This is a genomic window from Butyrivibrio sp. MC2021 (genome assembly GCF_000621605.1).
Lineage (GTDB): Bacteria > Bacillota > Clostridia > Lachnospirales > Lachnospiraceae > Butyrivibrio.
Map to the genome: position 1 here is coordinate 288,357 of NZ_JHXX01000002.1, position 57,671 is coordinate 346,027.

Annotated in this window: 59 protein-coding genes (2 of these 59 cut by a window edge); 51 read left to right on the forward strand and 8 right to left on the reverse strand. The window is 44.5% G+C overall.

All coding sequences use genetic code 11. The features are described 5' to 3' along the window. The 13 genes from T359_RS0107185 to T359_RS0107245 form a co-directional block, all read left to right on the forward strand. Positions 1–1,695, forward strand: the 3' portion of a protein-coding gene (locus tag T359_RS0107185; protein WP_026516883.1) for an EAL domain-containing protein. It extends 162 nt beyond the left edge of the window; 1,695 of the gene's 1,857 nt are visible here — the last part of the coding sequence; its start codon lies off the left edge, out of view; it ends in the stop codon at positions 1,693–1,695. Beyond that, positions 1,688–2,125, forward strand: a complete 438-nt coding sequence (locus T359_RS0107190) for a hypothetical protein (RefSeq protein ID WP_026516884.1) — start codon at positions 1,688–1,690, stop codon at positions 2,123–2,125. The genes T359_RS0107185 and T359_RS0107190 overlap by 8 nt, the downstream gene beginning before the upstream one ends. Before the next feature lies 1 nt (position 2,126). After that, positions 2,127–2,717 carry a GNAT family N-acetyltransferase gene (locus tag T359_RS19660; RefSeq protein WP_035783917.1) on the forward strand — a complete coding sequence of 197 codons (591 nt, stop codon included), beginning with the start codon at positions 2,127–2,129 and terminating at the stop codon, positions 2,715–2,717. A gap of 138 nt (positions 2,718–2,855) precedes the next feature. Then, complete coding sequence (locus T359_RS0107200; RefSeq protein WP_026516885.1) at positions 2,856–3,365, forward strand: CarD family transcriptional regulator; 510 nt, start codon at positions 2,856–2,858, stop codon at positions 3,363–3,365. Positions 3,366–3,502: 137 nt separating this feature from the next. Next, positions 3,503–6,721, forward strand: a complete 3,219-nt coding sequence (locus tag T359_RS0107205) for an Ig-like domain-containing protein (protein ID WP_026516886.1) — start codon at positions 3,503–3,505, stop codon at positions 6,719–6,721. A gap of 45 nt (positions 6,722–6,766) precedes the next feature. Continuing rightward, complete coding sequence (locus tag T359_RS0107210; RefSeq protein ID WP_035783923.1) at positions 6,767–7,957, forward strand: alanyl-tRNA editing protein; 1,191 nt, start codon at positions 6,767–6,769, stop codon at positions 7,955–7,957. Positions 7,958–7,991: 34 nt separating this feature from the next. Continuing rightward, positions 7,992–8,711, forward strand: coding sequence for an AzlC family ABC transporter permease (locus T359_RS0107215; RefSeq protein WP_026516888.1), 720 nt, complete (start codon positions 7,992–7,994; stop codon positions 8,709–8,711). Then, positions 8,708–9,019, forward strand: coding sequence for an AzlD domain-containing protein (locus T359_RS0107220; protein ID WP_026516889.1), 312 nt, complete (start codon positions 8,708–8,710; stop codon positions 9,017–9,019). The genes T359_RS0107215 and T359_RS0107220 overlap by 4 nt, the downstream gene beginning before the upstream one ends. A gap of 20 nt (positions 9,020–9,039) precedes the next feature. After that, on the forward strand, positions 9,040–9,507 hold the full coding sequence (ispF, locus tag T359_RS0107225) for a 2-C-methyl-D-erythritol 2,4-cyclodiphosphate synthase (RefSeq protein ID WP_026516890.1): 468 nt from the start codon (positions 9,040–9,042) through the stop codon (positions 9,505–9,507). Positions 9,508–9,550: 43 nt separating this feature from the next. After that, positions 9,551–10,975, forward strand: a complete 1,425-nt coding sequence (gene cysS, locus T359_RS0107230) for a cysteine--tRNA ligase (RefSeq protein WP_026516891.1) — start codon at positions 9,551–9,553, stop codon at positions 10,973–10,975. Beyond that, positions 10,960–11,400 carry a Mini-ribonuclease 3 gene (locus T359_RS0107235; protein WP_026517037.1) on the forward strand — a complete coding sequence of 147 codons (441 nt, stop codon included), beginning with the start codon at positions 10,960–10,962 and terminating at the stop codon, positions 11,398–11,400. The genes cysS and T359_RS0107235 overlap by 16 nt, the downstream gene beginning before the upstream one ends. Positions 11,401–11,411: 11 nt before the next feature. Then, on the forward strand, positions 11,412–12,170 hold the full coding sequence (gene rlmB / locus T359_RS0107240; RefSeq protein WP_026516892.1) for a 23S rRNA (guanosine(2251)-2'-O)-methyltransferase RlmB: 759 nt from the start codon (positions 11,412–11,414) through the stop codon (positions 12,168–12,170). Positions 12,171–12,204: 34 nt separating this feature from the next. Then, positions 12,205–12,822, forward strand: coding sequence for a sigma-70 family RNA polymerase sigma factor (locus tag T359_RS0107245; protein ID WP_026516893.1), 618 nt, complete (start codon positions 12,205–12,207; stop codon positions 12,820–12,822). A 44-nt stretch (positions 12,823–12,866) separates the two neighbouring features. On the opposite strand, the gene T359_RS0107250 is transcribed toward T359_RS0107245, so the two are convergent. Continuing rightward, positions 12,867–14,027 carry a hypothetical protein gene (locus T359_RS0107250; RefSeq protein WP_026516894.1) on the reverse strand — a complete coding sequence of 387 codons (1,161 nt, stop codon included), beginning with the start codon at positions 14,025–14,027 and terminating at the stop codon, positions 12,867–12,869. Between the two features lie 139 nt (positions 14,028–14,166). On the opposite strand from T359_RS0107250, the gene T359_RS0107255 reads away from it, so the two are divergent. The 7 genes from T359_RS0107255 (at position 14,167) to T359_RS19665 (ending at position 19,994) form a co-directional block, all read left to right on the forward strand. Beyond that, entirely contained in the window at positions 14,167–15,057 is an 891-nt protein-coding gene (locus tag T359_RS0107255) for a hypothetical protein (RefSeq protein ID WP_026516895.1), read from the forward strand. A 32-nt stretch (positions 15,058–15,089) separates the two neighbouring features. Continuing rightward, on the forward strand, positions 15,090–15,377 hold the full coding sequence (locus tag T359_RS0107260) for a hypothetical protein (RefSeq protein ID WP_026516896.1): 288 nt from the start codon (positions 15,090–15,092) through the stop codon (positions 15,375–15,377). 885 nt (positions 15,378–16,262) lie between these two features. Next, entirely contained in the window at positions 16,263–16,469 is a 207-nt protein-coding gene (gene rpmE, locus T359_RS0107265) for a 50S ribosomal protein L31 (protein ID WP_022774079.1), read from the forward strand. An 83-nt stretch (positions 16,470–16,552) separates the two neighbouring features. Continuing rightward, positions 16,553–17,554, forward strand: coding sequence for a DUF1385 domain-containing protein (locus T359_RS0107270; RefSeq protein ID WP_026516897.1), 1,002 nt, complete (start codon positions 16,553–16,555; stop codon positions 17,552–17,554). A 2-nt stretch (positions 17,555–17,556) separates the two neighbouring features. Next, positions 17,557–18,405, forward strand: a complete 849-nt coding sequence (gene prmC / locus T359_RS0107275; protein ID WP_026516898.1) for a peptide chain release factor N(5)-glutamine methyltransferase — start codon at positions 17,557–17,559, stop codon at positions 18,403–18,405. A 24-nt stretch (positions 18,406–18,429) separates the two neighbouring features. Then, on the forward strand, positions 18,430–19,503 hold the full coding sequence (gene prfA, locus T359_RS0107280) for a peptide chain release factor 1 (protein ID WP_026516899.1): 1,074 nt from the start codon (positions 18,430–18,432) through the stop codon (positions 19,501–19,503). Positions 19,504–19,631: 128 nt separating this feature from the next. Next, on the forward strand, positions 19,632–19,994 hold the full coding sequence (locus T359_RS19665; protein WP_051545070.1) for an Hpt domain-containing protein: 363 nt from the start codon (positions 19,632–19,634) through the stop codon (positions 19,992–19,994). Between the two features lie 3 nt (positions 19,995–19,997). On the opposite strand, the gene T359_RS0107290 is transcribed toward T359_RS19665, so the two are convergent. Continuing rightward, on the reverse strand, positions 19,998–20,501 hold the full coding sequence (locus T359_RS0107290; protein ID WP_026516900.1) for a DUF5721 family protein: 504 nt from the start codon (positions 20,499–20,501) through the stop codon (positions 19,998–20,000). A gap of 218 nt (positions 20,502–20,719) precedes the next feature. Between T359_RS0107290 and T359_RS0107295 the strand changes: the two genes are divergently transcribed. Further along, a complete protein-coding gene (locus T359_RS0107295; RefSeq protein WP_026516901.1) occupies positions 20,720–21,742 on the forward strand; it encodes a substrate-binding domain-containing protein in 1,023 nt (340 codons plus the stop codon). Positions 21,743–21,814: 72 nt separating this feature from the next. On the opposite strand, the gene T359_RS0107300 is transcribed toward T359_RS0107295, so the two are convergent. Genes T359_RS0107300 through T359_RS0107315 form a run of 4 tightly spaced genes read right to left on the reverse strand, consistent with a single transcriptional unit; the run spans position 21,815 to position 24,925 of the window. After that, the gene (locus T359_RS0107300) at positions 21,815–22,651 is read right to left on the reverse strand and encodes a DegV family protein (protein WP_026516902.1); all 837 of its coding nucleotides are present in this window, start codon (positions 22,649–22,651) and stop codon (positions 21,815–21,817) included. Positions 22,652–22,662: 11 nt separating this feature from the next. Further along, positions 22,663–23,388 (reverse strand): response regulator, encoded by a 726-nt coding sequence (locus tag T359_RS0107305; RefSeq protein ID WP_026516903.1) that lies wholly within the window; start codon positions 23,386–23,388, stop codon positions 22,663–22,665. Between the two features lie 16 nt (positions 23,389–23,404). Continuing rightward, on the reverse strand, positions 23,405–23,698 hold the full coding sequence (locus T359_RS0107310) for a DUF1294 domain-containing protein (RefSeq protein WP_026516904.1): 294 nt from the start codon (positions 23,696–23,698) through the stop codon (positions 23,405–23,407). Positions 23,699–23,701: 3 nt separating this feature from the next. Next, complete coding sequence (locus T359_RS0107315) at positions 23,702–24,925, reverse strand: argininosuccinate synthase (protein ID WP_026516905.1); 1,224 nt, start codon at positions 24,923–24,925, stop codon at positions 23,702–23,704. A 318-nt stretch (positions 24,926–25,243) separates the two neighbouring features. Here T359_RS0107315 and argC point away from each other — a divergent pair, with 318 nt between their 5' ends. The 15 genes from argC (at position 25,244) to T359_RS0107390 (ending at position 41,486) form a co-directional block, all read left to right on the forward strand. Further along, positions 25,244–26,296 (forward strand): N-acetyl-gamma-glutamyl-phosphate reductase, encoded by a 1,053-nt coding sequence (gene argC / locus T359_RS0107320; RefSeq protein WP_026516906.1) that lies wholly within the window; start codon positions 25,244–25,246, stop codon positions 26,294–26,296. A 31-nt stretch (positions 26,297–26,327) separates the two neighbouring features. After that, a complete protein-coding gene (locus T359_RS0107325; RefSeq protein ID WP_026516907.1) occupies positions 26,328–26,771 on the forward strand; it encodes a GNAT family N-acetyltransferase in 444 nt (147 codons plus the stop codon). Positions 26,772–26,782: 11 nt separating this feature from the next. Next, positions 26,783–28,006, forward strand: coding sequence for a bifunctional glutamate N-acetyltransferase/amino-acid acetyltransferase ArgJ (gene argJ, locus T359_RS0107330; protein WP_026516908.1), 1,224 nt, complete (start codon positions 26,783–26,785; stop codon positions 28,004–28,006). Positions 28,007–28,041: 35 nt separating this feature from the next. After that, positions 28,042–28,950 carry an acetylglutamate kinase gene (gene argB, locus T359_RS0107335; protein WP_026516909.1) on the forward strand — a complete coding sequence of 303 codons (909 nt, stop codon included), beginning with the start codon at positions 28,042–28,044 and terminating at the stop codon, positions 28,948–28,950. A 2-nt stretch (positions 28,951–28,952) separates the two neighbouring features. Next, positions 28,953–30,152: an aspartate aminotransferase family protein gene (locus tag T359_RS0107340; protein ID WP_330370164.1), complete on the forward strand. Its 1,200-nt coding sequence runs from the start codon at positions 28,953–28,955 to the stop codon at positions 30,150–30,152. Then, positions 30,149–31,645: a sugar ABC transporter substrate-binding protein gene (locus T359_RS0107345; protein ID WP_026516911.1), complete on the forward strand. Its 1,497-nt coding sequence runs from the start codon at positions 30,149–30,151 to the stop codon at positions 31,643–31,645. Before T359_RS0107340 ends, T359_RS0107345 begins: the two co-directional genes overlap by 4 nt. Before the next feature lie 70 nt (positions 31,646–31,715). Then, on the forward strand, positions 31,716–32,369 hold the full coding sequence (locus T359_RS0107350; protein WP_026516912.1) for a helix-hairpin-helix domain-containing protein: 654 nt from the start codon (positions 31,716–31,718) through the stop codon (positions 32,367–32,369). A gap of 20 nt (positions 32,370–32,389) precedes the next feature. Then, positions 32,390–33,070, forward strand: coding sequence for a response regulator transcription factor (locus T359_RS0107355; RefSeq protein ID WP_026516913.1), 681 nt, complete (start codon positions 32,390–32,392; stop codon positions 33,068–33,070). 63 nt (positions 33,071–33,133) lie between these two features. Further along, positions 33,134–34,582, forward strand: a complete 1,449-nt coding sequence (locus T359_RS0107360; RefSeq protein WP_330370165.1) for a sensor histidine kinase — start codon at positions 33,134–33,136, stop codon at positions 34,580–34,582. 11 nt (positions 34,583–34,593) lie between these two features. Then, positions 34,594–35,532 (forward strand): GerMN domain-containing protein, encoded by a 939-nt coding sequence (locus tag T359_RS0107365; RefSeq protein ID WP_035783927.1) that lies wholly within the window; start codon positions 34,594–34,596, stop codon positions 35,530–35,532. 25 nt (positions 35,533–35,557) lie between these two features. Continuing rightward, the gene (locus T359_RS0107370) at positions 35,558–37,876 is read left to right on the forward strand and encodes a DNA internalization-related competence protein ComEC/Rec2 (RefSeq protein WP_081795473.1); all 2,319 of its coding nucleotides are present in this window, start codon (positions 35,558–35,560) and stop codon (positions 37,874–37,876) included. Positions 37,877–37,951: 75 nt separating this feature from the next. Further along, the gene (holA, locus tag T359_RS0107375; RefSeq protein ID WP_051545072.1) at positions 37,952–38,977 is read left to right on the forward strand and encodes a DNA polymerase III subunit delta; all 1,026 of its coding nucleotides are present in this window, start codon (positions 37,952–37,954) and stop codon (positions 38,975–38,977) included. Between the two features lie 57 nt (positions 38,978–39,034). Then, positions 39,035–39,655 (forward strand): DUF1653 domain-containing protein, encoded by a 621-nt coding sequence (locus T359_RS0107380; protein WP_026516918.1) that lies wholly within the window; start codon positions 39,035–39,037, stop codon positions 39,653–39,655. A gap of 7 nt (positions 39,656–39,662) precedes the next feature. After that, complete coding sequence (locus T359_RS0107385) at positions 39,663–40,688, forward strand: glycosyltransferase family 2 protein (protein ID WP_026516919.1); 1,026 nt, start codon at positions 39,663–39,665, stop codon at positions 40,686–40,688. 87 nt (positions 40,689–40,775) lie between these two features. After that, positions 40,776–41,486 carry a phosphatase PAP2 family protein gene (locus T359_RS0107390; protein WP_026516920.1) on the forward strand — a complete coding sequence of 237 codons (711 nt, stop codon included), beginning with the start codon at positions 40,776–40,778 and terminating at the stop codon, positions 41,484–41,486. Positions 41,487–41,522: 36 nt separating this feature from the next. Here the strand turns inward: T359_RS0107390 and T359_RS0107395 are convergent, their stop codons facing one another. After that, the gene (locus T359_RS0107395; protein ID WP_026516921.1) at positions 41,523–42,503 is read right to left on the reverse strand and encodes a diacylglycerol/lipid kinase family protein; all 981 of its coding nucleotides are present in this window, start codon (positions 42,501–42,503) and stop codon (positions 41,523–41,525) included. Positions 42,504–42,634: 131 nt separating this feature from the next. Here T359_RS0107395 and glyA point away from each other — a divergent pair, with 131 nt between their 5' ends. Then, positions 42,635–43,873 carry a serine hydroxymethyltransferase gene (gene glyA, locus T359_RS0107400; protein WP_026516922.1) on the forward strand — a complete coding sequence of 413 codons (1,239 nt, stop codon included), beginning with the start codon at positions 42,635–42,637 and terminating at the stop codon, positions 43,871–43,873. Positions 43,874–44,615: 742 nt separating this feature from the next. Here glyA and T359_RS23335 read toward each other — a convergent pair. After that, positions 44,616–44,882, reverse strand: a complete 267-nt coding sequence (locus tag T359_RS23335) for a helix-turn-helix domain-containing protein (protein WP_026516923.1) — start codon at positions 44,880–44,882, stop codon at positions 44,616–44,618. 783 nt (positions 44,883–45,665) lie between these two features. Between T359_RS23335 and T359_RS0107415 the strand changes: the two genes are divergently transcribed. The 14 genes from T359_RS0107415 to T359_RS21455 all read left to right on the forward strand — a co-directional run. Next, entirely contained in the window at positions 45,666–46,943 is a 1,278-nt protein-coding gene (locus tag T359_RS0107415; RefSeq protein ID WP_051545074.1) for a glycoside hydrolase family 3 N-terminal domain-containing protein, read from the forward strand. A gap of 238 nt (positions 46,944–47,181) precedes the next feature. Beyond that, on the forward strand, positions 47,182–47,922 hold the full coding sequence (locus tag T359_RS0107420; protein ID WP_026516925.1) for a YveK family protein: 741 nt from the start codon (positions 47,182–47,184) through the stop codon (positions 47,920–47,922). After that, entirely contained in the window at positions 47,919–48,752 is an 834-nt protein-coding gene (locus tag T359_RS19670) for a class B sortase (protein WP_051545076.1), read from the forward strand. Before T359_RS0107420 ends, T359_RS19670 begins: the two co-directional genes overlap by 4 nt. Beyond that, positions 48,753–49,763, forward strand: coding sequence for an LCP family protein (locus T359_RS0107430; protein WP_026516926.1), 1,011 nt, complete (start codon positions 48,753–48,755; stop codon positions 49,761–49,763). 42 nt (positions 49,764–49,805) lie between these two features. Further along, positions 49,806–50,465 (forward strand): hypothetical protein, encoded by a 660-nt coding sequence (locus T359_RS0107435; protein ID WP_026516927.1) that lies wholly within the window; start codon positions 49,806–49,808, stop codon positions 50,463–50,465. Continuing rightward, positions 50,462–51,262, forward strand: a complete 801-nt coding sequence (locus T359_RS0107440) for a tyrosine-protein phosphatase (RefSeq protein WP_026516928.1) — start codon at positions 50,462–50,464, stop codon at positions 51,260–51,262. Before T359_RS0107435 ends, T359_RS0107440 begins: the two co-directional genes overlap by 4 nt. Positions 51,263–51,287: 25 nt before the next feature. Further along, a complete protein-coding gene (locus T359_RS0107445; RefSeq protein ID WP_026516929.1) occupies positions 51,288–51,995 on the forward strand; it encodes a CpsD/CapB family tyrosine-protein kinase in 708 nt (235 codons plus the stop codon). 61 nt (positions 51,996–52,056) lie between these two features. Next, positions 52,057–52,518 carry a PssD/Cps14F family polysaccharide biosynthesis glycosyltransferase gene (pssD, locus tag T359_RS0107450; protein WP_026516930.1) on the forward strand — a complete coding sequence of 154 codons (462 nt, stop codon included), beginning with the start codon at positions 52,057–52,059 and terminating at the stop codon, positions 52,516–52,518. A 21-nt stretch (positions 52,519–52,539) separates the two neighbouring features. Next, entirely contained in the window at positions 52,540–53,034 is a 495-nt protein-coding gene (locus T359_RS0107455; RefSeq protein ID WP_026516931.1) for a glycosyltransferase, read from the forward strand. Between the two features lie 48 nt (positions 53,035–53,082). Continuing rightward, positions 53,083–54,192: a polysaccharide pyruvyl transferase family protein gene (locus T359_RS0107460; RefSeq protein WP_026516932.1), complete on the forward strand. Its 1,110-nt coding sequence runs from the start codon at positions 53,083–53,085 to the stop codon at positions 54,190–54,192. Next, the gene (locus T359_RS19675) at positions 54,192–55,115 is read left to right on the forward strand and encodes a beta-1,6-N-acetylglucosaminyltransferase (RefSeq protein WP_051545077.1); all 924 of its coding nucleotides are present in this window, start codon (positions 54,192–54,194) and stop codon (positions 55,113–55,115) included. The genes T359_RS0107460 and T359_RS19675 overlap by 1 nt, the downstream gene beginning before the upstream one ends. Then, positions 55,099–56,229, forward strand: coding sequence for a Coenzyme F420 hydrogenase/dehydrogenase, beta subunit C-terminal domain (locus T359_RS19680; RefSeq protein WP_035783931.1), 1,131 nt, complete (start codon positions 55,099–55,101; stop codon positions 56,227–56,229). The genes T359_RS19675 and T359_RS19680 overlap by 17 nt, the downstream gene beginning before the upstream one ends. 57 nt (positions 56,230–56,286) lie before the next feature. Next, entirely contained in the window at positions 56,287–57,399 is a 1,113-nt protein-coding gene (locus tag T359_RS0107475) for a glycosyltransferase family 1 protein (protein ID WP_026516933.1), read from the forward strand. 47 nt (positions 57,400–57,446) lie between these two features. Further along, positions 57,447–57,671, forward strand: partial view of a glycosyltransferase family 2 protein gene (locus T359_RS21455; protein WP_051545081.1) — the start only. The gene runs 783 nt beyond the window's last position; 225 of the gene's 1,008 nt are visible here — the first part of the coding sequence; its start codon is at positions 57,447–57,449; its stop codon lies off the right edge, out of view.

The following is a 57,671-nucleotide window of genomic DNA, read 5'->3' on the forward strand; positions in this document are numbered from 1 at the left end:
GTGGCGGCCTATCTTATGGCTGTTTATGCCTATTCCAAGCTGACTCTCAACAGACTGATTTCCAAAAGAATAGCATGCCTTATGGCAATTCCAATGGTTAGCGGCGTTGTGCTGATGCTGTTTGGAAATGTGAGATATGCAAGAACCCCCGACGGTATGTACTATAACTACGGTCCCGCCATAAATCATTGCTACTTCATGGGCTTTTTGTACATATTCGCTACTCTGATCGGAATCATAATTTACAGGGGAAGGATAAAAAAAGAGGAGTTCAGACCCATTGTGACGGGGCTTCTGGTATGGGCAGCTCTTTCTCTTTTCCAGTTCTTCAATCATGGAATTCAGGTTTCATCCATCGCCATGATGCTGATGTCCCTTATTCTTTTCCTCTCCATGGAGAATCCGAGAGAGTACTATGAAAAGTCGATTCAGAATGTTCTGAACCGGGATGCCTTTATCATGATGCTGGTGGAGAAGTTCAGCACCGGCAAGAGCTTTTTTATCCTGTCGGTTATTCTTACCGGAAAAAGCAACGTACTGACCTGGGCAGACAGGCAGGAACTTAGAAATATTCAGTCGGAGATAGCAAGACTTGCCCAGTCCTATGTGGGAACCGTGGCCTATACATCAGGCTGGAACACCCTGGATTTTGTGGTGTCGGATCCCAGGAAGGTTGAGGCCTTCATGAATCTTGTGAACAGCTTTAAGGATACCGGAAATATGTTTAAGACCACCTTCAGCGTCCTTGAAGTTCCGAAGTATACCAACAACATTGATGAGGCTATACAGATCCTTGACTATGTTTCCAACGATTACGTCTTTAGCCAGTACATCCCGAATCTTGTCATTGATGACAGCGTTGTGGACAAGATGATCTTCAGAAACAGCATCGAGGACATTGTGAGACAGGCGGTCAAGCTAAAGGCCTTTGATGTTTACTATCAGCCGATCCTCTGTGTGGCGGACGGAACCTTCTCCTCGGCGGAGGCTCTGGTCAGACTCAGAAGACCCCAGACCGAGAACTACATTTCTCCTGAGGATTTCATTCCCATTGCGGAAAAATGTGGTCTTATCCAGGAAATCGACGATCTCGTATTTGAGAAGGTGTGCTCCTTCATTTCCAGAGCGAATCTTCCAAGTTACGGAATCAAGGTGGTGGAGGTCAATCTGTCGGGAAATGAGGTGGTGGATGCCCAGACCCATGACAGGTTAAGGCACAAGATGGAAAAATACCATATCCCGCCGAATTTTATCAATTTCGAGATAACTGAAACCTCTTACATAAACAATGATGAGGTGTTTAAAGAGAACGTTAGAAAGCTCAAGGACCTTGGAAGTACCTTTTCCATGGATGATTTCGGATCCGGTTATTCCAATCTTCTGGAAATCCTCAAGATGGATTATTTCCTGGTAAAAATGGACAAGGAATTCGTCTGGAACTGTCTTGACCCGGATAAGCCCGAGAACATGAGGATGCTGGATTATACCATCAACTTCCTCAAGGATTTCGGACTTCATATCCTGGCGGAAGGTGTGGAGACACTGGATCAGGCCAAGCTCCTTATCGACAAGGGCGTCGAGTATCTGCAGGGCTTTTATTATTCGAGACCCATATCGGAAGAGGCTTATTTGGAGTTTTTAAAGGATCAGAAGGGACTTTTTGACAACGGAAAAAAGGAGAATAGCTATGAATGAAGGTCTTTATAATGCAGTATTTTGCTATGGTGAAAATCAGGTTGATCCGTTTTTGAATACCGCTGTGGACTTTGACAGGATCATATCCGACATGCGCCTGGTGGGATATGAGCTCAGTTCCTTTAACATCGCCCATCATATCGTGTTGGAGTTTGTGGACGATTTGATCAAGACCAAGGGCAGGATCATTGAGGAGACCATGGACATGGACAACAAGGATGATTTTTGCAGACAGAAATACGGTCTGTCCTTTAAGGATATCGATGCACTGGATCCCCGCCATGATATCGAATGTGATATTAAGAGCGGTAATGTTATCTTTTACCTGACTCCGGAAGCTATGCATAAGGAGGCGGAATATTTTACCTTGTTCAAGAAATATTTTGACGCATTTACAGCAAAAACAGGATTCAATTACATGAGCCACTAAGATGAAAACAGTATTGGAAACAGAGAGATTGATACTTAGAGGCTGGGAAGACGAGGATGCTGCCAGCCTCTTTAAATACGCCAGTGACAGGGAGGTGGGCCCCGCAGCCGGATGGCTCCCCCACAGGGATGAGGGCTACAGCCGGGCTGTGATAAGGACCATCTTTGCCAAGGATGAGGTCTATGCCATCTGCCTTAAGGACTATGATGAGGAGCCCATCGGAAGCATAGGGCTTACTCTGGAGGGAAGCCCGGAAAGGCCCCTGGACAGAGGATGCGCCGAGCTGGGATTCTGGGTAGGACGGCCCTTCTGGGGGCAGGGAATTGCTCCGGAAGCAGTGCGGGAGATGATCCGTCACGGCTTTGAAGATCTGAAACTTAAGAAAATCTACTGCGGCTACTTTAACGGGAATAATAAGTCAAAAAGAGTCCAGGCAAAATGCGGGTTTAAGTACCATCATACCAACACAATGTGCAGAGTTATCATGCTTGGAGAGACCAAAGTAGAGCATATCAACGTCATTACTGATGTGGACTATTGGACACAAAAAAGTCACAAATTTTACACCGGAAAAGTATTACAAAATTTGTAATATCGTGTTATAATTAACGCATTGAAAGAAGACGTGGACTGTGGGGGCAGTATCTCTTCAGTACACGTTTTTTTGTCCCTCGGGATGAAAGCGCTTTCACAATTGGTTGATTTTTGTTTCACAGTAAGGAGGAACACAATGCTGAATATTGGAGAGTGCGTTATTTACGGTAGTCATGGTTTATGTAAGGTTCGAGAGATCCTCGTACCGTCGTTTCTTGAGAGGGGAAAAGAGAAACAGTATTACATGATGATTTCCGCTGTTGATGCCGGAAGCGTTCTTTATGTTCCTGTAGAGGGCGCCGAGGATAAGGTACGTGAGGTCATTTGCGCTAATGATGCCGAGGGATTGATAGAAGATATCGAGGATATTGATGAGGCTGTACTGCCTGAGGGCAAGAAGGCTGAGCCTGTTATCCAGGATATCGTTAAGAGGAACGAAGCAGAAGAGATGATGGGTCTTGTTAAGGCACTTCGCAGGATCAAGGCTGACCGCGAGGCAGCAGGCAAGAAGTTTGCCGCACTTAATGAGAAGTATCTTTCAATTTCCGAGAAGCTCCTTTACACTGAGCTTGCGTTCTCACTGGAAGTTGAGAAGGACGAGATCAAGGAAAGAGTACTCGATGAATTTGCAGAGCTCTTCGTCTGAACATAATATTAAGGCTTGATATGGAACTGTCGCGCATGTTGCGGCAGTTCTTTTTTGTTTTTGTGTTAAAGAGTACAGGAAAAGATCCGATATATATAATGATACCCTTTATTCTGTGAATTTTGAGGTGCACATATATGAGAAAAAGAATTCTTGCGGCTTTTCTGGCAGCTGTGATGATTGCGACAGGTTCTGTGCCTGCCTATGCTGCGGAGACAGAGAATAATGTTTTAACTGAAAACGAAGAAGAAACTGTGCAGGAGGATGCTGCAACAGAGCTTGATATAGATGAGACGGATCTTGAGGCCCTGGAGGGCACATATATAATTTACTATTCCGGAAACGGCGGAAAGGGCTCCATGGCAGCCACCACCGCTGAGTTTGGAAAAGCAGTCAAGCTGTCAGCAAACCTTTTTACCTATGAGGGCTACAGGTTTGCGGGCTGGAATACCAAGGATGACGGCAGCGGCACCTATTACGGTCCCGAGGAAGAGGTCATAGATCTTGTCAGGGCCAAAAACGGCACCATAGTTCTCTATGCCCAGTGGATCGATGCTTCCAGCCTTGTGGTCACCTTTGATGCCAACGGCGGAAATGTCTCAGTTACCGAGAAATACGTAAGGATAGGAAGCGTCTACGGAGTTATGCCGTTGCCCACGCTGTATGGCTACAGATTTACCGGCTGGAGTCTTTCTCCGGATGAAAGTGAACTGGTAACGGAAACCACCACGGTTACTTTAAAAACAGACCACACACTGTATGCCAGATGGGCGGAGGATGAAGTGGTCCACATTTATGTAGGCGATGAAGAAGTTACAGACAGTGAGATTGATATTAAGCCCGGGGATGCAGGGGCTGTAACCCTGACTGCTCAGATAACACCTCTTACCTCGAAGCAGGAAGTGACCTGGAGCAGTCTTGATACAAGTAAAGTCGTTGTTGATGAAAAAGGCGTTGTGAAGGGCATTGTTCCCGGATATGCCTTTGTTACGGCCGTATCCAAGGAAAAACCTTCCAAGACCGCCAGGGTCAGGATCCATGTTATCTTTGCGGATCCCGAGAAGGTGGATGTCTCCGGAAATGATGTCATAAGAATTGGACAGGAAGAGAAGTACAAAGCAGTGGTTTCTCCGGTAAGTGCTTCCCAGACAGTGGAATGGAGCCTTGGAGAAGCCTGTGATGACAACGGAGAAATGGCTGATCCCGAAGAACTTGCGGATCTTAAGGTATATACATCAGGAAATACCGCATCCCTTACGGCAAAAAAGACCGGTAAGGTTACTTTGGTTGCTTCCTCTGAGGTAGACAGTATAATTTTTGACACTCTGGAGATAAGGATCCTGGCGGAAATAGCTGAGGAAATTAAAATTTTCCTGGCTGAGGGCTCCAGGGATGAGATAACAGTCGGTGAAAAAAGCTATCTGCAGGCAGTGGTGTCTCCCGCCACAGCCCCCCAGAACGTCAGATGGGAGAGTAATAACGAAGCTGTGGCCACCGTGGACAGCGAAGGCGCCGTTACGGGAGTATCCAGAGGCACGGCCTATATCTATGCCATTTCCCAGGACTCCGACTCTGTGAGGGGAAGCTTCAGAATAAGGGTAAATGAGCCTGAAGCAGTGATCTCATATCTGACGGTGGACGGCAATGTTGTTACAGGTGACCCCATCCCCGTTGATAACGGCAAGGGCCTCACCTTTATAGCCTATGACGCCTCGGGAAAAGAGGTAGATGTCACCTGGAGCGTTGAAAATGCCGACAGAGCAGGTAACGCATCCTATGCCACCATCAGCGGAAGAGGCTATCTCAAGGCTATTTTGGCGGATTCCTATGATGAGGTAATGCCTGTAAAAGTAACCGCCAGAGTTATAACCGGCACCCAGACAGCTTCTGCACTGGTGCATATCATTCCCGCGGGAGTAGCTATTAAGCAGATTCCGGCGGTCAATGTCTATTTTGACAAGACAACAGCAACTATCTATGCCAACGGAAGTACCGATAATTACATCAACCTGGGACAGCTGGTCCATGTGGTGGGAAAGAATAACGCTGAGCCCACCAATCCGGGCCTGGTCTGGACTTCCTCCAATACAACCGCAGCGGAGGTGGATTACTGCGGAGTTGTCACAGCTCTTTCCACCAACGGAAAGGCCAGAGCCACTTCGACGATCACCGCGACTACCATAGACGGCAGCGAAAAGAAGGCCACCTTCAAGATAGTAGTTGAAAACAGGCCTGTGGAACTTACCATTGTTTCCGCCAAGGATGAAGATGATATATACGCCAGCAGCAACGGAAATGTGGATTATTACTTCAGCAAGCTGACTCTGGGACTGGGTAAGAGCTTTACCGTCAAGTCCGTGATAAGTCCTGTGGTTGTGGACAATGAGGTTACCTTTAAGAGCTTTAATACAGAGGTGGCCACCATCTCCGCAAAGGGCAAGATCAAGGCTAAGAAAATAGGCTCTGCCATCATTGTTGCCACAACTAAAACCGGTGGCCTTACCGCATCCTTCAAAGTTACGGTCACATCACCGGCCAAAAGCGTAAAGCTGAATAAAAAGACTTTAAAGCTGGGAGCTGGAAATAAGTACCAGCTGGAAGCTGTTGTACAGCCCCTTCAGGGAAGCCAGAAATGCAGCTTTGAAAGCTCTGATACAGATGTGGCCAGGGTTGATGAGAATACCGGCCTTGTCACGGCTCTTTCCGAGGGAACTGCCTACATCACAGCCACAAGTTTTGACGGAAACAAGCGTGCCCGCTGCAAAGTTACTGTGGGTAAGCCTGTAAATAGCATAGAGATAACAGGAAAAACCGACTGTGTCGCCGAAAATAAGACCCTTAAGCTCATCCCGAAGTTTAACGGCGGAGAGCCTGAGGATGCCCCTATAAACAAAGAGGTGATCTGGTCCATCGAGGAGGGCGTCGGAAGCGGCGCTGCCACCATCAATTCCAAGACCGGCGTACTTAAGGGAATCAGCAAGGGAACCGTAAGGGTAAGGGCAACCTGCGCTCTGGACGGCACGGTTTACGGCATAAGCGATTATATTATGGTCTATGTCCCTGTGAAAAAGGCCAGTCTCAACAAGAAGTCTGTGACCATGTACGCCAATGAGATGTACAGACTCAAGGTGACCATAGTTCCTGATACCAAGGACAGTTCCAAGACAGCATCACTGCGAAAAGCTGTGACCTACAGTCTGCAGAATCCTGAGGACTCAGCCTATGTTACTGTGGATGCCTCCTCAGGCCTTATCACAGCCCTGAAGAAGACCTCCAAGCCCGTTGTGGTTGTGGCAACCTATACGCCATACGGAAGCAAGGAGAAGACTTTGAAGTGTAAGGTTACAGTGAAGTAGCACTTTACTTCCCTAAATTCCTGCGGATGTGGTAGAATAACATCTATGGGAAAAACAGAAGAATTATATTATACAAGTGCATATATTAGTGAGTTTGATGCGCAGGTTTTATCCTGCCATGAGACAAAAGACGGAAAGTATGCGGTGGTCCTGGACCGAACCGCATTTTTTCCTGAGCAGGGAGGCCAGAGCTCAGACACAGGAACTCTCACCGATGAAGGAGGAAAAGAGTACAAGGTCACACATGTGAGTATCGGTGATGAGATGGAGCATATGGTGTCAGAGCCTATAGCTCCGGGCAGCAAGGTCTTTGGCGTCATCGACTGGGCTCACCGCTTCAGCAACATGCAGCAGCATACCGGTGAGCATATCTTCTCCGGAGTTGTGAACTCGGATTTCGGATATAACAATGTGGGCTTCCACTTAAGTGATAATGAAGTCACCATGGACTATGACGGTGTTCTTACCAAAGAGGATATCGCTAGGATCGAGGACAAGGTCAATGCCGCCATCTGGGAAAATATCGAAGTTATCGCGGAATTTCCCGATTCATCCAAGCTTGCGGAAATCGATTACAGAAGTAAAAAGGAACTGGAAGGGGACGTCAGGATCGTGACCATTCCGGGCTATGATGTTTGCGCCTGCTGCGCGCCACATGTGGCAAGAACCGGCGAGATCGGTTTTCTTAAGGTTGTGAGCCTTCAGAACTACAAGGGCGGCGTCAGAGTCAGCATTCTCTGCGGCAAGAGAGCTCTTGAGTATCTGAGAAATGAGCATGAGATCTTAGGAAGTCTTTCCGGAATGCTCACCACCTCTGCGGACAAAGTTCTTTCTTCAGTGGAGAAGGCCTTTGAGGAGAACAAGAGCCTTAAGGCGGAGCTGACAGGGGCCAGGGAAGAGCTTATGGAATATGAGCTTTCTTCCATAGACAAGGATAAAAAGGACGTTATCCTGATAAAGAATCAGGATGTGGACGGCAATCTTATGAGAAAGACCGTCAACGCCCTTACAGCAAGACACTCCGGAGTCTGCGGCTTTTTTGCCAAGGCAGGAGAAAACAGCTGCAAATATATCATCGCATCCGGAGCGGACAAAAAGGATCTTAAAAAGCTCCAGGAGCTTATGAAAGAGAAATTCGCCGCCAAGGGAGGCGGCAGCAGTGCCATGATACAGGGCAGCATCAGCGGGGCTTTGGTTGATGCGGATGCGGTTTACGACTTGATTTCAACGCTTTAAGCTTTTTTACCAAAAAGATGAGGACTATGAAAAAATGATTGCTGGAGATATAAATGAGTTTAAGCAGGGGTGCAAGCACGCTGTTCCGGTGTGTCTGGGATATCTGGCTGTGTCCTTTGCTTTCGGAATAGAGGCTTCAAAGATAGGCATGACAACCTTTCAGGCCGCTATGACATCGCTTCTTAATGTAACAAGCGCCGGTCAGTTCTCGGCTCTTGAGGTAATTGCCAGGAACGGCAGCTTTGTGGAACTGGCGATTTTGCAGCTGATAATCAATCTGCGGTACATGCTGATGTCCACTGCACTTTCACAGAAGCTCAAGCCAGAGGTCCCCACAGGACACAGGCTTGCCATATCCTACGGTGTCACCGATGAGATATTTGCTCTCAGCGCTTTGAGAACAGGAGAGCTGTATCCTCTTTATTCCTATGGACTTATCGTCACTTCGGTTTTCGGCTGGGTCATGGGAACAATCCTTGGCTCCGTGGCAGGACAGCTCCTGCCGGAGAGGCTTATCAGCTGTCTGGGTCTTGCTATTTACGGCATGTTCATAGCTATCATCATTCCGGACACCAGAAAGAGTAAGGCAGTTATGGCTGTGGTTATAAGCGCCATGGTCCTTAGCACAATATTTACCTATGCTCCGGTTCTTAAGGCTATTTCCGGAGGCTTCAGGATCATAATCGTAACAGTGGTGGTTGCGGCGGCAGCTGCTCTTATCTGTCCCAAGAAGGAAGAGGAGGTGCAGCGATGAGCAGAGTTTATCTTTATATTCTTTTGATGGCCGTTGTGACATACCTTATAAGGGCCCTTCCCCTGACTCTTATCAGGAAGGAGATAAAGAGCCCCTTTATCAAATCATTTTTATACTATGTACCTTACGCGACACTTGCGGCCATGACATTTCCTGCTATACTTAGTGCAACAGATTACATGGCATCATCCATCGCCGGATTTGCAGTGGCGCTGATACTTGCTTTTAACAAAAAGAGTCTTCTCACGGTGGCGGGCTGTGCCTGCGCTGCGGCCTTTGTGGTTGAGATTTTCCTGAGAATAACTTGATTTAATATAGGAGATTTGCAATGAGAATAGGAATGGGATATGATGTTCATCGCCTTGTGGAGGGAAGAGACCTTATCATCGGCGGAGTTAAGATTCCTTATGAGAAGGGACTTTTGGGACATTCTGACGCAGATGTTCTTTTACATGCTATAATGGATTCTCTTCTGGGGGCAGCAGCTCTCGGAGATATAGGCAAGCATTTTCCGGATACGGACCCCAAATTCAAGGGTGCGGATTCCATGGCGCTTCTTCGTGAAGTGGGCAGAATGCTGAAAGAGACCAGCTTTGTAATTGAGAACATTGATGCTACAATAATTGCACAGGCGCCCAAAATGAGACCTCATATCGATACCATGAGGCAGAACATTGCAGATGCCCTGGGGATTGATGTTACACAGGTTAATGTCAAGGCGACAACAGAAGAGGGTCTGGGCTTTACCGGAACAGGAGAGGGAATTTCCTCCCAGTCCATTTGCCTTCTTAAATAAATAGATCAGTATGGAAAAATAAGTTCGAGGAGAGTACACATAGATGGCACATTCATTTACTTTTTACAACACATTGTCAAGAAAGGTTGAGGATTTCATCCCGAGAGTAGAGGGTGAAGTTTCAATGTATACCTGCGGTCCTACCGTTTACCATTTTGCCCATATAGGTAACATCAGAACCTACATCATGCAGGACGCCCTTATCAAGTCCCTGGAGTATGCGGGCTACAAGGTTAAGCGTGTTATGAACATCACCGATGTAGGACACCTTTCATCCGATGCGGATACCGGAGAGGACAAGATGCTGGCCGGTGCCAAGAGAGAACACAAGACCGTTATGGAGATCGCCAAGTTCTACACAGACGCTTTCTTCACAGATTTCGATGCTGTGGGAAATAAGCGTCCTGACATCGTGGAGCCTGCCACCAACTGTATCCCCGAATTCATTCACATGGTAGAGGTTCTTCTTGAGAAGGGCTTTGCCTATGTTGCCGGCGGCAATGTATATTTTGACACAAGTAAGCTTGATGATTACTATGTTTTCTCTTCTGCAGTTGAAAAAGAGCAGCTGGAGATCGGCGTTCGTGACGACGTAGAAGAGGATACCAACAAGAAGAACAAGACAGACTTCGTTCTCTGGTTCACCAAGTCCAAGTTTGAAGATCAGGCCCTTAAGTGGGACAGCCCCTGGGGTGTTGGATATCCCGGCTGGCACATCGAGTGCTCCTGCATTTCCATGAAGCATCTGGGCGAGTTCATCGATATCCACTGCGGCGGCGTTGACAATATTTTCCCTCATCACACCAATGAGATTGCTCAGTCTGAGAGTTATCTGGGACATGAGTGGTGCAAATACTGGTTCCATTCCAACCACCTGAACGATCAGTCCGGCAAGATGAGTAAGTCCAAGGGAGCCATTCTCACTGTGTCTGTTCTCAAGGAAAAGGGCTATGATCCGCTGGTTTACAGATTCTTCTGCCTCCAGTCACACTATCGCAAGCCTCTTGTATTCTCATTTGAAGCCCTGGATCAGGCAGCAGGCGCTTTTAACAAGCTTATTAACAGAATCGCAGAGCTTAAGGAAGACGGCGCTGTGGATGAGGCAGTTAAGAAGCAGTTTGAAGAGAAGTTTGCGGACGCTGTATGCGCAGACCTTAACACAGCCATGGCCATCACTGTTTTGTATGATGTCCTGAAGGCTGATACCAATGATGCCACCAAGCTGGCTATCATCGAGAGCTTTGATAAGGTTCTTTCACTTGATCTTATCGGACATGCCAAGGCTTCCAAGGAAGGTGCATCCGTTGATCCTGAGCTTGAAAAGTTCATTCTTGATGCCATCGAGAGAAGAGCAGCAGCCAAGAAGGAGAAGGATTTCGCCACAGCTGATGCCATCAGACAGGAGCTTCTTGATAAGGGTGTCGAGATCAAGGATACTCGTGAGGGAGTTAAATGGCAGTTGATTTAAATTCGTATTTTAATGAACAATTTGATATAGTTCCCCAGGATATAAGGACCTATTCGCCTTTGACACTGGCTTATATCGGGGACGCCATATTTGATGTGATAGTAAGATCGATCCTGGTCAATAAGGGCAATACCGCTGTCAACAACCTCCACAAGAGGGCCAGCGGCGTGGTTAAGGCTCAGTCCCAGGCAGCCATTGTGAAGGCGCTGATGGACGACTTTTTGACCCAGGACGAGATTGATATCTTTAAGAGGGGCAGAAATTCCAAGCCCCACACCAAGGCCAAGAACGCCAGCACCGGTGAGTATCTGATTGCCACAGGGTTTGAAGCCGTTATGGGATATCTTTATCTTACAGGAAACATGGACAGGGCCTGCGAGATAGTTAAGGAAGGCCTTATGCGCACCGGCGCAGACATTTTATAAGAGGAATATTTATGAGTAATAATGAAGAGAACTTTGAGAGCAGAATAATTGAGGGCCGTAACGCCGTTTTAGAGGCTTTCCGTTCAGGAAAGAGTGTGGACAGGCTTTTTGTGCTGGATGGCTGCAAGGACGGGCCTGTACAGTCAATCCTTCGTGAGGCCAAGAAGCACAAGGACACAGTTATCAGCTTTGTTAAAAAAGAGAGACTGGATCAGCTCTCAGAAACCGGCAAGCACCAGGGAGTTCTGGCCTATGCCGCATCCTATGAGTATGCGGAGGTTGAGGACATCCTTGCCAAGGCAAAGGAAAAGGGCGAGGATCCCTTTGTTATCGTTCTTGATAACATCGAAGACCCCCACAACCTGGGAGCCATCATCAGAACAGCTAACCTTGCGGGAGCCCACGGTGTCATCATTCCCAAGCACAGAGCTGTGGGACTTACAGCCACCGTTGCCAAGGCTTCAGCCGGTGCCATCAATTACACACCGGTAGCCAAGGTTACCAATATTGCTCAGACCATAGAAGAGCTCAAGGACCAGGGACTTTGGTTCGTTTGCGCCGACATGGGCGGAACCAAGATGTATGACCTTAACCTCAAGGGCCCCATCGGCCTTGTTATCGGCAACGAGGGCAGCGGAGTAGGAAGACTTGTTAAGGAAAAATGCGACATGATAGCTTCCATTCCCATGAAGGGAGACATCGATTCCCTGAATGCTTCCGTAGCTGCGGGAGTTCTTGCTTTTGAGATCGTAAGACAGAGAATGAACTGATCTTTTTTGTTACAGGTAAACCGGGAGAATACTCATGGATACCAGAAGATATAAGGATGAGTCCGACGAGCAGCTGATTGTCAGGATACATGACGGAGATGAGCCGGATATCGTTGACTATATCATGAATAAATACAAGAATCTTGTCAGGAAAAAAGCGGGTTCCATGTACATTTTGGGAGCCGACAGGGATGACCTTATTCAGGAGGGCATGATCGGGCTCTTCAAGGCCATCAGAGATTATGACATCGGAAGGGATGCCAATTTCCTGACTTTTGCGGATTTGTGTGTTTCAAGGCAGATGTATTCCGCCATTCAGGCCTCCGCCAGAAAAAAGCACGGGCCACTGAACAGTTATATTTCCTTTTATGCAAGGCGTGAGGATTCTGAGACGGACGCTGAGTATTCCCTGGAGGATATTCTGGAGTCTAACTCAAGCTTCATCCCGGAAGAACATGTGATGGAGCAGGAGAACCTCAAAGCCCTGGAGGAAGCCATCGACAAAGAGCTGAGCCCCTTGGAGCGCCAGGTTCTGGACCTCTACGTCACCGGCATGAGCGTTAAGCGGATCTCCGCAGTTCTTGGAAGGGACGAGAAGTCCACGGATAATGCAATGCAGAGAATCAGGCATAAACTTAAGAAATATCTGTGATATATGGACAAAAATATAGCGTCGGCAGAAGTGTCGACGCTTTTTTATATGGTTATACTGAACCCTCCTGAGCCGTAGGCTGGAGGAATTGTGACATGGGGAGTTGGTGCAGGCGATGAGGAGCCTCCTGCTGCGCCGATTGCGGGAGCAGAGGTTGTGGAACCGGAGAGGCCCGATGATGCGCCTTTATTCATGTCGGCTTCATGCTTGTCAAAGATGGCCTTCATGTAGTCGGCATCCGCTTTAACTATATCCTTCATTTCTTTATTTCGATGCTTGATTTTCAGCATCTTAAGATCGTCCTCAGTCATGTTGGGATCCGGAGCGGTCAGAGTTTCAGCCAGTTCAGTGAGATCCAGCTCCTCCATCATGTCTTCCATGGCCCGTTCCATTTCAGCCATCATTTCTTCGGACATATCAGAAACAGCCTCAGAATTCTCAGATGCAAGCTCCTGCATTTCTTCAAGACCTTCCATCATCTCTTCCTGGGCTTCTTCCAGTTCATATTGATATTCTTCCTGCAGATCCCTTAAGTATTGCGCGTTGGCAGCCATTTCTGCGCCATAGTTCCTATAAGCTTCACCAGAAATATCTGCGTTGCCATTATCGCTATCAGGATCAGTCGTATAATCCTCAGAATCTTCAGTCCTATCATCCGATTCTTCCTCCCTTTCCTCTATTTCTTCGGACATACCGCTGCCTGTCCGCTCAATCATCTCTTCCTGTTGCAGGTGGTGTACCTTTTTCCTGGCAACCCGCTCCATTGACCTTGCGTGCTCGATGGATATCTCAAGTTCTTCCTGATCGTAATCTTCATTCCCTTTAAGCCTCTTTAGGCGCATAACCTCTCTTTTTGCTGCGGAAGCGGCGCTTCTTGCGCTGGTAGAGGTCTTGCTTCTGATGATCTGGGAAGAAATTTTATTATAGCTGTACTGGAGTTTCTTTTTCTGGAGAGCAGCTTCCTTGGCCTTTGTTCTGGAGGCCTGGAGGGACTGGGCATAGCTGATTCCCTGATCAACCACGGAAGTTTGCTTCTGGGCTTCTCTGTGCTGGGACTCCAGCTTTCTCATAGAGGCTTCGTACTGGCCCTCGGTCTTGGCGTTATTCAGCTCCGCAATGGTCCTCTGAGTATAAAAATTCCCAGACTTATAGCTCTGATTTCTCTTGCTATATAAACCTGGGTTTGTCATCATCATTATACTCATGTCGCATCCTCCGTGATGCTGCTCTTTTCGGGAAAAGAGTATAGGAATCCATTTCACATTTTATATCGGATAAATACGTTTAATTCTTTAGCTCTTAAGTGATAAAATGAAATATATTCTAGAAAATGGGGGAATTCCTATGTGGTACGATATCCAAAATGAACTGACTACCGATTTTTCCGGCTATGTTCCCGAGTTTTTCATTATTGTTCCTGTTTTTGCAGCAGTTCTACTGATCTTCAGTTTCCTGCTGCTTTATTTTGGAATCTGCAGAAATACTCTTCAGAACAATACTTCAGACCGGATAAATATCCTTATGGAAAGAGAGAAGCTGGAAAAGAAGCGCAGTTTCAAAAAAGTTACCGCTTTTATCTGCGTGGTTGCGCTTTTTGGAGTGACAGCGGCACTGGGAATCTTTGCCGGCAGCATATCTGAGACCACCTGGGGCGGTGTGCTGATCCTTTTGGCCGATATAGTCATATTTTTCATAGTTCTCATGGTGCTTCTTGTAAAAAGAGTACCTTTATCAAAGCCATTTTTCGTATTTTTATCGATACTTCTGGTTGGTGCAGCCATCATGCAGTTTGGAGTTATGGACATCTACTCTGCAGTTAGGCTTAAACACCTGCTTTACTTTTGCTTTGTTCTGGCCATGTACATAACCCTTGATTATGCTTTGTTTCTGATCCTTGTGGACGACTGCAACGATCCCTTCAGATATGCCAGGGGCTATTTTGACGAGGATCTGTCAGAGAAGACCAGGGAGGAAGAAGAGCGTTATAAGGTCAGAATCGTTCAGCTGAACAATGGAAAAGCGATAAAAGTCCGCAGATTCAATATTTATGAGCAGAATTTACCCAAAAAGTGCGTGAAAACAGTTGAATCTCCCAGGAGATATTTTGTATACTATGTTGAAAACAGCGATGTAATCTGCGCTGATGCTCCTGACAGCAAGGAAGCTAAGCAAATATCCTATAAGCCTATATGTAACGTTATGGATCAGGAGCTTTATACTATGGGGAAGCTTTGATATTCAAATGCAAAGCAGATAAGGAGGAGCCTATGATCATTACCGAAGAACTGGACAAATTACTTGATTTGGCAAAAGAGGATGAGGCCCTTAAGCAGAGCCTTCTTGACACAAGAAACAGTGAGAATCCCTTATCTGCATTCTGCGACATAGCCTGCAGCAAGGGCATTCAGATATCCGTCATGGATATCGTCAATCAGGGCGAGGAATTCTACGCCGAGATCAAGCGCAGCACCAACGGAGGCGGTGAGAACTCCCCCGACCTTGATTTTCAGAATGATGAGTACTCAATCTTTATGATGAGATTGGGAGGATTATAAGACAAAATGCAAGCGTCAGCTATCAATGCTGGCGCTTTGTTTTGCGCTTATACTATGGATGCCTGTAGTTACTTGCGGGGCTCTGCCCCTGCACCCCGGCCTCCTCCAAGGAACTGATGGGTGATATCGGATATGAGTTGGATTTTTGAGTAAGATTGTTTGCTTGGGAAAAAATGAGAAATAGGATAAGATGAGCAGTTCAAAGCAATCTTATCCTACAAATTATCGCTTATAAGAAAAAAGATTATCAGTATTGAAAATATTTGCAAAATAAATAGGATAAGATGGTTCAAAAACGCTGGTCTTATCCTATTTTTTCCAAAAAAATGTAGGATAAAACTATAGAAAATGCGAAAACTTATCCTATTAGGGCGGGAAAAGAAAAAGGGAGCACCACATTTAACATAATTTACATCTTTCATACCAAGTACATTTTTGAGGGAAAGATAGTTGGAGCAATTAAATTTTCGTCATAATTTCAATACATAAGGGGAGAGGTGGTGGGCTCTTTGATGCATTATGGTGAAATGAAAATTGCGAGACATTCGGGCACCGAGGATGATTAAGGAGCGCTTCAGACAACCGGTCAGGTGAGTGCTCTGAGCAACGCGAAACGAGCCTGGCCGGCTGGATGAAGTGCCCTTAATCACCTCGGGGAACGATGCGAGCACATTTTTATTTTGCCATGATGTAGCGAAGGGCCTGCTAACTCTCCCCGTAGGATAGCGAATAAATATAAATATTTTATGCAACAACATATATTTTCAAAAAAGTACTTGCGTATGAAATGAAATTATGTTAAAGTTATATAGCTGTTGTGAATACGGCAGCGGTGTAACTATAGGTAATAAGAAGAATTATTTGTATATAGAGAGGTGATAAGAGATGAGACAGGATATCCAGCCAGAATTCCATCAGGCCACTGTTACTTGCAACTGCGGTAACACATTCACAGTTGGTTCAACTAAGAGCGAGATCCACGTAGAAATTTGCTCAAAGTGCCATCCATTCTATACTGGCCAGCAGAAGGCTACAACTGCTCGTGGACGTATTGATAAGTTCAACAAGAAATACGGCATGAACAATCAGTAATTTGAGATGCAGAGAATAATTAGAGGTTGAGGCTATGGCCTCGACCTCTTTTTCTTTCTATTTCTTTCGCTTGGGAGGCGTATATGAGAAAACGCAAGGTTAAGCATTACTCCGGAATAGGCGGACAGGCCGTTCTTGAGGGAGTTATGATGAAAAATAAGGATATGTATGCCGTTGCAGTCAGAAAGCCTGACGGGGACATCGCCATTGAGGTGGATGAGTATCACGGCATAGCTTACGGCAGCAAGCTTTTGAGCATACCTTTTATCAGAGGTATCTTTGTATTCATAGATTCACTGATCCTGGGACTTAAGTCACTTAATTATTCATCTTCCTTCTATGAGGAGGATGACAGGAAGGCCACCAAGCTGGACGAGGGTCTGGAGCAGGTATCCGGGGGCCACGAGAATACATTACTCATGGCGCTCACAACTCTGGTTTCCTTTGCTTTTGCCATCGCACTTTTTATGGTGCTTCCATATGCGCTGTCTGAGTACCTTACCAAATATGTGAGAAATGATTCCATGATAGCCATTATCGAGGGTGTTCTGAGAATAGTGATTTTCATTCTGTATATTCTCCTTATTTCCTGTATGAAGGATATCAGAAGACTTTTCAGATATCATGGAGCTGAGCATAAGTGCATCAACTGTATCGAGAAGGGAAGACCTCTCACCGTAAAAAATGTTATGAAGAGCTCCAGGCTTCACAAGAGATGCGGAAGCAGCTTTATACTCTTTGTAATGCTGATCAGTATCATCCTGTTTTTCTTTATCAGGGTGGACTCCTATGTTATGAGAGTTGTGGTCAGGATCCTGCTTATTCCTGTTATCTCCGGTATTTCCTACGAGATCATCAGACTGGCGGGAAGAACCGATTTCTTCCTGGTGAGACTTATTTCAGCACCGGGACTTCTCCTTCAGAGACTTACCACCAAGGAGCCTGATGAGGAGATGGTCAAGGTTGCCATCAAGTCTGTGGAAGCAGTATTTGACTGGAAGGAGTTCCTGAAGGATTCCTTCGGCTACGAGATAGACGACAGCTGGCTTGAGGATGACGAAAAGCCTGAGGAAGAGAAAAAATAATTATGGATTACAGGACAGTATATCAAACTGGAATCGAACAATTAGAGAGAGCCGGGATAGCGGAAGCCAAGCTAGATGCCCGGCTCCTTTTGGAATATGCCTGCGGAACCGACCACAGCACTCTTTTTGCCCATCCCGACAGGGAGGTTACGGACAAGGAGCAGGAGACTTATAATGAGCTTCTTGGCCGCAGGGAAAAGAGAGAGCCGGTGGCCTATATCCTTGGCACCTGGGATTTCATGGGACTTACCTTCAAGGTCTGCAGTGATGTTCTTATCCCGGAGCAGGACAGCGAGCTTTTGGTGGAAGAAGCCATGCGCTTTTGTGAGGACGGCATGAGAGTTCTGGACCTCTGCACCGGCTCAGGCTGTATCGGACTCAGTGTTCTTAACTATACCAATTACACAAGCCTTGTGGCTACGGATATTTCTCCTGCAGCCTTAGCAGTTGCCGGGGAGAATGCCCAGCAGCTGGGCTTTGCCGACAGAGCGGAGTTTATTGAGACAGATCTTTTCCCTGAGATTCCGGAAAAGGATAAGAGATTTGACCTTATTGTGTCCAATCCGCCCTATATCGCCAGCAGCGTCATAGAGGAGCTGGCCCCTGAGGTTAAGGATTATGAGCCAAGACTTGCCCTTGACGGAGATGAGGACGGACTTACCTTCTACAGGAGAATTGTGGACAATGCCGGAAATTATCTCTATTCCAGTGGATACCTTATCATGGAGATAGGCTATGACCAGGCAGATGCGGTTAAGGCTCTTATGGAGGCAAACGGCAAGTATCACGATATAGAAGTCATCAAGGACTACGGCGGCAACGACAGAGTTATCCGGGCTTGTTATTTCTAAAATGAGCCTGTATTGAGGATTGAGATGTTTGACAGATTAGAAGATATTTTAAGAAAATATGAAGACATAACCATGGAGCTCAATGATCCTTCCGTTATTTCTGATCAGAACAGGTTCAGAGCCCTTATGAAGGAGCAAAAGAGCCTTGAGGCCCTTGTTAACTGCTATCTTGAGTACAAAAAGAGTAAGCAGGCGGTGGAGGATGCCCTGGCTATGCTGGACGAGGAGTCTGATCCCGAGATGAAGGAGATGCTGAGAGATGAGCTTTCTGAAGCAAAGGATAGGATCCCGCAGCTCGAGGAAGAGCTTAAAATCCTTCTTCTTCCCAAGGACCCAAATGACGAGAAGAACGTAATCGTTGAGATCAGAGCCGGTGTAGGCGGAGATGAGGCAGCCCTTTTTGCTGCTGACATGTACAGAGTCTATACCAGATACGCCGAGAGACAGAACTGGCGCGTTGAGACCATGAGCGTAGAGGATATCGGTATCGGCGGCATCAAGACCGTCAGCTTTATGATCAAGGGCCAGGGAGCTTATTCAAGACTTAAATTCGAGAGCGGTGTTCACAGAGTTCAGAGAATCCCAGCCACAGAGTCCGGCGGCAGGATCCATACCTCAGCCATTACCGTGGCTATCATGCCTGAGGTTGAGGACGTGGAAGTTGAGATCGATATGAACGACTGCAAGTTTGATGTGTTCAGAGCTTCAGGAAACGGCGGACAGTGCGTAAACACCACGGATTCAGCCGTAAGACTTACTCATTTCCCCACAGGAATCGTTATTTCCTGTCAGGATGAGAAGAGCCAGCAGCAGAATAAGGCCAAGGCTCTGAAGGTCCTCAGGGCCAAGCTCTACGAGCTGGAGCAGGAGAGACAGCACAATAACGAGGCAGAGCTTAGAAGAAGTCAGGTGGGTTCCGGTGACAGATCCGAGAAGATCAGAACCTACAACTTCCATCAGGGAAGGGTTACCGATCACAGAATTAACCTTACACTGTACAAGATAGACCAGATTATGGACGGAGATATAGACGAGCTCATCGATGCTCTGATAGCTGCTGATCAGGCCAGCAAGCTGGCTGAGCAGGCTGTAAACTGACGGTTTGCAAAGTCTTAAATAAAAATAAAACAGCCCATAGCTCCATTGAACCACTTTATCAAATGGTGTAGAATCATTATATGGCACAACTTTTTATTTTATTTCGTTAATATGCAGATAGGAGGCATATGGACGCGGGATTTAAAGAAGAGCTAATCGAATGGGGCGTTGATTGGAACGAGATCTTGGACAGATTCATGGGAAATGAGGATCTGATCGCAAGGTTTATGTTTAAGTTCCTGAATGACCAGAGTATGAATGACCTGACCAAGTATCTTGCGGAGGGCAATGTTTCTGAGGCCTTCAAGGCGGTACACACCCTGAAGGGCGTAGGCGCCAATCTTGGACTTAAGGGATTCTTAACTCCGGTATGTGAACTCACCGAGATCCTCAGGGCAGGCTCCATGAACGGCTACAAAGAAAAATACGACCTGATAAAACCGAAGTACGATTCACTGATCGCAATACTTCAGAAATATCAGGCAACATAAATATCACAGAATTTCGTTTTCGATGGAATTTTGATCAAGAAAGCTTGGGATGTAACTGTCCCAGGCTTTTTCTATGCTCTTGTCCAGAGTAAAGATGCTGATGGCACAGCCGGTGGTGAGGATAATATCACCATTGATGAAACGAATGTTAAGTGCAAGCTTAATTTGTTCTTCATTTATGCCTGCATCCGCTTCTTTTATAAGCTTACTCTTAGCTTCATCATTTAAGTAAAAAACAAATTTGAAGGACAGGGGAGTGCGCTTTCCTTTGATGAGGTCATAGCAGATCTGTTTGAGATCCTTCCAGGAAGAGTAGTCGGCGCAGGCCTTTTCTTCGGCGTTATCCGCCTGGGTGTCCCTGTAGAATTCCTTACGGATCTGACCGTCGATATGGAAGGTGTTAAAGGTTGTTATCTCTGCTTCCTCCACCAGGAACTCATCAAAGAGTTCTCCCGCCAGGAGCTTGGCCATAAAATTCTTTTTGTTTGTAATCTTTACAGAAGTCATTTTTCGGATTCCTTGTCTTAAAATCTCTAAGAAGTATAGCACATATCGTCGGACATTTCCCTGAAAAAGATTGTTATAAAAATAACGTTTATTACTATTCGGTAAAAAATACACAAAAATCTCTGAATTTTCCGACAATTTTTGACTGATTAGTTAATATAATTTTAGCTAAAATTAGTTTATACTATTTGTGGGTTTAGTTTATATAGGGGGATATTATGGCTAAAACAGTTCGATTAAAGGATATTGCCGACAGAATCGGCGTCAGTACCGTTACGGTGTCCAAGGCGCTTTCAGGGCAGAAAGGCATGAGTGAGGAGCTTAGGGAGAAGATACATGCTCTTGCCAATGACATGGGGTATATACCATCTGTTTCCAGAAAGGCCGATTTTTCCAATAAAAGTTATACAATCGGAGTGCTCATCTCTGAGAATTTCATGAGTGAGTACAGCTCCTTTTATACCAGAATGCATCAGCAGGTTTCTCAGATCGCCATGGACAGAGGATGCTTTACCATGCTGGAAGTGGTCTCCGTGGATAATGAGAAGAATCTCATCACTCCCAGACTTATTGAGGACCGCAAGGTTGACGGAATCGTGGTGGTGGGAAGACTGGATGAGGCTTTCCTTGAGATGATCAGGGTTCGCACGGGTATTCCTATGGTATTTCTTGATTTTTGCAATCATACAGGGGACGAGGACGCAGTGGTTTCCGACAGTTACAACGGAGCATACTGCCTTACCAATTATCTGTTCAGTATGGGACATACCAGAATTGCCTTTGTGGGAACAGTCCTTGCATCAGGCGCCATAACAGACAGATATCTGGGCTATACCAAGTCCATCATGGAGCACGGTCATCCCGTCAGAAAGGACTGGATCATTCCTGACAGAGAGGTTGATTCCGGAATCATGGACTACAACCGTTTCTTCAAGCTTCCGGAGGATATGCCCACAGCCTTTGTCTGCAACTGCGATCTGGCAGCCAGCATGCTCATAAGGCGGCTCAATGAGAAGGGGTACAAGGTTCCCGAGGATATCTCAGTGGTGGGCTTTGACAATTATCTTTATCCGGGCCTTTGTGATATCAGGATCACAACCTTCGGAGTAGACAGCTACGAGATGGGAAGAAATGCGGTGCTCAACCTTATCAGAAAGATAAGCGGAGAGAGGTACAGACAGGGCATTATGATCCTCGAAGGCCATATGGTCGAAGGGGAGAGTGTAAAGAAAATTAGTTGATATAAACAAAGGGGCAAAGTAATAAAGTGATTTATGCAAGCATTATCACTTTATTACTTTGCCCCTTTGTTTCTAGCAGGTAACTACGATTCCGCCGTCTCCCGCGTAGGTGGTTGCAACACCGGCTGCATCCACTATTATTGCATCGAGAAAAGGAACTCTCTTAAGGATCATATCCTTGACTACGGCTGCACGCTCGTAGCAGTTGACGTGGGTGATCATAAGCCTTTTTGTCTCAGGGTTATTGATCTCCTGGGCTACAATGTCCACCATCTTGAGAAGGGCCTTTCTGATACCGATGCCCTGGCTCTTCTGAACGATTTCACCGGCAACGCCCAAGCATACGGGTTTGATATTAAGAGTGGTGGCCACAAGGGCCTTCATGCCGGTAAGTCTGCCGTTTTTGCGGAGGGTTTCGAGAGAATCAAGAACAAAATAGGTCTTCATCTCATCTCTGTAGGCCTCAAGCTGTTCTACAACCTCCTCAAAGGCCATTCCGGATTCTGCCAGTTCCATAGCCTTAAGCGCTATCTGAGCCTCACCGCAGCAGGCGGAGAGGGAATCAACTATGTGAATGTTCTTGGGACCGTATTCTTCGTGATAGAGGTTCTTGCCAAGCAGGGCGCTGTTGTAGCTGCCGCTGAGCTTGGATGAGAGGGTCACAACATAGACGTCCTCGGCCTCAGTGTTATAGGCTTCCATGTAAAGTTCCGGAGAAGGACATGCGGTTCTGGCGCACTCATCTGAGGCTGCTACCTTGGCAAGGTAGTCCAGCTGATCGAAGGTGTCATCATCCACGATCACATCGTTACCTATCTGCAGGATCAGGGGTACTACCTGGAAATGAGGATCCTTTCTGTACTTAACCGGAAGATCACAGCAGCTGTCTACAACAATCTTATAACTCATAAAACCTCCATTTACTGACGGGACAATATCTCACGGGCCTCTTTGATGGAATTTCTGTAAACCAAAGAAATCTTAAAGGCCATATCGTTGTCCATTGTAACACTAAACATCGAATTCTTAACGATGTGATTGACATTTATCAGGCATTTTTCTGTGATAGGGCAGATCTGCGGGAAGATCTCGCACTGATCATAGAAATTGTAAATATCGCTGATGATGCGCACCTGGCTCTGATCCTTCATATAGAGGACCAGCTCGGGACCCTGCTTGACAACGCAGACTATATCGTCGCCCCTGGCGTAGCAGGTGCCGTCCTTACCTCTTAGCTCCAGAGTCTTAATGGGATCACCCTGAGCCTTTTTTATCTCATCCACCATGGCTGTGATCTCAGCAACCCTGATGGGCTTGTTCATGAAATAGATATTGTCTGTTCTGAAATCTGATTCTTCGTAAGCTTTCTTGTAATCGATGGAAGAGGACAGCATGATGATGGGACTTGTAACCCCGGCCTTAACAAGTAGCTGCGCCACCTCAAGACCCTTGGGATCCTCCAAAACCATATCCACAAACAGGCCGTCATACATCTGCGGATAGGATAAAAAAGCAGGAACATTGCCGTAGGAATCGATATAAATACGTTCCCCGGTCTCCTTGAAGATTCTGTCAGACTGTCTTCCCAGGAGCCTCTCAGTCTGTTTTCTGTCAGCTATATTGTCATCGCAAACCGCAATATGCATATCGTACCCCATTCCCTCAAATAAAACTGAATTCTATGGGGAGCCATATCAAAAGCCCCACCAGAACAGCCTGTAACAAGATTATTATAGGCATACCGAATTTAAAATACCAGTGTTTTGTTTTATGTCTGAAGAAGTGCATTCCTATGGTGGAACCTATGCTGCCACCGAGAATCGCTATAGCAAAAAGAGTCGCCTCAGGGATTCGGAAGGCGCTGGTGCGCGCCCTCCGCTTATCAATTCCCATTAAGGCGAACCCTAGAATGTTAATAATTAAGAAATACCCGATTGTAATGATAAGTGAATTCATGTATTACTTGTTGTTTTCCACTTCCTGCATCTTCATGGCACGAACCTTGCATGAAAGTCCAAAGAGGTTGATGAAGCCCTCAGCATCATGGTGGTCGTAAAGGTCACCGGTCTTGAAGGATGCGATGCTCTCGTTGTAGAGAGAGTAAGGAGACTTGGTGCCTGCCTTGATGATGTTGCCCTTGTAAAGCTTGAAGGTAACCTCACCTGTAACATACTTCTGTGTAGACTCGATAAATGCCTGCTCTGCCTCGCGCAGTGGTGTGAACCATTTCCCTTCGTATACTATATCGGCAAACTTGTTGCCCATATCTTTTTTCATTGTATAGGTATCACGGTCCAAAATCAACTCCTCAAGCTGCTGATGAGCCTCGTAGAGGATGGTTCCGCCGGGGGTCTCGTATACGCCGCGGCTCTTCATTCCTACAACACGGTTCTCAACGATATCAACGATACCGATGCCGTTCTCGCCGCCCAGCTTGTTCAGGGTGCGGATGATATCAGAAACCTTCATCTCCTTGCCGTTAACTGACTTGGGAACGCCGCCCTCAAAGGTCATGGTAACGGTGGTAGGTGTATCAGGTGCATCCTCAGGTGTTTTGCCCAGGACTAAGAGATGTTTGTAATTAGGCTCCTGTGAAGGATCCTCGAGCTCAAGACCCTCATGGGAGATGTGCCAGAGGTTACGGTCACGGCTGTAGCTGGAATCTGCTGAGAATGGAAGATTGATGCCGTGGGCCTTGCAGTATTCGATCTCGGATTCACGGGAATCCATGGTCCACTTGTCATTTCTCCAGGCAGCGATGATCTTGATGTCGGGAGCGAGAGCCTTGATGCCCAGCTCGAAACGGATCTGATCGTTACCCTTACCTGTAGCACCGTGGCAGATAGCAACAGCGCCTTCTTTTCTTGCAATCTCAACCAGCTTCTTGGCGATAAGAGGACGAGCCATGGAAGTTCCAAGGAGATACTTGTTCTCATATACGGCGTGAGCCATTACACAGGGAACGATGTACTCATCGCAGAACTCATCTACTACATCGAGGATATAGAGCTTGCTTGCGCCGCAGCTTTTTGCTCTCTCGTCAAGTCCGTCCAGCTCTTCCTCCTGGCCGCAGTCGATGCAGACGCAGACTACTTCATAATCAAAATTCTCCTTGAGCCATGGGATGATAGCAGTTGTATCAAGTCCGCCGGAGTATGCAAGTATAACCTTTTCTTTTGCCATAACAGTTTTCCTCATCTTTCTTTATATTATTTTTTCGTTTATCATTATTATGTTGGGCCATAGATTTCTGACCTCTGCAATTCAATATAAACCATGAATGTATAAAATGCAAGTACAAAATGCATAAATATTTAAAAAATAATCAAAATATGCATAATTATTTAAATAAGCTATTGCATATTTTTTTTAATGGTCGTATACTGAATCATGTTTAGTGGAAAAATCACTTATGAATAAAAGAATGCATAATCAAATGCATAAACCACTGCATAAATCCTGAAAATATGCATAAACATTGTATAAACGAAAGGTGAGGCTATGATCAAGGTTGGAATTATCGGAGCTACCGGATATGCCGGGGCTGAGATCGCAAGACTTATTTACGGACATCCGGAGGCACAGGTTGTCTGGTACGGATCCAAGAGTTATATAGATGAGAAGTTTGCTTCTTTATATGGAAATCTTTTTAAACTGGTTGATGCCAAGTGTCTGGATGACAATATGGATGAGCTGGCAAAAGAGGTGGATGTCATCTTCACAGCAACTCCCCAGGGCCTCTGCGCATCCCTTGTTAATGAAGAAGTACTTAATAAGGTAAAGATTATCGATCTTTCCGCAGATTTCAGACTTAAGGATGTTTCCGTATATGAGAAATGGTACAAGATAGAGCACAAGGCTCCTTCTTATATAGAGGAAGCGGTGTACGGCCTCTGCGAGATCAACAGGGACAAGATCAAGGGAGCAAGGCTCATCGCCAATCCCGGATGTTACACCACCTGCTCCATACTTACAGCATATCCACTTTTAAAAGAAGGACTGATCGATCCCGACACTCTTATCGTTGACGCTCTGAGCGGTGTCTCCGGTGCGGGAAGAGGAGCCAAGGTTGCCAATCTCTACTGCGAGGTCAACGAGAGCTGCAAGCCCTACGGCGTTGCCAATCACAGACACACCCCCGAGATCGAGGAGCAGCTTGGCTATGCGGCAGGTAAGCAGATGCTTATCAACTTCACACCTCACCTTGTTCCCATGAACAGAGGAATCCTGGCCACAGAGTATGCCACTCTTGTGAAAAAGGACGGCAAGCTCCCCACAGCTGCTGACATCAGAGCAGCCTATGAGAAGTATTATAAGGATGAGAAGTTCATAAGACTTCTTGAGGATGGCGTTTATCCCGAGACCAGATGGGTTGAGGGCAGTAACTATGTAGATATCGGATTTAAGATCGACGAGCGTACCGGCAGAGTCATTATGATGGGTGCCATCGACAATCTTGTTAAGGGAGCTGCAGGACAGGCGGTTCAGAATATGAATATTCTGTTTGGCTTTGATGAAGCCATGGGCCTTGAGATAGTGCCCTGCTTCCCATAATTTTTCAGGAAAAGGATAACAGGTGACAGATATGGTTCGTGCCATGACAATAGATGATTATGATGAAGTATATGCGCTTTGGATGTCAATTCACGGCTTTGGTATCAGGACCATGGACGACTCCAGGGAGGGAATCGAGAGATTCATAAAAAGAAATCCCACCACCAGCGCGGTGGATATAGAGGACGGAAAGGTAGTGGGAGCGATCCTCTGCGGAAATGACGGCAGAAGAGCCTGTCTTTACCACGTATGCGTAAGCGAGGCATACAGAATGCACGGTATCGGCAAGAAAATGGTTCAGTTCTGCTGCGAAAGGCTTAAGGAAGAGGGCATCAACAAGGTCTGCCTCAACGCCTTTGTCACCAATGAGGTTGGGAACCGCTTCTGGCAGAAGATGGGCTGGACCCTTCGCTCAGATATGAATTACTACGATTTTACTTTGAATGATGAGAATCTTACAGTATTTAATAAATAAGGAGATAAGCGATGAAGGTTATAGAAGGCGGCGTTACAGCAGCAACCGGTTTTGAAGCGGCCAGCTGCGAGGCTAATATCAAGTACAAAGACAGAACAGATATGGCATTTGTTTATTCCAAAAAGCCCTGTGTATGCGGCGGAACCTTTACCACCAATGTGGTTAAGGCAGCCTGCGTTCAGTGGGATCAGAGAATCGTAGCGGCAGATGCGGGATGCCAGGCCGTAGTCATCAACTCCGGAATTGCCAATGCCTGCACGGGAAAAGAGGGCTTTGATGCCTGCGAGGCCACTGCAAAGGCCGTGGAGAAATGCCTGGGAGTTCCCTATGAGACAGTTGCTGTGGCATCCACCGGTGTCATCGGAATGCAGCTTCCTGTGGACAAGCTCACAGCAGGAGTTGAGAAGATGTCAAAGACCCTGGATGGCAGCATTGAGGCAGGAACAGCAGCTTCCAAGGCCATCATGACCACAGACACTGTTAATAAAGAAGTGGCTGTTTCTTTCGAGGTTTCCGGAAAGACCGTAACTCTCGGTGGTATGAGCAAGGGCTCCGGAATGATCCACCCCAATATGTGCACAATGCTGGCCTTTCTTACCACTGACCTTGCCATAGAAAAGAGTCTTTTACAGAAGGCCGTAAGCGAAGTGGTGGCAGAGACCTTCAATATGATAACCGTTGACGGAGATACCTCCACCAATGACACACTGCTTTGCCTTGCCAACGGCGAAGCGGGCAATGAGAAGATCACCTCAGAGAATGCAGACTATGAGACCTTCAAGGAAGCTCTTTTATATGTATGCACCTTCCTGGCCAAGAAAATGGCTGCAGACGGAGAGGGCGCCAGCAAGCTCTTTGAGGCTAAGGTAGTTAATGCCAAGTCTCTGGAGGATGCAAGAACACTTTCAAGGGCCATCGTTGGTTCCAATCTTTCCAAGGCTGCAATCTTTGGATGTGATGCCAACTTCGGACGTTTCCTCTGTGCCATGGGCTATTCCGGCGCCGATTTCGACCAGAACGACGTAGAGCTCTTTTTCGAGAGTGAGAATGGCAAGCTGAAGGTATTTGACAAGGGAACCCCCATTGTATTTGATGAGGATGAGGCCCTCAAGATCATGAAGGCCGACGCTGTTACCGTATTCGTTGACATGCACGAGGGAACAGAGAGCGCCACGGCCTGGGGATGTGATCTCACCTATGATTATGTAAAGATAAATGCTGACTATCGCAGCTGATTTATGAATAAACAGATTTGAACCGGAGGAGAAAAATGGACAAGGACATGCAGGAAGTTTTAAAAAAGGCTGAGGTTCTGGTGGAGGCTCTGCCCTATATTCAGAAATTCAACAGAAAAGTCATCGTTGTAAAATACGGCGGCAGTGCCATGAGCAACGAGGAGCTTCAAAAGAGCGTTATCACCGATGTTACACTTCTTAAGCTTGTTGGTTTCAAGCCTATCATCGTTCACGGCGGCGGCAAGGCCATCAGCTCCTGGGTTTCCAAGGTGGGCAAGGAGGCTGAGTTTGTAAACGGCCTTCGTGTCACAGATTCAGAGACCATGGAAATCGCAGAGATGGTTCTGGGCCGTGTGAATAAGCAGCTTGTCACCATGGTTCAGGAGCTGGGAGTTAAGGCCATCGGTATCAGCGGCAAGGATTCCGGACTTTTGCATGTAACCAAGAAATACTCCGACGGCAAGGATATAGGCTTCGTGGGAGAGATCGACAAGGTAGATCCCAAGGTTTTATTTGACCTTATGGACAATGACTATCTTCCCATCGTTGCCCCCATCGGATTCGATGACAATTTTGACACCTACAATATCAATGCGGATGATGCAGCCTGCGCCATCGCCAAGGCTGTAGGAGCTGACAAACTGGCCTTTCTTACTGATATTGAGGGCGTTTACAAGGACATTAACGACAAGTCCACTTTTATTTCCAGAATGACCTGCTCCGAGGCAGATGCCCTTATCGCCGGCGGCAATATCGGCGGAGGCATGCTTCCGAAGCTCAATAACTGCACCAGCGCCATCAGAGAGGGCGTTAACAAGGTCCATATCCTGGACGGAAGAATTCCTCATTGTCTTCTTCTGGAGATCTTTACCAACAAGGGTATCGGAACCATGTTCATGGGAGACACAGACGATATGGCTGAGGCAGACAGAAAAGAGGCATAAATATGAGCGAAGTAATGAAAAAATATATAGAAGATGCCGAGAGCGCACTTCTTCATACCTATAACCGTTATCAGATAGTTCTGGACAAGGGCGAGGGCGTGTACCTCTATGACCTGGACGGCAAGAAATATCTGGATTTTGTATCAGGCATAGCTGTTTTTGCCCTGGGCTATCACTACAAGGACTATGATGATGCCCTCAAGGCTCAGATCGACAAGCTGATGCACACTTCCAACTATTATTACAATGTGCCCGCCATCGAGGCTGCCAAGAAGCTCAAGGCTGTATCCGGCATGGACAGAGTCTTTTTTACCAACAGCGGAGCTGAGGCTGTGGAGGGCGCCCTTAAGGCGGCAAGGAAATATGCATATCTCAAGGATGGCAAAAACGACCATGAGATCATCGCCATGAACCATTCCTTCCACGGAAGAACCTTCGGTGCACTGTCTGTTACCGGCAATCCTCACTACAGAGAGGCCTTCGAGCCCATGATCGGTAACATCAAATTCGCTGACATCAATGATTTCGACAGCGTTCTTGCCTGCGTAAATGACAAGACCTGCGCCATCATAATGGAGACCGTTCAGGGCGAAGGCGGTATTTTCCCTGCTACAGAGGAGTTTTTGACCAAGGTAAGGAAGCTCTGCGATGAAAAGGACATCCTTCTTATCCTGGATGAGATCCAGTGCGGTATGGGACGCACCGGCTATATGTTTGCATGGCAGAAGTTCGGCATTAAGCCTGATATCATGACTACAGCCAAGGCTCTTGGCTGCGGTGTGCCTGTGGGAGCCTTCCTTCTTAACGAAAAAACGGCAGCTAATTCTCTTGTGGCCGGAGACCATGGAACCACCTACGGCGGAAACCCCCTTGCCTGTGCGGCAATCAATAAAGTTCTTGATTTATTTAATGAGGACAATATAATAGAGAATGTGAAAGAGGTAGCACCCTATTTGGAGCAGCGTCTTGATGAACTTAAGGATAAGTATGATTTCATCGTTGAGAGACGCGGCGCCGGTCTTATGCAGGGGCTGGTATTCAACAGGCCGGTAGCAGAGGTTATCGGTAAGGCTCTTGAAAACGGTCTTATTTTGATCAACGCAGGAAGCGAGATCATCAGGTTTGTTCCCTCTCTTGTTATTACGAAGAAGAACATTGATGACATGATAGATATCCTGGATTCATGTCTGGGGAGTATATGAAGCTTAGAGTAAGAATATATTCAATAATTCTAATAGCCTGTACACTGGCAGGGGCCTTTGTCTATGCCAGGTCAGAGCAGAATGTGTTTGAAGATCATTCACTTTTTACCAAGGAGAAGACAACAGTCAGACTCTGGTATACGGACGATTCACTGACCCCGTATCTCCAGAGTAAAGCTGTTGCTTTTTCTGAGTCCAGCAAAAGCGTCAGGGTAGAGCCCGTTCTGGTATCGGGCCTGGAGTACCTTGAGGCTATCAACAAGGCATCAGTCGATGATGACAACTATCCGGATCTTTACATAACTACCAACGATTCCCTTGAAAAGGCATATCTTGCGGGACTTGCCATGGAGATCGACAGCGGTGAGGACTATCTTGATGAGGAGATGTTCCCTCTGGCGGCAGTTAATTCCGTTAAATACAGGAATAAGTACATAGCTTATCCTTTCTATTTCGAAACAAGTTCACTTATTTACAACAAGACATATCTTGAGGATATGGCAAAAGAGCGTGTGCAGTCCGAGATGGACGCCGCTGAGGGCGAGGCAGCCCAGGCTGAGGCAGACAATGCTTCTTCAGAAGGCTCATCTGCCGAGACCACAGACGAGGCGGCCACAGAGAGCACCATCGCCCAGGAAGTCATCGATGAGGTGGTTTCCGAGTCACTTCCTCTTACAATTTCCGACATTCTCGGCTTTGCCCAGAGCTACAACGCTCCTGAGCAGGTTGAAGCCGTATTTAAATGGGACGTTACCGACATTTTCTACAACTACTTCTTTGTAGGCAACTACATGAACGTAGGCGGCAGCGCAGGAGATGACGTATCCAAGATCGATATCTACAATACCGACACCATCAGCTGCATGAAGATATATCAGCAGCTCAACCAGTTCTTTGCTATTGATGCCAAGGAAATAGATTACGACACCATCACCAAGGACTTTATCGACGGCAAGATAGTATTTACCGTGGCTACAACCGATATCCTGGCCAAGATAAATCAGGCCAAGGCTGCGGGAGAGTGCGATTTCGAATTTGCTGTTGCTGATATGCCGGGCCTTACCGGAGATTTCGGAACCAGGACCATGTCAGTGACCCAGTGCATCGTAGTTAACGGCTTTTCCAGGAACTACAGCGCAGCCAATCTTTTCGCCAGATACCTTTGCAATGACAATTCCGGCGATATCTACAACATGGCCGGCAAGGTGGCAGCCCACTACGGCGTGAAATATGGTGACAAGAACCTTAATACCTTTGTGGATGTTTATAATGACTCTGTTCCCATGCCCAAGACCATTGAGACCAGTAACCTCTGGATGGAGCTGGAGATCGCCTTTACCAAGATCTGGAACGGAGAGGATGCTAACTCAACTCTGAAGCAGGTTTCCGAGAGAATCATGACCCAGGTTACAGGAGAGAACTACGAAGTAGAGACACTTCCGGATCCTGTAAATGTGGATATTACGGATGGACTTTCAGAGGATAGTGATTAAGTAGCTTGCACAATTTTTTTTAATAAATTAGAATAAAAAATGCATGGCGGGGTCCTCTCATGGAGGATACATGCGAAAGAAATTATTGATTTTATTTATCACCTTGTTATGTCTTACGGGATGTTCCAAGGCTTCTTCAGAGGTTGTTCTGAAGGAGGTTGAGGATCTTGAAAGCGCTGTGGAGGCATCTGACAGCCGGGAAGCGGGGGCTTCTTACTGCGCATCGGCAGAGGCTTGTGAGGATGCATCTTTGCAGGGGATCGTGGTATATGTCTGCGGGGCGGTTAAGGCTCCGGGGGTATATGAACTTCCACCGGATTCCAGGATCAATGATGCGGTGATTGCTGCGGGAGGCTTTGACAGCCCTGCGGATACTGATTATGTCAATTTGGCGGCGGCCCTTAGCGATGGGATGAAGCTTTATATTCCCACACTGGAGGAGACGGCAGATAGCAGTACCGGAGGAGCTTCGGAGATACTCTCTTATGATACGGTTTCTCATTCCGGTGACGGACAGACCGAAGCGGGGAGCAGTCTTATCAATATCAATACCGCTTCCAGAGAGCAGCTTATGACCCTTCCCGGAATCGGAGAGAAGGTGGCGGACAGGATCATTGAATACCGTGATAAGAACGGCAGGTTCAGCCAAAAAGAAGATATCATGAAAATCTCCGGAATTAAGGAGAAGCTTTTTTCCAAAATAAGTGACAAGATAACAGTTTGAGAATCAGGATTGGTGGAAAGATGAGTAAAAAGGCACTTGTAGTTGATGATGAAAAGGTAATCGTAAAGGGCATCAAGTTCAGTCTTGAGCAGGACGACATTGTTGTTGACTGTGCTTATGACGGTCTGGAGGCTGTCAATATGGCAAGGGAGAAGGAATATGACATCATTCTTCTTGATGTTATGCTTCCCGGGCTCACAGGCTTTGAAGCATGCCAGCAGATCAGGGAATTTTCCAATGTTCCCATCATCATGCTGACAGCCAAGGGCGATGATATGGACAAGATTCTGGGCCTTGAGTATGGCGCTGATGATTATATTACCAAGCCTTTCAATATTCTTGAGGTTAAGGCCAGGATCAAGGCCATCATGAGAAGAGCCACCAAGACTGCACAGGGCAAGGGCGACATCGAATACGGCGACCTTCGTCTCAATGAGGAGTACAGAAGAGTATTCATCGGCGACAGAGAGATCAATGTTACCAGCCGTGAGTATGAGCTTCTCGAGCTTCTGGCATCCAACCCCGGCAAGGTTTATTCAAGAGAAGAGCTTCTTGCCACCATCTGGGGCAATGACTATCCCGGTGACGAGAGAACTGTTGATGTACATATCAGAAGACTTCGTGAGAAGCTTGAGAGTACACCCAGTGAGCCCAGATATGTTAGAACCAAGTGGGGAACCGGATACTTTTTCCAGGCTTAATGAGAAACTATGGCGCAGCTTTTTAAAAATCTAAAAATACGATATATATTAAAAAGTCTTAGGGTGCGATTCTTTATAATTGTCTTTGTGACGGGATTATTTTCCTGTCTCGTTATGCATGCGGTAATTCTTGACAGTTATGAGGATCGTGCCGTCAATGTCAAATCTACTGAGGTTCAGACCCAGCTTAAGATTCTGGCTAATCACCTTATTGCTTACAATTATTTACAGGATACCTCCTCGGAGGTTATCAATGCCGAGCTTGATATGCTGGCCAATCTTTACGACGGAAGAGTTATGGTCATCAATGATGACCTGAAGGTTGTGAAGGATACCTACAATATCAGCCAGGGCAAGACCATTATTTCCGAAGAAGTGGTTAACTGTCTGAAGACCGGTCAGCGAGGCGCTGTGTCCAAATTTGACCAGTCCAACGGTTATATCGAGATGATCACTCCCATCATGGAGTCCCAGCTCATCTGGGAAGAGGACGTATCCGATATGGGAGATACCGGCGTGGTGGTAAGAGGCGTACTTCTTACCAGTGTTTCCACCGATACCATCGAGACCACCCTTGATATCCTTGGAAGAAGAGCTACAACTATCGAGATCATCATCGTTATCTTTATTCTGATATTTGCAGCCTGGGTTGCCAATGTGCTGCTGAGGCCCTTCAACAGGATCACTGCAGCCATCAATGATGTTAAGGCGGGCTATACGGATCAGCCCATCAGCGGTCCCAATTACTACGAGACAGAGCAGATCATCAATGCCTTCAATGCGCTTCTTAAGAGGATGAAGGCTCTGGATGATTCCAGACAGGAATTTGTTTCCAACGTGTCCCACGAGCTTAAGACACCTATCACTTCCATGAAAGTTATCGCGGACTCTCTCCTTGCTCAGGAAGAGGTTCCCAATGAGCTTTACAGGGATTTCATGGATGATATTTCCCACGAGATCGACAGAGAGGATAAGATCATCAACGATCTTCTGGTTCTCGTAAAAATGGACAAGAAGGCGTCAGGCCTTATTGTCAGCAACGTGGATGTGGTAAGCCTTACAGAGTCTGTGCTTAAGAGGCTTCGTCCCATTGCCATGCAGAGAAATATTGACCTTACCCTTGAGAGTAAGAGAGCGGTAACCGCTGAGATTGATGAGGTCAAGATCTCCCTGGTAATCATGAACCTGGTGGAGAATGCCATCAAGTACAACAATGACAACGGATGGGTAAGAGTTACCATTGACGCTGATCATCAGTATTTTTACATTGATGTTACAGATTCGGGAGTAGGTATTCCCGAGGACTGCTTTGATCATATTTACGAGAGATTCTACAGAGTTGATAAGTCCAGATCCAGAGAGGTCGGAGGCACAGGCCTTGGACTTTCCATTGCAAGAAGCGCAGTCATCATGCACAGGGGAACCATTGATCTTAAGAGTACTCCCGGAGTGGGTACAACCTTTACCATCAAGATCCCTATCATATGTGCGGGAAACAAGAAACAGCAGTGAAAGGCTTTAGAATGACAAAGGCAAAGAAATGGCAATATAAAAAACTTCATATGGTCCTTGCATTTATGCTGTTTTGCGTAAGCCTCAGCGGCTGCGGCAAGGAGAAGGAGCTCCCGGAGGGAAGCATCAAGGTCTACTATGTCAACAGCAATGAGACCGGCATTGTTTCCAATGACTATGTGCTGCAGGCTTCAGAAGGGGATACTAATGCTGCCATAGCAGAGCTTATGGGGGTTCTTAAGACCATGCCCGACAGGCTCCAGTACGAGGCGCCTATTTCAGGTAACAACGAGCTTATCGGCTATTCCATGACGGATAAGGTCCTTACCCTGAATTTCGAATCCAGCTATATGGAGCTGGGAAGAACCATTGAGATCCTGGACAGAGCTGCCATCGTCCGCACTTTTACCCAGCTGGACAGCGTTGATTACGTATCCTTCCAGATCGAGGGAACACCTCTTACGGACCACTACGGCAATATCGTCGGTAATATGTCTGCGGACACCTTCATCTACAACGTAGGTAACGAGATCAACACCTATGAGAAGGTGCAGCTCAAGCTCTATTTTGTAACTGCAGAGGGCAACAAACTGAGCCCTGTGTACAGGTCCGTTGTTTACAACAGTAATATTTCCATGGAGAGATTGGCGGTGGAGCAGATAATCAACGGTCCCAACACCGATATCGTGTTCCCCTCTGTTTCCAAGGATACCAAGATAAAGAGTGTCAACGTCAAGGACGGCGTATGCTACATTGACTTTGACAACGGCTTTTTGAATCCGGTGGAGAATGTCACTCCCGATGCTGCCATTTATTCCATCGTCAATACCATTACGGAGCTGCCTTCCGTGAACAAGGTGGCATTTTCCGTTAACGGAGAGGATTCCTTTACATTTATGGAGTTCCTCATTTCAGGACAGTACGAGAGAAATCTTGATATTGTAGATTAAAATTATTTTTGGAGTTTTTATTTATATGAGACGGCCGTTATGTCTGTTTTCCATTATCATTGCGGCGGCTGTGTTCTTGTATCTTGAATTGTTTTCAGAACATCTTTTGGCAAATATGCCTCCTGATATGGACGGCTCCTGCATCACACTGTGCGGGACCGTTTCCTTCCGGGAATACCGCAAGGACTATACGGGAAGCATTTTGCCGGTCTTATATCTTGTTCCGGAGGAGTCCTCCGGGAATCTGAAATATGTTCAGTGCTATATGGGATCTTCCGAGGATTATGTCTCTTCCATCGGGGAAAAAGTCATGATAGAGGGGAAAGTGAAGGCTTTTACCGCTCCCACCAATCCCGGAGAATTCAACAGTCTGCTGTATTATTCAACTCAGAAAATTTCATACAGATTGACAGGGGCAAGGGTTACTGCGGCTTCCGGGGATATGAGCCTGGTGCCGGAATACCTTTGCAGGACCAGACTCTTTTTTGAAAAGAACCTGGACAAAGTGCTGGAACCTTCTGACAGTGCCATGCTTAAGGCAATCCTTCTGGGGGATAGGGCATATATGGATGAGGATACCAAGGACCTTTATCAGAAATGCGGAATCATCCATATCCTTTCTGTCAGCGCCCTCCATATCTCTATTCTTGGCATGGGACTCTATGAGTTTTTGCGAAGGCTTAAGGTAAAAGGGGTAGTGGCGGCGCCCTTTGCCATTCTATTCATGTATGTCTACGGAACCATGTGCGGCATGAGTACCTCAGCCTTCAGGGCGATACTTATGTTTTCCCTGCGGCTACTTGCTCCGGTGGTAAAAAGGACCTACGACATCCTGACAGCCCTGGCTCTTGCGGGACTTTTGCTCTTGATTGAGCAGCCTCTTTACCTATATAACAGCGGATTTCTGTTCTCCTTCGGTGCGATAATCGGCATAGCCTATGTGATGCCCCAGCTGCAGCCAGTGTTTGTATCAAAGAAGTGGAAGATGCATCTTGTTACAGATGAGGAGGACGAGGGGCTTTGGAAATATGCGGATAAGTTAAAGGAGAGTTTTGCTGCAAGCTTTTCGATCTTTGTGGTGACGCTTCCTGTCTATGCTTCGTCATATTATACATATCCCATTCCGGGATTTATTCTGAATCTCGTGGTGGTGCCCCTTATGGCGCCTCTTATGATTGCGGGGCTGGTGTGCCTTTTTCTGGCGCCGTTAAGTACGGTCCTGGCCATGATTCCCGGGATTTTGGTTCATTATATTCTTACCTTTATTGGATTTGTCTGCAGGCTTACGGAGAATCTGCCGGGGAGAACCTGGTACATCGGCCATACTGACCATTTGAGAATTGTTTTGTATCTTGGAGTGATAGCAGCATTTCCAATTGCTTCCGAGAAGCTTCGGAACTTTTTTACCAAAAAGAAAAGAAAGCTTCTTGGGGAGAAGGCCTATATTTATGAGGCTCTTCGCCTGGGGAGCCTTATTGCAGCCATGATTATGCTGTGCTTTCAGGTAAGGCCTGACCTTAAGATATCCGCCCTGGATATAGGCCAGGGGGATGCCATCGTCATTGAACTTAAGGATAAGACTGTTCTCATAGACGGAGGCAGCACCTCCAAGAAGCAGGTGGGGAAGTACACCATGATCCCCTTTCTAAAGTACGAGGGCATAGGTACCATAGACATTGCGGTTGTGACCCATGAGGATATGGACCATATCAGCGGCCTTTTTGAAGTCATGGACGACATGGAAAAGGGCGGAATCAGGATAGAGAATCTGATACTTCCGGGAATTACGGCTGAGAACAAGGGAGAGAATTACCAAAAGCTTGAGAACAGGGCATTGGAGCTGGGTATTCCCATAACCTATATTACTGCGGGGAAGGAGCTGACTGTTCCCGGGACAGGGGCTGTTTTTACCTGCCTTAATCCTGGAAGCGGCACTGTCTATGAGGGAGCCAACGAGTATTCCACGGTGCTTCACATGCGCTATGGGGATTTCACAGCTCTTTTTACAGGGGATGTGGAAGGCAGCGGCCAGGAGCAGCTAAGGGGTATAATTGAAAGCTCCGGTGACCGCTACAAAAATGTGACTCTTCTTAAGGTGGCCCACCACGGTTCGGAATACACCACGGACCGGGAGTTTCTTGACTATGTGAACCCCAGGATAGCGCTGATCAGCTGCGGCAGGGATAATTCCTATGGGCATCCCCACAGGGCACTGTTGGATAGGCTTGAAGCCACAGATGCCTTGATTTACAGAACTGATCGGGGCGGCGCCATAAGCATCATCACAGATGGAAAGAAATGCTCAGTCAGCACTTTTGCAGATGCTGCAGATGAAAAATTTTGACTGGTGCTGGCCATGGTATATGATGTAAAATCTATTGGTATGGACTAATTATTTTAATTCGGGAAACAGGACAAAATGCCGGCTAAGACATCAGATTTTCAGGTAAAACAAAGACAATTTAATGAGGATATCAAGAATGGCACCTTTAAGCCATGTTATCTTATATGCGGCGAGGAGGCTTATCTTCGCTATCAGAACAGGGATAAGCTCTTGAAGGCACTTTCAGCGGATTCTTCCTCCATGAATTTCACCAGATATGAGGGAGATTCCTGTAATCCCCTTGAGATCATCGATATGGCGGAGACCATGCCTTTTTTATCGGACAAAAGAGTTATACTTATCGAGGACAGCGGCTTTTTTAAGAACGGATGTCCCGAGCTGGCGGACTATCTCAAGAGTCCCGCGGAGACGGCCATCATCATTTTCGTGGAAAAGGAGCTGGATAAGAGAAAGGATATCTACAAGTCCTTAAGTAAGACCGGCTTTGAGCTTAGCTGTGATGTGCAGGATGAGGAAATGCTCACCAGATGGATATTCAGCAAGGTGTCCCGGGAGGGCAAGAGTATTTCCCCCAGGGCAGCAGCTCTTTTCCTTGAGAGAGTCGGAACCGACATGTCCAACATCAGCACCGAGATTGAGAAGCTTGTGTGTTATGCCATGGACAGGGATCAGATCACGGAGGCGGATATCGAGGCGGTTTGCGCCAACTGGCTCACCAGCCGCATTTTTGCCATGACGGATGCGATAGTGGAGAAGAACCAGAAGCGCGCCATTGACCTGTACTACGACCTGCTGGCGCTGAAGGAGCCCCCGGCCAAGATCCTGGCTCTTATCACCAGACAGTTCAATATTATGCTGCAGGTCAAGGAGATGACGGAGAACAGGCGGGATAAGGGAAGCATTGCAAGCGCTGTGAAGATTGCTCCTTTCCTGGTGGGAAAATATCAGAACTGGGCCAGAGGCTACAGCTTTCAGGAGCTTAAGGATGCCCTTGAACTCTGCGCTTCCAATGATGAGGCTGTAAAGTCAGGAAAGCTCGACTACGTCATCAGCGTTGAGATGGTAATAATAAAATGTACCAGTCGAAAAAACGCAGTTTGAAAAAGATAGAAGTTAAGGTTATACTAAGTAAATGTGTATCGTTTTAGGAGGTGCAAGGTGGAAAGACCTGAAAAACCAAGTCCGCAGGAATTATACAGACATTTTAAGGGGAATATGTATCAGATAGTGACCGTGGCCACTCACTCCGAGACCAGAGAAGAGATGGTGGTTTACCAGGCGCTGTACGGGGATTACAAGGTATATGTAAGGCCTCTGGATATGTTTATGTCCAAGGTTGACAGGGCCAAATACCCGGATGTTGCCCAGGAATATCGCTTTGAAAAGGTTACCCCCATGAAGGAGGCTTCCGTCAGGGAGCTTAATACCAAGCCTGTAGCAGAGCCTGAGCACAAGAAGACTTCTCTTGAGGAAGCGAGAGAGAACTTCAGGAAGCAGCCCTACAGCCCTTCGGAGGTTATGTCCAAGACTGCCGATCAGGAGGCCAGTGAGCTCAATATGGATCCCCTTGTTATCAAGTTCCTGGATGCGGATCTTGCAGCGGAGAAGAACGATATTTTATCCAAGCTTCGTCCTATAATAACCAATGAGATGATAGATATTATGGCTATGTCAATGGGAGTTGTGGTTGAGAAGGGTGATGTTTACGATCGATTCAATGACCTTCGGACATGCCTTAACGCAATAGAGAAGTTTGAAAGCAGTAGATTAAGGAGTTAAGAAAGTAATGAAATTATTATCAATAGCAATACCATGCTACAATTCAGAAGCATATATGGAGAAGTGCATAGAGTCCCTTTTGCCCGGCGGAGAGGATGTTGAGATCCTTATCGTGGACGACGGCTCCAAGGACAGAACAGCAGAGATTGCTGACGAGTACGCAAGAAAGTACCCCACCATCTGCAAGGCTATTCACAAGCCCAACGGTGGACACGGTTCAGCAGTAAACGCAGGTATCGAGAATGCCACAGGCCTTTATTTCAAGGTGGTTGATTCCGATGACTGGGTAAAAGAGATCGCCTACAGAAAGATCCTTTCAACTCTTGCTGAGCTTGCCGGAGGCGACACTCCTCTGGATCTTCTTATCAGCAACTTTGTTTACAACAAGGTGGGAGAGAAGAGACACAAGGTAATGCGCTACAATACCATGTTCCCCATCGAGAAGCTCTTTACCTGGAAGGATGTGAAGAGAACTCCCAAGGGACATTATCTTCTCATGCACTCAGTTATCTACAGGACCAAGCTTCTTAAGCAGTGCGGCCTTAGACTTCCTGAGCACACCTTCTATGTTGATAATATTTATGTATTTAATCCGCTTCCATTCGTTAAGACCATGTATTATCTGGATGTGAACTTCTACTATTACTACATTGGTAGAGAGGATCAGTCCGTTAACCAGAAGATCATGCTCTCCAGAATCGATCAGCAGATCCGTGTAAACAAGCTTATGATCGATTACTATGTTGAGAACTATGGAATGATCCGCTCACAGCGTGAGAGACATAAATATATGTTTAACTATCTGGAGATCATTACCGCCATTTCTTCAGTACTTCTTATCACAGAGGACACACCGGAGAATCTGGCCAAGAGAAAGGAACTGCTCCAGTACATCAAGGACAAGAATTTCCTTCTCTACATGAAGATCAGATACAGCATTGAGGGAACATATATCTACCTTCCCGGCAAGGGCGGCAGAAAGATTACTCTTGCTGGCTATAAGCTTCTGCAGAAGATCTTCCACTTTAACTAATTACGGAAATGTGATAGAATTTATATTTGTAGATGTGAATCTACATGAGGAGTAATTGTTTTAAAGTTTTTTTATGAGGATTGTTTTATGAAAAATCTATACGAGAAGTGGGCCGGAAGGCCGCTTAACAGGGAGACCGGAGCCGATCTTATGAAGCTCTTTACTCCGGTACTTGTGTATGCGCCCATTTACCTGACCTGGTTTATTTTGTTAGAGCGCCACAGGTTCTCCCACTACGCTGTGATACATACGAAGGTTGATGATGTTATTCCCTTTGTGGAGGCCTTCATCATTCCCTATTACATGTGGTTTTTGTATGTATCGGCAACACTTATGATTTTGATGTTCAGCTTTGAGGTTGAGGAATATTACAAGAATTTCTTCTTCCTGGCTACGGGAATGACAATTTTCCTGATCATTTCCACCTTGTTCCCCAATATGCATCACTTAAGACCTGTTGTGATGCCCAGGGACAACATTTTCACCCATCTGGTGCAGGTAATATATGCATCGGATACACCTGCCAATCTGTGGCCCAGCATCCATGTGTATAATTCCATCGGATCAATGATAGCCATTCAGCGCAGCAGGAGATTTAACAGAAGAGCCAAGATAATCGGACATATCATAGGTGTGTCAATTATCCTCTCAACTGTATTTGTTAAACAGCATTCTGTTTACGACGTTATCACAGCCTTCATTATGGCGATAATTTTCTACTACCTGTTCTATCACACACCGCTTATGGAGAATTATTGCAAGAAGAGAGAAGAGCGCGTGGCATTTCGTTATAACTAAAATAAAAGCATGAGACTTCGGTCTCATGCTTATTTTTTAGCTCATCAGCTGGAGCTTCTTGTGAAGACATTCCAGGGTGATATTATCAGATTTTACCGATACTTCTCCGTCGGTATGTACCCACATGGGCTTGTCTGTTTTGATGGTGACCTTATCTGTGAGATAGTGGTCGATTCCCTTTATCCAGAAATGATGCCCCACGAAGGCAAAGGGAAGACAGGCGAACATCTTGAACCTCTTGAGGTTACCAACCACAACCAGATCGAAGAGACCATCTGACAGATCCGCCTTGGGGGCGAATTTAAAGCCGCCGCCTTCGCAGTGGTGGATCATGGCTGTCACCAGTCTGAAATGTTCGAGTTTTATATGGGTTCCATCAACCAGAATAACCTCGCAGGGAACCTTTTCGGCGTTCAGGACCTGTTTTACCGCGATGGTTCCGTAGGTGAGTTTGCCAAGACCTATGCGGTTAAAAAAGTTCTTGGTGCCGGAGGACAGGGCCTCCTCGCAGACTGCTGCGTCAAAGCCTATGCCTGCGCTGACGTCAAAGAGCCTTGTGGTCATAACGTGCTCGTCATGAAGACGGGACATGGTTCTGGACATGGCGTTGTAGGTGAGTTTTCCAAGGTCCAGATGGCGAAGAACCTTACCGTCAACAATGCGGTCCAGGAGCTCATCGGTGCTCTTGGGATAATCAAGATCCCTGGCAAAATCGTTGCTGGAACCTATGGGAATATAGCCGACCAAGGTGTTGTCGAAGTCCTTGATTCCGTTGATGGCTTCGTTAAGAGTGCCGTCGCCGCCCATGACAACCATTTTAACAGGAAGATCTTCGTTATGATTCTTATCTGAAATCTTCTCGGTGATCTGTGTGGCCAGCTTGGTGGCATGGCCCGGTCCTTTGGTGTAGACAACTTTATATTCAATTTTCTTTTCTATGAAGCGTTTTTCAAGACTCTCCCAGATTTCTTTTCCCTTTCCCGAACGGGCGGAAGGATTAACAATACAGTAATACATATTTTTCCCCAACTTTTTTTGTTTTTCATTATAGCATTTTTTGAGGGAATATGTTACGATAAGCGGGATGTTGCTTTAGCACATTAAATTGAAAAAATTATTAGTGATTATCTTTTTTGGGAGGATGGAAAATGTATTCAATTGATGAACTTAAAAAAGTTGATCCTGAGATTGCAGCTTTGATTGAGAAGGAAGTTGCACGTCAGAATGATCACATCGAGCTTATCGCTTCAGAGAACTGGACCAGCAAGGCAGTTATGGCTGCCATGGGTAGCCCCCTTACCAATAAATATGCTGAGGGTCTTCCCGGAAAAAGATATTATGGCGGATGCTATGTAGTAGATGAGGTGGAGAACATCGCAAGAGACAGAGCCAAGGAGCTCTTCCACTGTGATTATGCTAACGTTCAGCCTCACTCAGGTGCTCAGGCCAACCTGGCAGTACAGTTTGCACTTCTTCAGCCCGGTGATACCATCATGGGTATGAACCTCAACCAGGGCGGACATCTTACCCACGGCAGCAGCGCCAATATTTCAGGTACATATTATAAGGTAATCCCTTACGGAGTAGACGAGAACGGTGTTCTTGACTACGAGGAGATGTACAGACTTGCTGTAGAGCACAAGCCCAAGCTCATCATTGCCGGTGCTTCTGCTTACTGCAGAACAATCGATTTCAAGAAATTCAGAGAGGCAGCTGATGCCTGCGGAGCAGTTCTCATGGTAGATATGGCTCACATCGCAGGACTTGTGGCTGCAGGCGTTCATCCCAGCCCATTCCCATATGCTGATGTTGTTACCACAACAACTCACAAGACTCTCAGAGGACCCAGAGGAGGACTTATCCTTTGGAACCAGGAGGCTCAGGACAAGTACAAGTTCAACAAGGCTGTATTCCCCGGAATCCAGGGCGGCCCTCTTGAGCACGTTGTTGCAGCCAAGGCTGTATGCTTCAAGGAAGCTCTTTCACCTGAGTTCAAGACCTACGCTGAGAACGTTGTTAAGAATGCCAAGGCTCTTTGCGAAGGCCTCATGAAGAGAGATATCAAGATCGTTTCAGGCGGCACAGACAACCACCTTATGCTGGTGGATCTTACCAACTACGGTCTTACAGGTAAGGAAGTTGAGGCATGGCTTGATGATGCTCATATCACAGCCAACAAGAACACCATCCCCAACGAGCAGCAGTCACCCTTTGTTACCAGCGGAATCCGTCTCGGAACTCCTGCGGTTACAACCCGTGGCATGAACGAAGAGGATATGGACAAGATTGCAGAGGCCATTGCCATTGTTATCAAGAACAAAGGCGAGAAGAACGATGAGGCTCGTGCAATTATAAAGGAGCTTACAGATAAATATCCTTTAGATTGATTTTGGAGTATATCACCCATCCGGAATTTGTTTTCCGGGTGGGTGTTTTTATTTGACTAAAGTGAAATGTCAGTGAATATATCAAGTGTTATCATTGATGGATATTAAGTGTGTGAAATTAGAATATGCGGATTTACAGCCATTAGAATTGATGAAAATAAATCTGTCGAATTGTGCAAAAAGAATATACAATTAGAATAATACACAGATTATTTTACAATTATGGCGTTATAAACTAAAAATATTAATTAAAATCGAAAAATGTATTGACAACTTATTTGGCAGTGCTATAATGAGTACATCAAGAGAACGAAATACAAATACTTCTCTAGCCAATATGTCGATTTGGGGAGAAAGAAAGGCAGGTACAGTCCAAAGGGAACTTAATTTAAAATATTCAGAGAAAGGATGGTACGGACCACCAGCATACTAAGTTTAGTTTTATAAAAAAGTTTTAGTTTTAAAAGTATTCAAACGAGTATTAAGGAAATATGATTTCAAAATACAGCATTTCAAGTACATGAGTAGTGGCTTCGGACAAACGTAATGGTTTGCAACCACAGCATATGAATGCGAAAGTAAATGGAACGAATTGGCTGAGAAGATCGGAGGACGGTCCATTGGACGGAATAATTACAGAAATAGATGATAAGTACTCGGTATAAGGGCAGAAGCAGGTAACATAGATGAAGCTTCTGCCCTAATATTTTGCGTATTTTTAGTGGCAAGAGATATGGAGGTGTTAACTAATACTTAGTGTCAGTCCCAATTGGTTACATATTTTTACAATGGTACTAAGTCTCGGTGTTGTTTTACTGGATTCGATTCTGGCTACAGATGACTGTGGAATATTGCAGAGAGATGCCAGATCACGTTGAGAGAGACCAAGAGCATTTCTGCGTTTAATTATGGCTGAGATTATAGCGGCTTCAGCTTCGGCTTCGGTAAGAAGCTGACCTCCGACAGGATCGGAGTTTTTAACCTGAGATTTGTAGTCTTCCCAATTCATGAGTTATGCTCCTTTCTTGAAACGTAATCAGTCATTTCGAATATGGCTTTTTGTAGCTCTCGTGATGGCGTTCTTTGAGTGCTTTTGCGAAAATGATGATTCTTAGATTTTCTAGAAATTCAAACACGTCACAATGTCCGCTAGAGGTTTGGTAAAATTCGATATTATACATATGACCTCCAAGGATAATATGACATATTTATGATAGCATAAATGCTATCAAGAGTCAAAAAAGTATAAGATCCAGTTGGTTTCATTTGGTTTCCTTTCTGTGAGACAATCCATATAAAATACGCAGGGCAGCAGACACTTGCGGGAATAGCTAGTTCCCGTTAAGCATAGATGCACGAAATAACTGAAAAAAAACGAATATGATTGTGCAGGGGAAGTGGTAAATTGATACTCCTGCGTATTCATATGGTTGAAAGATATCCCGAATGTCTGACCTGTTCACAGCGAATTAGACACGCTGCTGACATCCGTGATTGCTCCGGTAGGAGCAGAAATTGTATTTCCTGCTTTCAATGAAGCAAGGTTATCATGACAAAATACCCTTGTAAATAGAATTGCCAAAATCTTAAGAATTTCTGCCGTAAATCTTAAGAAAGTCTTAAGAAATTGATGTTTTACTGATATTCATTGATCTTTATTTTCTAGAAAGTTTCCTGATGACAGTTTCAGCGATAAAGTTAAACACAAAATTTTCTTATTTTGTACCCGTCACGGCATAGGCCATTTATGGTAGAATAAAGGAGTAGAAAAAAAGTTTTAGACGGGGATAAAATGGGAAAATTCGAAGATCAAGACATGGATGAGAAGCGCCTTCTTCGCCATCAGCGCAGGAAGAGAAGCCAGCTCATTGCATTTATAACAGTTGCCGTAGTGCTGCTCCTTCTTATAGCAGGAGTAGCTTTTTGTGTACATTATATTAAGGGAGCTTTTGCTCAGAGAAAGGCCCGGGAGGTTGCCGAAGCAGCTGCCGCTGCGGAAGAGAGCAGCCAGGAGATCGTCATCGAGACTCCCGAAGAGACTCCGGAAGTCCAGGAGATGTCTGATGAGGAGGTCCTCCGGGAGATTGTGGACTCCTGCATAGCGGAGATGCCTATTGAGGATAAGGTTGCGGGACTCTTTATCGTAACTCCCGAGCAGATTACAGGAGTTGAGACTGCAGTCAAGGCAGGTAGCGGAACTCAGGACGCTTTAGCAAAATATGCTGTGGGCGGCATTAATTATGTAGGGAAAAATATCAAATCAGAAGATCAGATTACTGAGATGCTCAGTACCACCGCATCCATGAGTAAGTATCCTATATTTACCATGGTGGCCGAGGAGGGCAACATCCAGTCATCGATCACTTCTTCTATAGATACAATAGGTGCCGAGGAGATAACCGATGTGGCCAGCGCCGAGCAGGCAGGTTCCAAGATCGGAGCAGCCATGTACAAATATGGCTTCAACCTCAATCTGGCACCCTATGTTGATCTTACCGAGGACAATCACTTCGGAGCAGATCCCCAGGAAGCAGCAAACCGTATGACATCCTTTGCTATAGGACTTAAGAGTCAGGGCGTCAACTGCTGTGCATATTACTTCCCGGTGGCAGCCTCCTATGAAGGAGCAGCGGATCTCACCAGAGAGGATCTGGAAGCCGGAGCCTATATCCCCTTCAGGAATGCCATAGAGGGCGATGACCTTACAGCCGTTCTTGTTGGCAATGCAGTGATACCTGCCATCGCAACAGACTCAGCTCCCGCCAGTCTTTCCCAGGATATGATCACAGGAGAACTCAGAGGCAATCTCGGGTACAAGGGCATTGTTATAGCAGGACCTCTTAATGAATCAGTGGTCACCGATAACTACAATCCTGAGAGGATAGCAGTGGAAGCTATCAATGCCGGAGCAGATATGCTTTACCTTTGCGGAGATTTTGAGGCAGCCTATAACGGATTATTGGAGGCGGTGAAGAGCGGCGAGATTTCAGAAGGACGTATTGACGAGTCTCTTCGGAGGATATATAGTATTAAATATGCAGACAGAGTTAATGAAATAACAAACCAATAATTATCGAAATACAGTATTTATTACAGGGGGCGCAAAAATGCGCACCCTTTTTTACTGGAGCTAAAGGGATTCTACTGAAATAACGTTACAAAATTGTGTGGATTTTTAAAAATTAATTTACAATAAAAATTGTAAAAATTATATAAAAAAATTATAAAAATGCACTCAAAATTGTATTTGAATAATTGTCGATTTTAAGTATTATAGTATAGAAGACTTTTGAAGTAGGGAGAAGAAAATGAATAAAGATGTAATTTTGAACACCGAGGAGGAAGAGATAGATATAGCCGAGCTCTTCTTTGTTTTAAAGAATAAGCTTTGGGCGATTATCACCTTTGCAATTATAGGCGCTGCTATCGCTTTTGCGTATACCACATTTTTAGTACAGCCAATATATACATCATCTTCTATGATTTATATATTTTCAAAAACTACGACTGTGACATCTGCCATTGATCTTCAGATCGGTAAACAGCTCACTGTAGACTTTGAAATTCTGGGTAAGAGCCGTCCTGTAATTGAGAAAGTTATTGCTGATCTGTCACTTGACACTGATTACGAATCACTTCTTAGGATCATTAAGGTTGAGAATCCTACCGATTCACGTATAATCAAGATCACAGTTAATAACACTGATCCACAGCTGGCCTGTGATATTGCCAATTGTATGGCATCCAACCTGGCAGCCAGAGTTGCGGAGGTAATTGATACTGACAAGCCCTCATCTGTTGAGGATGCAGTTCCCGCTGTTAATCCTACAAGCCCCAGCAAGAAGAAAAATACAGCTCTTGGTGGTATTTTAGGAATGGTTCTTGCTATGGCTTTTATTCTTATTCGATATTATAGTGATATGTCTATACGAAGCGAGGATGATGTCAGGAAGTATCTTGGACTTGGAACATTGGCATCCGTTCCTTTTGAGAAAAGTATTACCAGAGATTTTACGGGGCAGAAGAATAAGAAGGCTAAGAAAAAATGAAGAAGAAAAAATTGATTGTCTTTTTCTTTGTGATTTCTATATCAGCTATCTGTGCTGCTACAGTCGGATATTTTGTATCTGATTACTTTTACAGTACAGAGGCTATGGCTGCAATTCAGGAAACTGCCTATGATAAGGCGGAGAAGGCCACCACTGCGGAAGTAATTATTCCTCAGACCAAGGTGCCTGATTCAGCCGCAACCGGTAACTCAGCTGCAGCGAAAAAAAAGGTAGAGATACCTATTGATTTTACTGCCCTTAAGAAGACCAATTCAGATATAATTGCCTGGATCAATATCCCCGGCACCAATATCAATTATCCCATAGCCCAGCACCCCAAGAATGACAGCTACTATCTTAAACATGGTGCTGACGGTATTAGCTCTTCTTATGGATGCTTATATGTGGAAACCTGTGAGAAGTCACCGTTTTTAGAGTTTAATACAGTGGTTTACGGGCACAACATGAATGACGGTTCCATGTTTGCGGGACTTCATTTGTTTGAGGACAAGGAATTTTATGACAAACATAGAAGCTTCTATGTTTATACACCTGATCATGCTTTTTGTTATGAGATATTCGCTGCTGTTATGTACAGTGATATCAGGATACCTTATTACTACAATGACTTGATAGAGTCCGACAGGACAGCATATCTTAACTCACTTGGTAAGGACATTGTGGTATCCCGGAGTATTATATCCAAGGATTACAACGTTACCGAGGATAACTGCATTATTACCCTCAGTACCTGTGATAAGAAACTTCGAGACAACAGATTTCTTGTGGTGGCGAAGCTTAAACAGATAGACGGACAGGATGTCAAATAAATGAAAAGCAAAAGCAAGATTATTCTGCCGGTTTTTGCAGCGGCTCTCATTTTTGCTGCCGGAGTAGGAGGCTTTCTCTTTTCCTCCCAGCAGAGAAAAAACATAGTGAGGCGGTCCGAAGTAACAACTTTGGATGATTCCTCGGCAGAAGACAGTTCAGCAATTTATACCAGAGATTCCTTTGATGGCAGTGTGTCCTACAATGGAAAAAGGTATGAAGTAAATACATCAATAGACAAGATTTTATTCCTGGGAATAGATAACAGCGACCAGTCAAGGGACGGTATTGGAATAGATGAGGGCGGAAGGAGTGATACAATTATCCTTTTTGCCATAGATAATGAGAATGAGACCATAACCCCGTTGGAAATCAACAGAGATACTATGGTGGATGTGGACATCTATGACAATGACGGCAATTACCTGACTCAGGGAACAAGGCAGCTCACAATGCAGTATTCCTATGGAAATACACCCAAAAAAGCCAGTAACCTAACCAAAGAAAAGATATCTGACCTGTTATGCCGAACTAAAATTGACGGCGTAATATCACTTACCATGGATGGTATCGAGCCAATAGTTGACTCAATTGGCGGAGTTACTCTTACACTTACTACAGATGAAACCGATCTGGACCCTTCCTATGTCAAGGGGGCGGTGATCCATTTGGACGGAGCCGCAGCCAAGGACTTTGTACATACCAGAGATACAGATGTTAGAGGCAGTAATATTATGCGTATGTCCAGACAGACCCAGTTCATGATGGCTCTGTTTCACAGTATGAAGGGACAGGGAGAAAGCATAGTTGATACTATGGAGAAGGCAGCCGGGGATTACCTTTACGAGGATATAGATGCCGACAGTATGGCACATTTTGTAAGGTATGATTATTCCGGAGATATTTTTGTGCTGCCCGGAGTGAATAAGACCGAAGGGCTCCATGATGAGTTCTATGTTGATGAAAATAAGCTCACTGAGATGGTACTTAAGCTGTTTTATAAAGAGATTTAGGGGATTTTCAGTGGATTATTTAATAAATTAAAGGAGGAGAAGATGATGCAAAAAAGAAAGTTTTTAACCATCGTTGCTGCAGCTGCAATGCTTATTTCAAGCCTTGCTTTCAGCACACCTGTCAGCGCCACCAGCCCAACAACTACTACAGAAGTTCTTGGGGCAGGTCGTACAGCCGAAGAGGCTGAGGTCCTTGGTGCTTCCAGAGCATCTGTTGAGAACACCAGCGTAACAGTTGGTACGATCTCAAATAAGGCTGCTCTTGATGCTCTTAAGAACACTACCGCAATTGCTAATCTTATTGCAAACAGTGTTACTACTTCTGTTAATACAGCTGATATTACTATCGTTGACAGCATGGAAGTTACACCAAAGCCCGGCGTAGAAGTATCTGAAGCTAATCCGCTTTTCATTACATTTAGCTTCCCAGGAGTTACTGCTTCTACCAAAGCCTATGTTCTTCACTACGGTAAGAGTGGTTGGGAAGTAGTTCCCACAACTGTTTCTGACGGCAAGGTTATCGGTAAGTTTACAAGCCTTTCACCTGTTGCTATCGCAGTTGAGAAGAACACACTTAATGCATCTGTGCTTGGAGCCACAAGATCTCCCAGAACAGGTGACAACAGAGTCATCGTTATCGGTGCCTGCGCTTGCTTATTGGCAGCTGCAGTATTAGTAGACAGAAAAAGAAAGCTTGCATGATGAGAAGAAGTCCTGATATCAAACTGGCAGATATGCATTGTCACATTGTTCCATATGTTGATGACGGTGCATCGGATCTGGAAGAAGCAAAAAGAATAATAATCGAAGAGTACGAACAGGGAGTGCGGCTCATTGTTATGACCGTGCACTTTAAACACGGATCCTTTGATACTCCGGCGGCCAAGGTAAAGAAGCATTTTGATTCTTTGCTGAAGTGGTTGGATACCACAGATATGACGGATCTTGATGTTTATGTCACCAGGGAATACTACTGCGACAAGCGTCTTGCACTTTTACTGGACGGATATGCCAGAGGTAAGGACAAAGTTGTCTATGAGGATATTACCTATGTGCCTGAAGAAGAGATTCTTCCCTTCGGAGGGCACAGATGTATCCTTTTGGAGTTCTCCTCCGGAAGAAAGCAGATGAAGGCCTTCGAGGCATTTACCAGATTGGCTGTACATGCCGGTCTCACACCGATAATAGCCCATGCAGAGAGATATCCCATGGTTCAGGAGAATCCTGAGATATTGCGTGTGGCAAGAAAATACGGTGCTTATATTCAGGTAAACGGAGATGCGATCCTTGGAAAAGATTTGAAGAGAGTCTGTGACACGGCTAGAAATCTTATTAAGTCTGATATTGCAGATATAGTATCTTCGGATTCCCACGATCTTGAGGTTCGTTCACCTAACCTGAAAAAGAGCAATGGTTTTCTGAAATCGAAATTTGGTAACGAAGTGGCTAACCTGCTGTTACATGATAATGCTTATTATCTTGTATATGACCAGGAGTGATTGTTTAGAAGTTTTAGGAGTCATTATGTTTGAGTTAAAGCTTGAGAAAAAAGAGCTTCCTTTTGCTATGGCAGAGGAAATTAAAAATTTAAGAACCGGAATAACATTTAGTGGTGCTGATATCAAGGCTATTCTTTTTACCAGCAGTACACCAAATGAAGGAAAAAGTACTATATCCCTTGAACTTGCCAGGTCCTTTGCTGAGCTGGGGAAGAAGGTTGTTTATCTAGACTGTGACCTTCGTAAATCTATTTTTAATTGTAAGATTCGTGAAGGTAAGATTGTCAGTGGACTTTCCCATTACCTTACAGGTCAAAGTAAAATTGAGGACATTATTTACGAAAATGATCCGGGGGATGATGATGTTAAGTTCTATGTCATTCCATCAGGCCCAAGCAGTAATAGTCCTACTGAGCTTTTATCCTCGGATCTTTTTGACAAGCTGTTGGAGAAACTTAGAGAAGACTATGACATGGTAATAGTTGATGCACCGCCGCTGGGGAGCGTTGTTGATGCATCTATTGTAAGTTCCAAAGTTGATGGAACAGTCATAGTTGTTGAAGCAGGAAATATAAATTACAAAGCAATCCAGAAGGTCCGTGATAAATTGGATGCTTCAGGAGCCAAAATCCTGGGGGTTGTACTTAATAAGGTCGATAAATCCAGAAAGAGTTACGGTTATTATAAGTACGGCAAGGATTATGGTTATGGATACGGATATGGCAAGGGTTAAGGGGAATAATCCTTGTTAATATAATAAAAAATTTTTAGTGTATGAAAGGAATTGTTGGGAAATGGAAAACAAAGAAAAAATATGTTTAGTAGGTTCTTCAGGCGGTCATTTGGCACACTTATACATGCTGAAGAAGTATTGGAGTGACAAAGAGAGATTTTGGGTAACCTTTGATAAGGAAGATGCAAGAAGTCTTCTTGAAGGAGAGAAGATTTATCCTGCATATTATCCGTCTAACAGAAGCATAAAGGCTCTTGCTATTAACACTTACAGAGCCGTTAAGATTCTTTTCAAGGAGCGCCCAACCCTTATAATCACATCCGGAGCAGCACCGGCGATTCCTTTCTTTTGGATTGGAAAGCTTATTGGAGCAAAAACAATTTACATTGAAGTTTTTGATCGTATTGATGCTCCTACTATTGCAGGAAGGCTTTGCTATCCTGTGACTGACAAGTTCTTTGTTGAATGGGAAGAAATGAAAAAAGTATATCCCAAAGCCATTAATTTAGGATGCATTTTTTAATTTAATAGGGAGCTTACAAAAATGATATTTGTAACAGTAGGGACTCATGAGCAGTCCTTTAACAGACTAGTTGAATATATGGATAAGTGGGCAGAAAACCATGATGAGGAGGTTATCATTCAGACAGGTTTTTCTACATATGAGCCAAAGTATGCAACCTGGCAGAAGTTATATCCTTTTCAGCAAATGAATAAAAACATGTCCGATGCCCGTATAATAATTACTCATGGAGGCCCTAGCTCTTTTATTGCCCCTCTTCAGAAGGGCAAGATTCCTATCGTTGTTCCTAGGAGAAAGGATTTCGATGAGCATGTAAATGACCATCAGCTTACTTTCTGCAGAATGATAGATGAAAGAATGAAAAACATAATTCTTGTCGAGGATGAACATGACCTTGGTGATGTGATAGAGAGATATGATTCTATTGTTGATCATATGAATGTTGGCCAAAACAGTAATAACGCAAAATTCATGGAAGGTTTTGAGAAGAATATTGAAGAACTTTTGAACAGATAAGATTTCTTCATTTTTTGCTAGGATTATAGAGAAAAACGGAAAATAATAATGAAAACAGGAACTTTAACTTTTCATGCTCCCAATAATAATGGTTCTTTTTTGCAGGCATATGCATTACAGAATGTATTGATAAAAATGGGACTAGAGAATGAAATAATAAACTATTATTCAGAAAAGCAAGAGGAACAGTACAAGGTATTTCGAAAAAATAATAGTATTTCGAATCTCTTTAGAAACCTAATATCACTTTTTCATTTTGGTAAACTCAATAGTCGTTTCAGACAGTTTAATGAGTTGCGGGAACAGTTTCTACTTATGACTCCAAGGCTCAAAACTGAAAGGGAAGTATATCAGACTATAGAAGACTATGATGTGATTATTTGCGGCAGTGATCAAATATGGAATACTGAAGCAAGGGATTTTTCTGAAGCTTATCTACTTCCTGATATTGATAAGAAAAAAATCACTTATGCTGTCAGCTGTGGTTCAAAATTGGGAGCAGTTGATTGTGACACAATAATACGTCACGCAAATGATTTTGATTATAATTCTTTTAGAGAACGAAGCACATTGTTGGAACTACAGCAGAGAGGTTTAAAATCTTCAAAATTAGTATTGGACCCGACACTGTTATTGGACTCTGACAGCTATAATCGACTTATTACAAAAACGATAAGGGATGATAAGTATATTTTCTTATACACTATCAATTATAGTGATCAGGTGCTTCAGACTGCCAAGGCTATAGGAGATAGCCTTAATCTTCCCGTACTGACTGTTTTTACAGGGTATAGCGTCTACAAATGTAAAAAATTTGGAATAAAGGTAATATATGATGCAGCACCGGATATGTTCTTGGGACTAATAAAAAATGCATATATTACATGTACAAATTCTTTTCATGGGACTGTTTTTTCAATTTTATATCATAAAGAGTTTTATAGATTGTGTGACAAGGATACAAATGGAAAAAACATATATGATGATAGAATAGATGGTTTATTAAATGAGTTAGATATTCGTGAAAATAGTTTAGGAATAGGAGATAATTTTACTCGGAATATTCCTGACTATACCGATATAGATAAGAAAATCGAAGCATTACGTGCGGAGTCATTGCATTATATTGAGAGTGCTTTAGGAAAAGGTAATTACTAATGAGACATGCTTTTTTGATAATTGCGCATAATAACTGGTGGCAGTTAAAGCAATTAATCAAGTTATTAGATAGTGAATCACATGATTTATATATTCATATAGACAAAAGAAGTAAGAATTATGATGAGCAGCAATTCTGTAATATCGCTTTAAAGTCCAGAGTGAAGATATTTCAGGAATATAAGGTATACTGGGGAGGCTTTTCGCAGGTTGAAGTTGAGCTTTTTCTGTTGGGAAAAGCATCTGAGTTTAACTATGATTATTACCATATCATTTCTGGAGGGGACTTGCCTCTAAAAAGTAATTATGAAATAGATGCTTTCTTTGAGAATAATAGGGGATATGAATTTATAGATTATGATGAAAGCAAACTCAATAATGATCCAGAGATATCTAGAAGGACAAGAATATATCATTTTTTACAGAATTATAGGAGGATATCTTCATTTAGTTTTGTAAATAGTATATTTATATTTTGTGAAAGATGTTTGCTTTTATTACAAATGATTTTTGGTGTTAATAGGACAAGAAGACTTGATTGGACAATAAAATATGGATCTAATTGGGTAAGCATAACAGATGGCATGGCAAAAGAAGTATTGAAGCAAAAAGAAAAAATAGGAAAAGTTTTCAAGTGGACTAACTGTGCTGACGAGCTATTTATTCAAACAGTAGCATTTAATTCAATTTATAAAGATAATATCTACGATAATGGATTGACTGACGTCATGAATAATATGCGCTTAGTAGACTGGGAACGAGGCAGTAATGGTAGTCCCTATACTTATAGAAATGACGACTATGAATATTTGATTAAGTCAAATGCCTTGTTTGCAAGGAAGTTCTCAGAAGGAGTAGATAAGGATATTATCGAACGAATCATTGATTATTTAAATGGTGAAAAAAATGAATCTTGTATGTGATAAGAATATGTGCAACGCTTGTGGGGCTTGTGTAGCAGCATGCCCTACAAATGCAATTAGTATAAAAGAAGATACTTTTTCTTGTAATGCAGTAATTGATACAAATAAATGTATTAGATGTGGTCTATGCAAGAATAAATGTCCACAATTGACTGATGTTCAGTTTTACAAGAGCATCAATTGGTACCAGGGATGGAGTAAAGATGACTCTATTAGAAAGAAGAGTGCATCAGGTGGTGCAGCACGAGCTTTGGCAGAATCTTTTATTCATGATGGGGGCTGCGTTTGTTCTTGTGTGTTTGAAAAAGGCAAATTTATATATGTATTAACTGATAATGCGCTGGATATTGAAAAAATGTCCGGCTCAAAATATGTTAAGAGTAATCCACAGGATTGTTATGAACCGATTCTTGATAAATTAAAGCATGATATACCTGTTCTTTTTATTGGTCTTCCTTGTCAGGCAGAAGGAATTAGAAGATATGTGCCTGAAAAATATCATGAAAAACTATATACGGTGGATCTTATATGTCATGGTACTCCTTCAAGGTTATTCTTGGAGAAGTTCTTAAATGAGCATGAGGTTGAACTGAATAAACTAAATGATATTAAATTTCGGTATAGTCATGAGAAAAGGGATGACAGTTATAAATTTATTGATTACAAGGGCATCATGGATCGGTACTCGATAGCGTTTTTATATTCACTTACTTATACTGAAAATTGCTATAAATGCAAATTTGCTAGGGGAGAGCGTGCTTCAGATATTACGCTAGGAGATTCATGGGGAAGTGAACTAAGTGGGGAGATGACGAGAGGAATATCGTTGATGCTTTGTCAGACATCAAAAGGAGAATCGCTAATTAAGAAAAGTGAATTGATTTTAAAAGATGTCGATTTAAAAAGGGCAATTGATTGCAATCCTCAATTGCAGCGTACTACTTCTGTACCCAGTGCACGAATGCGGTTTGTTGACGATGTGAATTTAGGAAAAGGGGTAAATAGGAGCATCTTTAGATATTTAAAGATTGCATGTTTAAAGCAATATGTTAAGAAAGTATTTATTCGTATGCACCTTATTGAGCCGGTTGGATATATGATCAGCTATAAATGATGGAAATTATACATAGCTTTCTGAGGAATGGAATAAAAGGGAAGCGAGCAAGAAATAATGAAAAAAATAAAAATACTTATTTTATCTACATCCGGATTTACTAAAAAAGAAGGAATTTCAACTGTAATATTGGATTACTTCGCGAGATTTGATAAAGAAACATTCGAACCTCATATTGTTGTTTCAGGCGATTATGATAAAAAACTTGTAAATTGTTTTGAGCAAAATGGAATTAGGATTCATTTTCTTCATTCTAGAAAGAAATATTTATTCTTGTATGTAAAAGAATTGTTTTTTGAATTCAGAAAAGAAAGATATGATGTAGTATATGTGCATGGCAGTAGTGCCATCATGAGCATAGAGTTATTTGTAGCTAAGCTGTCTGGATGTAAAGTAAGAGTTGCTCATTCGCACAATACTACATGTGATCATAAGCGATTTGATAAAATGTTGAGACCCATTTTTAATAGGCTTTATACTGATGCTTTTGCTTGCGGCACAGAAGCAGGTAGATGGCTATTTTCTAACAAGGATTTTATTTTGATAAGAAATGGTAGAGATGTAAATAAGTATGCTTTTGATGAAAATATGAGAAGGAAAATCAGATCTGAACTGGGGGTAGATGAAAATTGTTTATTAATAGGCCATGTTGGGAACTTTAATAATCAAAAAAATCATCAGTTTGCTCTTAATGTGTTTAAGGAAGTGCTAGAGAAAAAAAAGAATGCAAAGCTTTATTTTATGGGGACGGGGGCTTTATTAGATGATATGAAAAGACTAGCTAATGAAATTGGAATTTCCAAAGATGTCGTTTTTATGGGATCTATAGATAATGTTGAAGAGATGCTTCAAGCAATGGATGTGATGATTTTACCTTCTCTTCATGAAGGACTTCCTCTTGTGGTAGTTGAGTGGCAGATTGCAGCGCTTCCTTCTTTAGTTTCAGATAATGTTACAAAAGAGGTTTCATTCAGCAATTTGGTGCATTTTATGTCACTAGAGAAGGAATATTCAAATTGGGCAGAAAAAATCATTGAGATTTCAAAATTTGAAAGAAATAGAGCGGCTAATGAAGTTATTAGATTAGCTCAAAAAAGTGGTTTTGATATTGATGAGGATGTAAAGTGTTTGCAGGATCATCTAATGAAAAAAGTGCTGATGGAACACTGAATTAGTAATACTAATTCAGCATTTTATATGTTTTGTAGGAGCAAAAAATGGATTTAGTTTCGATCATTATACCAATATATAATGTTGAAGAATATATAGAAAATTGTGTTATTGCGCTATGTAACCAAACCTATTCCGATATCGAAATAATACTTGTTGATGATGGATCTACAGATAATTCAGGCAATATAGCGGATGCTTTGGCTGAAAAAGATAAAAGGATTAAAGTCATTCATCAATCAAATTCAGGTGCCGGTTATGCGCGAAATACT

Coding starts and splice junctions, on each gene's coding strand:
- T359_RS0107190 (WP_026516884.1), top strand. CDS start 1,688: ATGAATGAAGGTCTTTATAATGCAGTATTTTGCTATGGTGAAAATCAG.
- T359_RS19660 (WP_035783917.1), top strand. CDS start 2,127: ATGAAAACAGTATTGGAAACAGAGAGATTGATACTTAGAGGCTGGGAA.
- T359_RS0107200 (WP_026516885.1), top strand. CDS start 2,856: ATGCTGAATATTGGAGAGTGCGTTATTTACGGTAGTCATGGTTTATGT.
- T359_RS0107205 (WP_026516886.1), top strand. CDS start 3,503: ATGAGAAAAAGAATTCTTGCGGCTTTTCTGGCAGCTGTGATGATTGCG.
- T359_RS0107210 (WP_035783923.1), top strand. CDS start 6,767: ATGGGAAAAACAGAAGAATTATATTATACAAGTGCATATATTAGTGAG.
- T359_RS0107215 (WP_026516888.1), top strand. CDS start 7,992: ATGATTGCTGGAGATATAAATGAGTTTAAGCAGGGGTGCAAGCACGCT.
- T359_RS0107220 (WP_026516889.1), top strand. CDS start 8,708: ATGAGCAGAGTTTATCTTTATATTCTTTTGATGGCCGTTGTGACATAC.
- ispF (WP_026516890.1), top strand. CDS start 9,040: ATGAGAATAGGAATGGGATATGATGTTCATCGCCTTGTGGAGGGAAGA.
- cysS (WP_026516891.1), top strand. CDS start 9,551: ATGGCACATTCATTTACTTTTTACAACACATTGTCAAGAAAGGTTGAG.
- T359_RS0107235 (WP_026517037.1), top strand. CDS start 10,960: ATGGCAGTTGATTTAAATTCGTATTTTAATGAACAATTTGATATAGTT.
- rlmB (WP_026516892.1), top strand. CDS start 11,412: ATGAGTAATAATGAAGAGAACTTTGAGAGCAGAATAATTGAGGGCCGT.
- T359_RS0107245 (WP_026516893.1), top strand. CDS start 12,205: ATGGATACCAGAAGATATAAGGATGAGTCCGACGAGCAGCTGATTGTC.
- T359_RS0107250 (WP_026516894.1), bottom strand. CDS start 14,027: ATGAGTATAATGATGATGACAAACCCAGGTTTATATAGCAAGAGAAAT.
- T359_RS0107255 (WP_026516895.1), top strand. CDS start 14,167: ATGTGGTACGATATCCAAAATGAACTGACTACCGATTTTTCCGGCTAT.
- T359_RS0107260 (WP_026516896.1), top strand. CDS start 15,090: ATGATCATTACCGAAGAACTGGACAAATTACTTGATTTGGCAAAAGAG.
- rpmE (WP_022774079.1), top strand. CDS start 16,263: ATGAGACAGGATATCCAGCCAGAATTCCATCAGGCCACTGTTACTTGC.
- T359_RS0107270 (WP_026516897.1), top strand. CDS start 16,553: ATGAGAAAACGCAAGGTTAAGCATTACTCCGGAATAGGCGGACAGGCC.
- prmC (WP_026516898.1), top strand. CDS start 17,557: ATGGATTACAGGACAGTATATCAAACTGGAATCGAACAATTAGAGAGA.
- prfA (WP_026516899.1), top strand. CDS start 18,430: ATGTTTGACAGATTAGAAGATATTTTAAGAAAATATGAAGACATAACC.
- T359_RS19665 (WP_051545070.1), top strand. CDS start 19,632: ATGGACGCGGGATTTAAAGAAGAGCTAATCGAATGGGGCGTTGATTGG.
- T359_RS0107290 (WP_026516900.1), bottom strand. CDS start 20,501: ATGACTTCTGTAAAGATTACAAACAAAAAGAATTTTATGGCCAAGCTC.
- T359_RS0107295 (WP_026516901.1), top strand. CDS start 20,720: ATGGCTAAAACAGTTCGATTAAAGGATATTGCCGACAGAATCGGCGTC.
- T359_RS0107300 (WP_026516902.1), bottom strand. CDS start 22,651: ATGAGTTATAAGATTGTTGTAGACAGCTGCTGTGATCTTCCGGTTAAG.
- T359_RS0107305 (WP_026516903.1), bottom strand. CDS start 23,388: ATGCATATTGCGGTTTGCGATGACAATATAGCTGACAGAAAACAGACT.
- T359_RS0107310 (WP_026516904.1), bottom strand. CDS start 23,698: ATGAATTCACTTATCATTACAATCGGGTATTTCTTAATTATTAACATT.
- T359_RS0107315 (WP_026516905.1), bottom strand. CDS start 24,925: ATGGCAAAAGAAAAGGTTATACTTGCATACTCCGGCGGACTTGATACA.
- argC (WP_026516906.1), top strand. CDS start 25,244: ATGATCAAGGTTGGAATTATCGGAGCTACCGGATATGCCGGGGCTGAG.
- T359_RS0107325 (WP_026516907.1), top strand. CDS start 26,328: ATGGTTCGTGCCATGACAATAGATGATTATGATGAAGTATATGCGCTT.
- argJ (WP_026516908.1), top strand. CDS start 26,783: ATGAAGGTTATAGAAGGCGGCGTTACAGCAGCAACCGGTTTTGAAGCG.
- argB (WP_026516909.1), top strand. CDS start 28,042: ATGGACAAGGACATGCAGGAAGTTTTAAAAAAGGCTGAGGTTCTGGTG.
- T359_RS0107340 (WP_330370164.1), top strand. CDS start 28,953: ATGAGCGAAGTAATGAAAAAATATATAGAAGATGCCGAGAGCGCACTT.
- T359_RS0107345 (WP_026516911.1), top strand. CDS start 30,149: ATGAAGCTTAGAGTAAGAATATATTCAATAATTCTAATAGCCTGTACA.
- T359_RS0107350 (WP_026516912.1), top strand. CDS start 31,716: ATGCGAAAGAAATTATTGATTTTATTTATCACCTTGTTATGTCTTACG.
- T359_RS0107355 (WP_026516913.1), top strand. CDS start 32,390: ATGAGTAAAAAGGCACTTGTAGTTGATGATGAAAAGGTAATCGTAAAG.
- T359_RS0107365 (WP_035783927.1), top strand. CDS start 34,594: ATGACAAAGGCAAAGAAATGGCAATATAAAAAACTTCATATGGTCCTT.
- T359_RS0107370 (WP_081795473.1), top strand. CDS start 35,558: ATGAGACGGCCGTTATGTCTGTTTTCCATTATCATTGCGGCGGCTGTG.
- holA (WP_051545072.1), top strand. CDS start 37,952: ATGCCGGCTAAGACATCAGATTTTCAGGTAAAACAAAGACAATTTAAT.
- T359_RS0107385 (WP_026516919.1), top strand. CDS start 39,663: ATGAAATTATTATCAATAGCAATACCATGCTACAATTCAGAAGCATAT.
- T359_RS0107390 (WP_026516920.1), top strand. CDS start 40,776: ATGAAAAATCTATACGAGAAGTGGGCCGGAAGGCCGCTTAACAGGGAG.
- T359_RS0107395 (WP_026516921.1), bottom strand. CDS start 42,503: ATGTATTACTGTATTGTTAATCCTTCCGCCCGTTCGGGAAAGGGAAAA.
- glyA (WP_026516922.1), top strand. CDS start 42,635: ATGTATTCAATTGATGAACTTAAAAAAGTTGATCCTGAGATTGCAGCT.
- T359_RS23335 (WP_026516923.1), bottom strand. CDS start 44,882: ATGAATTGGGAAGACTACAAATCTCAGGTTAAAAACTCCGATCCTGTC.
- T359_RS0107415 (WP_051545074.1), top strand. CDS start 45,666: ATGGGAAAATTCGAAGATCAAGACATGGATGAGAAGCGCCTTCTTCGC.
- T359_RS0107420 (WP_026516925.1), top strand. CDS start 47,182: ATGAATAAAGATGTAATTTTGAACACCGAGGAGGAAGAGATAGATATA.
- T359_RS19670 (WP_051545076.1), top strand. CDS start 47,919: ATGAAGAAGAAAAAATTGATTGTCTTTTTCTTTGTGATTTCTATATCA.
- T359_RS0107430 (WP_026516926.1), top strand. CDS start 48,753: ATGAAAAGCAAAAGCAAGATTATTCTGCCGGTTTTTGCAGCGGCTCTC.
- T359_RS0107435 (WP_026516927.1), top strand. CDS start 49,806: ATGATGCAAAAAAGAAAGTTTTTAACCATCGTTGCTGCAGCTGCAATG.
- T359_RS0107440 (WP_026516928.1), top strand. CDS start 50,462: ATGATGAGAAGAAGTCCTGATATCAAACTGGCAGATATGCATTGTCAC.
- T359_RS0107445 (WP_026516929.1), top strand. CDS start 51,288: ATGTTTGAGTTAAAGCTTGAGAAAAAAGAGCTTCCTTTTGCTATGGCA.
- pssD (WP_026516930.1), top strand. CDS start 52,057: ATGGAAAACAAAGAAAAAATATGTTTAGTAGGTTCTTCAGGCGGTCAT.
- T359_RS0107455 (WP_026516931.1), top strand. CDS start 52,540: ATGATATTTGTAACAGTAGGGACTCATGAGCAGTCCTTTAACAGACTA.
- T359_RS0107460 (WP_026516932.1), top strand. CDS start 53,083: ATGAAAACAGGAACTTTAACTTTTCATGCTCCCAATAATAATGGTTCT.
- T359_RS19675 (WP_051545077.1), top strand. CDS start 54,192: ATGAGACATGCTTTTTTGATAATTGCGCATAATAACTGGTGGCAGTTA.
- T359_RS19680 (WP_035783931.1), top strand. CDS start 55,099: ATGAATCTTGTATGTGATAAGAATATGTGCAACGCTTGTGGGGCTTGT.
- T359_RS0107475 (WP_026516933.1), top strand. CDS start 56,287: ATGAAAAAAATAAAAATACTTATTTTATCTACATCCGGATTTACTAAA.